Raw genomic sequence first — 57,671 nt, 5'->3', positions numbered from 1 at the left:
AATTGCAGTACCTACTGCTCTTGAAGCTTTGGAATTACCAATTTGCTGAGCTATACTGCCATAAGTAGATAGTTTACCGAAAGGAATTTTTAATAAGCTTTCCCAAACTTTTAATTGAAAATCTGTTCCCTTCAGATGCAGCTTTATATCGTTTAACTTATTCCAGTCATTTTGAAATATAAACAATGCATTTTGCTGTAACAGATCTAATTTTCTTTGAAAAATTGCATTCGGAAATTGCGATGTAAGGTTTTTAAATGCCTTTCCTTCATCATCCTCAAATGCCATATAACAAACTCCTTTATTAGTAGAGGCAACAATTACGGAACCAAAAGGACTTTCTGCAAAACTATAATTGATAGCAAGGTTTCTACCACCATTTTTATATTCTGCAGGTGTCATGCCTTCAATGTTTACAAACAAATCATGCAATCGGCTTGTGCTTGAAAATCCAGTCTCATAGGCCGTATCAAATAAAGTGGCCTGTTCTTCTTTAAGTATCTTTTTCGCATATTCAACGCTCACATATTGTAAGAATTTCTTGGGACTCGTACCAGCCCATTCCATAAACAATCGCTTAAAATGGGAAGAGCTGATATGAAGACGCTCTGCGATTTCATCAATATTAGGTTGCGACTTAAAATTTACTACGATATATTCTATCGCTTCAGCAATGCGATTATAGTTAATGTCCGCCTGTGTTTCCATAATAAATGAATTTAAAATTCAAAGTTCTGAAAACATTGTCGAGGAATAAATCCGAAATGTACCATTTTAAATTTAGTTGGAACCAAATCAAAAATCTCATTATATATTCAGTATTAAAAAATAAGCTTAATCCAAAATTGGTTCGAATAATTGAAAAAAGTTAGCTTCAAAAATGAATTATCACTAAATTTCCCCCTATGCAAAACAACCACATCAATTACATTGAGTTTCAAGGAAAGGACCTTGTTTTAATCAAACAGTTTTATTCAACTGCTTTTGGCTGGAGCTTTACCGATTATGGATCAGACTACATTGCATTTTCGACATCCGGATTAGATGGAGGGTTTTATAAAAGTGACCAGGAATTAAAAAACGGTGCCCTTGTTGTTCTTTACCATGAAAATCTTTCGATTGCTAAAACAAATGTAATCCAGGCTGGCGGACAACTGTCAAAAGACATTTTCAGCTTCCCAGGTGGAAAACGATTCCATTTTCTTGATCCATCCGGAAATGAACTAGCAATCTGGTCAGATCAATAGTTTTCCAAAATAATCTTTTAGCAGCCAAAAATTAGAAAATTGTAAAAGCAATCTGTATTAGTATTTGTATTTAAAAGTTGAACATTTAAACAACAATTATGTACCAAATAATAACTTATGCTTTTCGCATTTCTTCGAAAAACGGCGTCTCCCTCCTGTTCACGCATTCTGCAGCATAAATATACATCGCCGCAGTCCATGATTGCCAATCCTGTCCAGCAGGCATTCCATTTCCTGGCTTTAGCCATTCATTAAATCCAAAATCAAGTTCCCTGGCCGAATCAGCAGAAGCCTGAACAGCCCTGGTTAATGCCATTAACCGCTCCTCAGCAAGACCATATTGCTTAACTGCGACAAGTGCTGCAATATAAAAACCGCAAACGAAAGGCCAAATACCTCCATTATGATATTCCCCAGGCTGGTTAAAATCCTCATACCGTGAGAGCCAATCTGGGTCCCCGGGTCTGATAAATGGAAAAAAGTTTGGTGGTAAGCCAATGCCAAGTATACCTCTTTCCTGCATATACGCGCATTCCTGTTCAACCCAAGATATGATTTTTTCAGCCCTCAAAAAAGGTGCAACACCAGCTAATACAGCAAGGCTATTTCCCAGCAGGTCAAACCGCTCACTACTATAAACTTTATAGGACCAAAGGGCATAATAGGGTTTATGAGGTACTGTTAGCCCTTCATGTACATGATGATGCTGCACCTTACCCGTAATCGTAAACTTGTCCATTTCTCCCCGCAAATCATCAGCCTGTTCATGTAATTCAAAACGTCGCAGGTAACTATACACTAAAGTATTTACAAACAAACCATAGCCTGGCACCCATTGCTCATCCCTCCAGTCACTTGTTGGAAGCTGCGCTACCATACCACTATCAGACGGCCGCTGACAGTCCATCCAGATTATAGCCCTTTGAACAGCATCTTGAAGAAAGCCAGGTTCGTTTATCATTTCCCTGAAAATTGCAGTAATCAATATAAATAAAGGTGTAGTATCGCTAGCCCCGCGATCTTCTTTATCATGCACTAGTGAAGGAATGTGTCCATTTTTACTCTGATTTTCAGCAAGTGTTTCCAGTACCATCCTAATGCTGTCTTTTAATGCCTGATTCCTGGTAAGACAAATTCCAAATGCGGTAATCAAAAGGTCTCTGGTATAAGGTTCAGGATATCCCCACCCCGCTGTACGCGGCAATCCCTCAAAAGGCCCATGCAGATTGTGAAGCAATACCTCAACTGCAGCGTTCCTTGCCTTTTCCACCATTTGTAAATTCTTATTGTCCATGGCAATTAAATCATCGATAGCCTTTTTTTAATAATTTCTAAAAAGCTCCTGGCTACTACCCTATAATCAAAATATTCTTTTACATGGTTCCTGGCTGCGCTACCAAGTGCCGATCGTAAGTCATGATCTGTCATTAGTCTTTTCAGGTGTGTTGCAATATCAGATACATCAGCCCTGTAATCCACTGTCCTGGGTGGATCCAAAATTACCATTTGTTCCTTTAAAGGATCAATCAAATCAGGTATACTCACTTTATTAGCCATAATTTGAAGACCAACTTCAGCCAATAAAGCAGTCTTGTTATGTATCAGAGTATCAAGCATTCCCATCGCCCTAAGTCCAACAACCGGTTTTCCACATGCACCGGCTTCAATTTGCCCCATTCCAAAACCTTCAAGCCGAGAAGGTGCAGCATAAATGTCACATGCAGCAATCAGGTAAGGCATCAGATTTCTGGAAATAATATTTGTAGAAAAATATACCTTTTTACTAATACCCAGTTGAGATGCAAGCTCAAGGTCAGCCTTATTCTGTACCTCCGTTCTGGGTTGTGGCCATACCTTACATATATATATCCAATCTGGCACCTCCTTGTCAATTTCGGCAAGAGCATGCATCACTTCCTGAGCACCTTTAGAAGCTGCATCTCCTCCCACAGTTAACAACATAAGCTGATCCGGCAATACCCCCAATGACTCCCTGACAGCCCTGACTCTGGGATTCCGAGGTAATACCGGACTAAAGTTATCTGTATCACAGCCTACTGGAAGCACTTCGATTAAATCACTGTTTATACCATCGCGGACATACATTTCTTTCACCCATTTTGAGGTAACAAGGATTAACGGAAGAGTATTCAACAATTCCTGGTGCGCAGCAACATATCCATCTGCTACCAACCATGGTATTGCCTTAATCTTAAATCTCTGAGGATGAATGACAAGATCAGGTAGATGTCCCCAGTAACCAATGCCAACCACAATATCTGGTTTAAACCAGTGATAATACCACTCTTTTTCAAGATTGGATTGAAAATGCACTGCATAGACATCAACATCATATTCCAACAGGCCTCTGTAAAGCAAATCTCCTTGAGTAGAAAGTCCTCCAGGCGAGGGAGGATAGTCATATAACAGTAACACTTTCATCTATTATATTCCTTTCTCCTGAGGTGTAGTAATTCCAATCCAGCTTCACTTTTTTCTAATTGTCTGAAAGCTTCTTGTTTAGGTGTGGTCAATACCTCCCAGCTATCTTTATCAAAACCATAAATTTCTGTGATCAAATGATACTTTTTTTTCCATGTAACGGGTGATAACCAGTAATTGTAAGTACAGATAGCTGAGGCCCGGGGAAAGTATGTCCTGTTACCATCTTCATAAACGAATGTCCAGAGTTCTTCGGTTTGTATTTTTCCCGAATACCAAAGTTTGATCACTGCATTAGCCACCTCTTCATGTCTGCGGGGTCTGGTATATTCACCATCAGGGTTATGAGTGATAACGAAGTCAAAATGTTTATGTGGCAATAGTCGCAGAATCGAATCCTGGATCAGTTTTGTAGGCAAAGGGCGCTGCTCAGGATTGTCATCCATATCGTCCATCTTCCATTTTGCACCCAGAAAATCCATAGCATGGCTAAACCTTTCCGACCGTTCACGATCTCCTTTCCTACATAAACAGGCAATAAAAATATCCCATAAGGGGTGATCAATCAATAAGCCACCAGTCCAAAGAACCTCATCATCTGGATGGGCTATTACTACCGCAACTACTTTTCTTTCTGCTTCCATATCTTTGAGTCTCATCATCAATGACATTCCCCCAGATAGCTAAAAAACAATCTATAATCGGATTAGTTCAAAAAAAATAAACAAAGCTCAAATCTGATTGTTTTTATAATCTCTAAAAAGAGAAAATGTATGGTTCTTTAATCTATTAACGCAACAGAACATAAGCAATCAGGTCTTTTTATCTCGTTATTAATCTAAATCAAATGGAAGAGATCAGCATTAAAAACAAAGGACAGGCACGAATTTTTAATCATCCTTTTTTAGAAAGCCTTAGTAAAACACGTCCATGGGTAATTTATGCCTTATACATTCCAGTTATTATATTTTTAGTCTATTATGTACTTTACATTTATCAATTCCCAATATGGATAACTGCAGTATTCTTTTTACTAGCAATGTTTGCCTGGACATTGTTTGAATACTTAACTCATCGTTTCTTATTTCATTTTAAGGCAAGCAGTTCTATAACAAAACGTCTGGTGTATATTTTCCATGAAAACCACCACGAGTTCCCTAGAGACAAAAGCAGATTATTCATGCCTCCTCTTCCCAGCATCATAATGTCTGGAACTGTTCTCCTTTGTTTTTGTGGGATCTCTATGCTTATATCAGGCAGTACAGGCTATGGCTTAGTTTTTTTTGCAGGTTTTATTTTTGGCTACCTGATTTATGTATCCCTTCATTTTGCTATACACGCATATCCACCACCAAAACATCTAAAAGGATTATGGAGAAACCATCACATCCATCACTATAAATATCCAGATCACTTATTTGGAGTAAGTTCACCAATATGGGACATACTTTTTGGCACTAAATCATGAAAAAAAATATGCCACTTACTTCGAACCTCCCCGCTGATAAAACCTCCCCTTATCAAAATGATGGTGAGCATAAAATTCATTTTGATCAAATTCAGTAATTGTATCCTCCATTCTCAAAGCCGCAGGACTTCCAATAATATTCCGGATAAGAACTTCTAGTTTGGGACTAATTTTATCCTTATCATAATCAGGTAAAGCATTGTACTGATCAATATGCAAACCAGGCAAAACCACTTCATCATATTTAAGATGCAAATATGCAATTCCCAAAGGGATCATGACTTTTTTCGCCCTCATATTCATTCCATTATCCTCCAGATCAATAATCAAATAGCGCACAGCACGAGTTTGGGGATCAAAAAGCAGTTCATCCACCTCACCAATGTAAATACCATTTTCATCCTTCACCTCCCAGCCAATAATATCTGGTTCTTCTTCCACAATTTGAAAATCGCTGTTGCTTAATTCCTGCAGATATCTATATTCATTTTGTTTCATGGTTTTAATATTAATTGAGGTTTAATTATTGTACTCCATTAAGGAGTCAGGACTGAATCCTTAGGAGGTTTGTCTGCACCTGTTGTTCCACCTTCATTATTGCATTTACCAATTAAAGTACCTGCTAACAGAATTAGCAATAATACAATTAGCACCCCAAACCACCAGGGTCTTCGTGGTTTTGGTTCCACTTCTAAATGTGCCATATCTCTCCTTTTTCGTATTTCATTATACATAGCTTTTCTTCCTTCATGAACCAAACTAAGTAGATGAGTAAATTAAACAACCTGAAATAGAGATTGTTTAATTATACAGCATTTATTTAGTTCTTTTGAATAACATTGCAGCGATGTAAATTCGACCTGGCAGTTCATAAAGAGCAATATTCTTGATGAATTATATTTTTAAAAATAACAGACCTCAATACAATTATTTTTATATTTTCGACATTCATCTATTTTGAAAAAACATGAAACCTGCTTTTATTTGCCTGTACTACCTTGAAAATACTGAACAATGTATTTTAGAAATCAAAAGAACTGATTTACCCGAAAATGCAGATATCTCTGAGGTTTTTCAATGGCTTATATTAACTAAACAAAGTCAACAGATCCAACCATTGATCTTTGGGTCTATGGATTCTTCTGGAGAAGTGCAAGAAAGATTCTTTGAACAGGGCTACCTGAAATTCAGCAACCAAAGTGGTACTTATATTGAAAAATTTAACTCAGCACAGCATCAACTTGATAATAAAACCGGCCAGTCATTACCTATTGAAATTAATGACATACTGATCAATTATCTTGATGCCTGATATCAGCCAATGAAAATAGCATACATAACTTATTCAGGAACGTTTAAATATTCGCCTGCGAATAACTTTAATGAAACTCAGGACCTATTACCTTTTCTACAAAATAAAGGACTGGATATATCTGCTGAGATATGGGACGACCCGAGCGTTGATTGGGAGAAATATGATATAGCCTTACTCAAAACACCCTGGGATTATCACCAGAAATATGATCAATTTAAACTATGGCTCGATAAGCTTCAATCTTTAAACATAAGATTACTTAATGATTATTCAATTGTTAGGTGGAATATGGATAAACACTATTTATTAGAAGTGGCAGAGTCTGGTTTTGATATTATTCCATCTATATTTCTTCAGCAGGGTTGGAATGAAGAACTGAAAGGTTTATTTGAAAGATTGAATTCTGAAAAACTAATTATTAAACCTTGTGTAAGTGGCGGTTCAAAAAATACAATTGTATTAAGTAAAAATACTACCGTTGAAGACAAAAATCGTGTTTTGGAACTTGTATCAAAGGGTGACTACATCGTTCAGCCATTAATGCCGCAAATTCAAGAAGGTGAATGGTCTCTCATTTTTTTAAATGGAAAATATAGTCATACCATTATAAAGAAGCCAAAAGCAGGTGACTTTAGGGTACAACAGATATTTGGTGGAACTATAGAAGTGGCATCTCCCATGCAACAATACATTGATCTGGCTGAAAGATGTATATCCAGATTTGCAAAAGGTACAATGTATGCAAGGGTTGATGGCCTAATGGTCGATGATCGTTTCATGCTTATGGAACTGGAATTAATTGAACCTTTTCTATATCTATCGTATCATTCAGAAGCTGTTGAAATGTATCATAGTGCACTGGTTCAACAATTATCTCAATAATAAAAATGATGGTTATGAAATTCTCTTCAAAAGCGGAAAACGTTTTGGGTCAGATCAACGCAGAAACTAAGCTGGGAGACTTACGGAAAATTGCGAAGGATATCAAAAAGGACCATGAGCTTGCTATGGAACTGTGGTCTACCTGGAATCTTCTTCCAAGACTATTGGCCATCTTGATTATGGACAACAAGCGAATTTCACAGGATTTGATTGATGATCTTGATAAAGATATGCAAACTCATCCATTGAATGAGCGAAATCAGTTAATGGACTGGCTTATGGCCAATCAACTTATGAAAGACAAGAAAACAATTGCACTGATTGAATCATGGGAAGATAGTATTTCTAATCTTCAGAGACGGACATTCTGGTATTACCAGGCGCGTTTAAGGTGGACAGGGCAAACACCGCCGGCTAATACACCAGAACTGCTTACTAAAATAGAAGCTAACATTGCCAAAGAAGAACCAGAAGTTCAATGGGCAATGAACTTCACTGCAGGTTGGATTGGAGTTTATGAAAAAAAGTACAGAAATCGCTGTGTCTCCATTGGAGAGAAAAAAGGTCTTTATAAAGGTGAAATGGTATCAAAAGGATGTACACCCAATTATTTACCAGAGTTCATTGCAATTGAAAGCAATAAGCGAAACTTGTAGTCCAGCTAACCGGTCTTAACATTCGCGAATCTTATGAGATGCTTCTCCATGGCAATTTCAAATTTCTGTAAAAACGTTTGATACTTATCCTGAAAATATCATAGAATAAGGCATAAATTAACACAAACACCGGAAATAAAAAAGCATAAAAGTTAAACCTATTAAATAAGTATGCACCCAAAAGCGCTCCTGCCAGAAAAAACAAAACAATCGCAGCCCTCAGCTTTATCCTGGAGCACAATATATTTGTTCGGTTAACTTTTAAAAAAAACTGGGCAATTTCAATCCCCAAGTCTGTGAATGTACCAGTAAGGTGAGTAGTTCTTACAACAGAACCCGATATCATCGATACCAATGAATTTTGGAGGCCCATTACAAAAAGCAAACTTCCCGCAAATACTTCCCGGACGACCAAACTTCCATCATATAGATGACCGGTAAGGCCTACCACAAGCAAAACCGCCAATTCCAATAGGATAGGAATCACATATGAAAACTGCTGGTTACGACCGACCAGTGAAACGATCAGGCTGGAAATGAAAGCTCCAGCAAAAAAAAGAAACATCCATAAGGCAATCACCCTTGCTGTTTGCCAGTCCTGCATAGCAATTCTTTCAGCGAACAAAGCTGCATGTCCGGTCACATTAGTAGTCAGCACTGAAAAGCCGAGGAATCCAGCAGCATTCACAAAGCCAGCTGTTACACATAACAATGCCGCCAATCTTACATTATGGCGATAAGTCCTTTTTGAACCAAGATGTCTTAACATATTCAAAATTAAAGGTTTCAGAATGCAATACCCACAACAATAACCTTTTAAAAAGATGATATTCATCATCTTTTTAAAAGGTTATTGAAATAGATAAACTATTATCTGGAAATTTATCAGGCAATACGATTCTTATTGACTCATAACCTTACCTTCAATACAGCATTGCTTGTTTCACAACTAGTATTCGTGCTACTCAATAGCCAGGATTTTGGCTAAGGTTTGGATTCGCTTCAATTGCACTGAGTGGAATAGGTAGAAGCACTTTGTAAGCCGGAGTTACATAGTTTTTCTCTTCTCTGGCATCGCGGTATTTATTGAAACGAACCAGATCAGTACGGCGGTTACCTTCCCAATACAACTCAAAACCTCGTTCCTTTAGAATTTTATCCAGATCAAGACTAGTGTAGGCAGGCATACCGCGTTTGGTATTTCTGATGTAATTAATGTCTTCCAAAGCACCTGTTAGGTTACCTGATCTGAACTTAGCTTCACCACGCATCAGGTAAGTATCAGAAAGGCGATATAATGGAAAATCATTTCCTGCATTGCTGGTATTGGTCGTAGATGGGTTTGGCGCAAATTTAACAACCCTTACCCCTTCCTCTTCCTTAGAATTTTTAATACTAAACTCTTTGGTAAACACCAATGGTGCACCAGTACGTGTTTTCAATGCTACACCAGTAGGAGAATACTGCTGACCGATTAAAAAGCCCTGATTAAAGCCTAGTTGGCTGATCAGTCTTTTGTCGCTAAATCTTTTATCTGAGGTGTCCCAGGTGTTCACAAATGTTGGTGTGGTACAGCAACCATTCCAGAGGCTAGTAAAACTACCAAACTTTTGGTTGTAGTGCAACGTAATTGGAATCCATACCGAGCCAGTAAGTCCAATGGTTTCATCATAGATTACAGAAAGGATGGACTCTGTATTTTGCAGGTACTTCGCATTGTCGTACTGGAACATTCCCCAGTAGTCATCTGCCACTGAATATTGACCTGAATTAATAATCGCGTCACATTGTTGCACTGTTTCTGTCCATTTTGCCTCTCCCGTAAACACTTCATGATTCAAATAAACGTTAGCCAGCAACATCTGAGCTGCTGCTTTAGATACCCTTCCATAAGGGATTTCCAACTTATTTTTCAGTACAGGAATTACCTCATTCAGTTCTTTAATCATCCTGTCTACTGCCATCTGACGATCAAGAATCGTCGGTGCCTTTGAATAATCAGTTTCTGTAAACTCCCTGAAAGGAAATTTACCAAAGTTATCGGTCAGTCTAAACATACAAAGGGCACGGATAAACTTCACCTCTGCTATATACCCATCTACTTTTGGAGATTTAGGAAATTCAGAAAGGTATTTCAAGGCAACATTACTCCGGGTAATGCCTAGCATAAAGCTGTTCCAGGTATTTCTCACATAAGAATTGGTAGGTGCATAATCATGGGTAAACAAAGCCTGTAAATCTGGTGTAACCCAATCCGATCCTCTTGCCGGCCATGCTAGTTCGTCGGTCACAGATTGAATAGTGCCCCAAACCCCCGAACGGTTCTGTAGATCCCTAAGGTAAGCATATGCAGGAGCCACAATCATCTCCACATTTTCAGGATTATTAATTACTTTTCCTCCATTCACCTCATCAAGAATCTCTTCCTCCACTGTACATGCGCTAAGCGATAAAATGGCCGCACTGATCATGATATATATTTTTTTCATCATATTTTTTTTATGGGTCATTAGAATTCTACATTTACACCAAAAACAACAGTTCTTGCTTTTGGATAAGTGGTCCAGTCTATACCAATAGAAGGAACACCACCAGAAGAGTGGTCAGCATTTACTTCAGGATCATAACCGGTATATTTTGTGATCACAAAAAGGTTATTTCCACTCAAATTAAGACGTACCTTACTGATCCACTCTACATTTTTTAGTTTAAAGGTATAACCCAAAGTAGCATTTGATAAGCGTAGGTAAGACCCATTTTCGATAAATCGACTACTATAAGTTAGTGTACCATTAGGGTTTTCATTGGTTTTTATCGCCTCATTAGTGGCATTCCATTCTTTAGCAATGAGGGTATTCTGATTGATAATATTTGCCAGGTTATTATATACTTTATTACCATAAACTCCATTTAATGCCATACTCAGGTCAAAATCTTTATACACCAGACTGGTACTGATGCCATAGTTAAAACGGGGCAATGCCGAGCCCAGATTTTGCTGAATCTCTACACCATTCTCATCCGTTTCAAACCTGCTGTTACCCTGGTCATCAAAACCCAGGAATTTCCGGCCCCAGAAAGTGCCTATAGAAGAACCATTTTTAATGACCTGTGAAGAATAGCCAGTGATTCCAGGTCCACTAGGAGACCCAGTGGTAATCTGACTCATTGGTAATCCCGAAACCCGGTTTTTAATAGTGGTAAAATTCAGTCCTAAATCCCACTTCAACTCTTCTTTTTCTATAATTAAACCGTTCAGTGACAGCTCCAATCCCCGGTTTCTAATGTTCATATCTGGTACATTGGTCCACACTTTTGTTGTTGGCGCAGGTGCAATCGAGAATACTTCCAACAATACATCTTTGGTTTGCTTGTCAAAATAATCTATAGTACCGTTTATCCTGCCATTCAGCACACCAAAATCCAATCCTACGTTCACCTGACTCGTCTTTTCCCATTTGATGTCGGGATTTGGCGTCCTGGTAAGTGTAATTCCCTGAACTACATTTTTGCTGGAGCCATCCAGGATTGCCCCACCAGATGAACCTAACAGAATCTGAGAAATTTTATTGGGAATTTCCTGATTTCCGGTGATCCCCCATCCTGCGCGTAGCTTTAAATTACTAAATACCTGAAGTTGTTTAAAGATGTTCTCTTCATTCAATCTCCATGCAGCGGATGCAGAAGGGAAATAGCCATACTTGTTATTGGCTCCAAACTTAGTAGAGCCATCCGCTCTCATGGTAGCGGTAAGCAGGTATTTATCCTTAAAATTATAATTTAACCTACCAAAAAAAGATTGTAATGCATTCTTAATGATTGATGAACTTACAGATACTTGTTTGAAATTACCCAAACTCAGGTCATTGATATAATCAAAATCATCAATTGTAAATCCTTCCTCGCTCAATTTGTAAGACTGTGCCTTAAACTGCTGATATGAGTGTCCAGCAAGTGCGTTGAATTTATGCTGATTCCCCAGATTAAAATCATAGGTAAGAAAGTTCTCCATCAGATTACTATTTTGCTCCACGTTACTGATGTCTACGGTTCCTTTATTGCTCAAGTAGATCAGGCTATGGTGCTGTGTCACTTTCCTGGAAGCATTGGAATGATCAGTCGCCAGATTTATTTTATATTTCAAACCTTTGATCAGGTCAAGGGAAGCGGTAATATTTCCCAGAATGCGGTCATTTTGATTGACATCATTGGTAAGGTTGATCATAGCCAGTGGATTTCTCACATCTTTACTCATCTGATAATAGCTGCCATCAGGCTTGTAAATTGGAAGTGTTGGGTTGATCTTTAAAGCAGAAAGAATCACATCTCCTTCAAAACCACCAGTCTCCCCGATTGGCACCCTTTGATCTTTGGTTCTGGCTGCAGTTAAGTTTGCCTCTATCTTCAATCTGTTGTTGATCAGATTTTGGGTAATGTTAAACCTGGAGGTCAATTTTTCCAGCCCCGTTTTTCTTACAATTCCCTGCTGATCCAGATAACTTACTGAACCACGGTAATTTCCGTTATCGTTACCACCACCATAAGAAAGGTTATGATTTTGAGCAAAAGCATTTCTGAAAATTTCATCTTGCCAGTTGGTATTTGCTCCATAATCACCTTCCGTAATTCCTTTTGAAGCACGATAGCTTTTAAAGGCTCCTGCATCCATCATATCCAATTGCTTAGGTAAGGTTGAAACAGAACCCGTTGCCGTATAATTGAGCACTCCTTTCCCTGATTTTCCCTTTTTGGTGGTAATGAGAATTACCCCGTTTGCACCTCTGGAGCCATAAATCGCTGTTGCGGATGCATCTTTAAGAATGTCCATAGAGGCAATATCATCCGGATTCAGAAAGTTCAAAGGGTTTTTAGTGGCATTACTGCCCGCACCTGAGATGGTCGCCCCAGAAGGCTGTATATCAGTAATATCCAAGGGCACGCCATCCACTACATACAAAGGATCTTGTCCTGAACGAATGGAGTTTGATCCCCTTACCCTGACCATCGCTCCAGCACCAGGCTCCCCACCATTGGTAATGATATTGACTCCCGATACACGGCCTTGCATCAACTCTACTGGGTTGGCAACCAGCCCTTTGTTAAAATCCTTCGTTTTTAAAGTTGCTACCGCTCCAGTCAGGTCTTTTTTATTTACAGATCCATAACCTACGGATACCACTACCTCATTTAAACTCGTCGCAGTACTTTCCAATTTTACATTAAGTGTTCCCTTTGTTCCCGGATTTAAGGTCTGAGTTTCCATTCCCATATAAGAGAATACTATCGAAATCGCTCCTTCAGGCATCATGATCTCATAGCGGCCATTACCATTTGTAGTTGCACCTACACCAAAATCCTTCACTTTCACGGAAACTCCAGGAAGTGAAATTCCTGCTACATCGGTAACCTGTCCCGTTATCTTCCTATTTTGTCCTTCTCCTTTTACAACAGAAAGATTTGGCTTTAGAACAATAAGGTTATCTTTTTGAATGTTGTAGATGATTGATTTATCCGGGAACAAAACTCCCATCACTTCCTGAACAGACTTATTTTTCACATGAATACTCACCTTACGGTTCACATCCAATTGTTCTCGCTGATAGAAAAACCGGTATGGTGTTTTTTGTTCTATTGCCTTTAGTACATCTGTAATTTTAACCTGATCATAATCCAGGCTAATTCCATTTCTACTTTGTGCATTTGTTTGATCAGCAATAAATAGCTGGCAAAACAAACAGATCAAAACTAATAGGTAGTTTTTATTTATTTTTTGCATAGTTTTAAATAAAGATTAATTCTAAAATCCTTTTGAGTTGGTCTTATGTGCCGAAAGACTCTTCGACCCTTCTTTCGGCACTTTTTTGATATGTACATTTATCTTTTACATAGGCATTTGTTTAGGTAAGCGATCATTTTTATTTTTTAATCTGAATACTTCCATCTGCTTGCATATGGTAACTGAAAGGCAAAGTTTGGTTAAGGATATCCAGAACTGTAGTTAAGTTTTCATCTCGGATCGTTCCGTCGTAGTGGTAATTAAATAGTTCCTTATTCATGACTACAAATCGGACGTTATACCTTCCTTCCAGCATTTCCAGTAAATCTTTAAAGCTCTTATTCTCAAAACGGATTTCCTTTTCCTTCCAGAGAGAAGCAAAACCAGCCTGAACTGTTGATACAACTCCTTTTCCTGTTACAGGCGAAAAGACAAACTTCTGTCCTGGTTTTAAAATCACAGAACTCAGCTCTTGTTTTTCATCGCGTGGCAGAATCTCTACTGACCCATGTTGTAAAGTAGTGGTGATCTCCTGATCGCCCGGGAATGCCCGAACATTAAATCTGGTCCCATGAACCCGTATTTTATAGCCGGAGGTATTTACTACAAAAGGATGAACTTTATCCTTGTGTACATCAAACCAGGCCTCACCAGTTAAGAATACTTCCCGAAGTTTGGTCTTTTCGTCCTGGTAATAGCGAATGCTAGATTTTGCATTTAGAAAAACCTTAGTACCATCCGGTAAAATCGCTTCGCTTAGGGCATTTCCCGGGGCAATTAATGTCAATTCAGTTGCTGCTTTTGGATAGAAATACGGATGTAAAACCAGTGCGTAACTGAGAATACCCAATAAAAAAATAGCCGCTCTGGTAAGCACATACCTGATAAGCTTGATCACTTTCTTTCGCTGTTTTTGTTTTACTTCTTCAGCGATTTTATGACATAGCCTATCATACAACGGGTCGAAATCCGGATCACCTTCATGTGACTCGGGCTGACGTTCTAAAAACTGATACAAATCTTTCTTTACCTCAAACTCTAATTCGGGTTCATAGAAAGAACGGCTTATTTTATCCTGGGGATCTTCTCTGTGCATACCAACTTAATACGGATGGGGAAGCTCAGGTACTCACTCACATTTGAAAAAATTAGTATAAATAATAGAATATTAAATAAAGGAGGTATTTAGTGTGAATATGTAGCTTCAAAAAGGCCAATGCCCTGTACACCTGGTTCTCTACGGTTCTAATAGAAATGTTCAGCTTTTTAGCAATTTCTTCATAACTAAGACCTTCTACCCTGCTCAAGGTAAAAACCAGTCTGCGTTGATCAGGCATTTGCAAAATCAGTGTATCAATCTGGGATTGCAATTCATTAAAACTTAATGTATTCCATGTAGTATCCTCAAGTTCTACGGCCTGCAATGCAGTTAACTCTGCAGCAAGTTTGTCGAGCTTTCGTTTTCTCAACTGGTCGTAGATCAAGTTAACGGCAATCTTGAAAATGTAGGCTTTTGTATTTCTGTTTTCATCAAGCAATTCATACTGATTCCAAACTTTCATGAATACATCCTGAACTAGTTCTTCCGAATCATGTACAGACTTTAAGTAAGACATCCCAAAATGATAAATTTTAGGTGCATACAGCTTAAATTGCTCCTTAAAAGCTATATCCTTACGCTCACTGCTCATCTCTCTGGAGGCAAGTGCCCCCTTCTTTACCCCTGTATTCAATGTTATTTGGTTATGTTGTGAAAGATACGCAAGTACATGAATAATGCAAAATTTGACGTCGAAATGATTTTAAATTAGTTCACAATATGAAAATTTCTACTTTATCTTATCTTGGCCGTTTCATACTATTTAAAATAACGCCAATGTCAAAACCAAAACACAATGAAAAGCGCAGTAAAGTAAAGTTCTCCAAATTAACTTTTCATAAACTTCAATGGTTAGAATATATTACAATGGGACTTGGATTGTGGTTCCTATTCTACGACATGGATATACGCCTCACTTATTTTTAATATATTTTTATACAGTTATGCAGGAACATATTGCGCTAACTGTACTTACGACAAACCTTAGCCTACATTTTATGACGTGGAAGTTGTTGACAAGAGAATTTCAAAAGGAAGAAGGAGTACTACTTATTATGTAAAAGTAGCACCATGGGGACACCATTACGACAATGAGGAAATTTCTGTTGCATCGAGCCAATATGAAGAAATTCAAATTGGACAAATGGTCAAAATCGATTTAAAAAAAGGTTTATTTAATATACCTTGGTATTATATAGAATAGTATACATAAATGTAGATCTGACAATAGAAACAAGAACCTTATGGAAAACAAGCGGCAAACAGACTTAAGAAAAGAAAAATTGGAAACTATCATTGATTGGTCTAAAAGCAATAAAGATATAAGAACTGTTTTGCTCACAAGTTCTCTTGTAAATCCTTTAGCTCCTATTGATGAACATAGTGATTTGGATATTGAACTTGTCTTTGAAGATAATGCCAAATACATCTCCAGCAAAGACTGGATAAATCTTTTCGGAAATCCTATTGCAATGATTGAGGAGAATGAAAGCTCTTTCGATGATAAGCATGCCATGAAAATGGTATTGTACGATGATTATATAAAAGTAGATTTCAAACTATATAGCGTCCCTAATTTTCTGGAACAAGTAGATCAAAATGAATTATGTGAAGATTGGGACATTGGCTATAAAGTGTTGATTGATAAAGACGGCATAACGAAAAACATGAAGGAAGCTACTCATCAGGTTTCCATTATTAAAAAACCTACAGAACAAAAATTCAAACAACTTTTAAATGACTTCTGGTGGGACACAACCTATGTAGCAAAATGTTTAGCAAGAGATGAAATTTTCTATGCTAAATTCATGGCGGAAAGCAATATTAGAACTGATTACATTATCCCATTAATTGAATGGCATATCGCCAATCAACACGATTGGAACATCACAACCAATAAATACGGAAGGCTCTTTAAAAAATATCTAACTTCTGAAATATGGGAAAAAATAGAACAAACCTTCTCAGGGAAAAATATAAATGAAAATTGGAATGCATTGTTCGCTATGGCAGATTTGGTATCAGAAATTGGAACTGATTTATCAGAAAAACTGAATTATGAATATCCTTTCAAATTGGAAACAGATATAAGGAAATATTTAAACGCGACTTTCATAAGAATTTAGAAAGAACATCCACTACCACTTTTTGTTTCTATGCGATTATCTGCTACATCCCAAATACAACTCCCATCATTTGCATTCCAACAGCCATCTTATCTTTTCCGAAATCATAGATTTTTTCTGTTTTTTTGATCTGCATTTCAGCTGGAGTTACTGCTCTGTTTTCAACCTTGGTAAATTCATATAGGAATTGAAGACCGTTATCCTTTTCATACTGAATTAGTATTTTCATAATACCTGCATCTTCTTTGATGTATAGCGGGTGGAGAAAATTTACTGACTTTGGCATTTCGGTTGAGGTCCATACTTCAAGCCTATATACAGAAGAAGCAGGAATACCACCTGGCTTATTATTGGTGGGTACAGACTCCTTTAAAGTATATACACTTTTAGTACAGTTGTAACCTGCTACAATACTGGTTTCGTTAGTTTTTTCGATGTAGTAATCTTCATTTTTAAGTTCATTCTTAGCCATTTCATGAAAACTGTCACCAGTGTATCTAATGGTCATATCCTTGTTACTATTTTGAGATTTAATGTACATCGTTCCTTCTTTCTTTGCCTCATTAACATTGTTTTCACCATGAAAAGTCATCGCATCAAATTTTGCCGTGGCTTCTGCTCCTTTGAGGTAAATCTCAGATTTAAGAGGAATCATCAATATGGCCAGATTCATGATGCCTACCTTCTTATTTTGTGCTTCCAGTACTTCCCGTTCTTTTGGAGAAAGCTTTTCGGCCAGGACTTTCATTTGTCCAGCCACATTTCCTTTGGTTGGATCAATCTGTTGCAGCAGTTCGCCTAGAGCTGTGCCCGGTGTGGTGATTTGTATATCTATTTTACCTTCTTTAAAGAGCGTTTTTACTTCGGCACTTTCTGATGATCTTATTTGACTGATAAGATTTTCTTTGGCATCAGTATTACTTTTTGTACCTGATGGATTTTGGTTGCAAGCAATAAAACTTGGTATCGTCATTAACGCAACTAATGGAAAATAATTAATTTTCATAGGGATGTGTATTTTAGGTTAATTTTCTAAAAATAGTATTTGTCTTTTTTATAATTGTGTTAAACCACACATTTAAATAAATTTATCCTATATCTCATCAAGTTAAAGCCTATAAAAAGTTAATCTATGATTCCTGATAAAAATGTTTTTTATAAAGTAGACATTGTGGTGATTGGAGCAGGACAAGCGGGGTTATCAGCAGCCTATAATTTACAAAGAGAGGGAATAAAACCTGGAAAAGGCTTTGTTGTATTAGATGATGAATTTAGTCCAGGTGGAGCCTGGCAACATCGTTGGGATTCTCTAACACTAAGCAATGTAAATGGCATCAATGACTTACCTGGAATGGCTTTTTCCGATGCTGTAAATACTATGGAAACAGAATTGCAAGCGAATATTGCAATTCCCAAATATTATGAACAATATGAGAAAACCTTTGGGCTTCCGATTATTCGTCCTATAAGAGTGACTGATGTTACTGAGCAAAACGGACGATTTACCGTCCGAACAAATGGAATTCAGTTTAGTGCTCGCGGATTGATCAATGCTACTGGTACCTGGAAAACCCCGCACTGCCCTAAATATGCCGGCTGGGAAAAATTCAAAGGGAAACAGCTGCATACTGGCGAGTACAAAAATGCTGAAGAATTTATCGGAAAACATGTGATAGTTGTAGGTGGCGGCATTTCAGCTATTCAATTGCTCGGTGAAATTTCTGCTGTAACCAAAACTACCTGGGTGGCCCGCCGATCACCTGATTTTAGAAAGTATGAATTTTCGCCGGAAGCAGGACGTGAAGCTGTAGCTTTAGTAGAGAAAAGAGTAAGAGAAGGCTTGCCACCCGAGTCCGTGGTTTCTGTAACAGGCTTACCCATCACTCCTGCTATTGAAGCAATGTTGAATAAAGGAATTTTAGATCGGAAACCTATGTTTAAAGAAATCATTGAAACAGGTGTTCGATGGGAAGATGGGACTACACTCGATGCTAACGTTATTTTTTGGAATACCGGTTTCCGTCATTCTTTAAATCACCTTGCCCCATTAAAGTTAATGAATGATAAAAACGGAATCGAAATGTCTGGGAGATTAGCCACACAAGTCGCTAAAGATCCACGTATCCATTTAACAGGCTACGGTCCATCTGCATCTACCATTGGTGCAAATCGTGCCGGTCGGACTGCAGCAATAGAGTTGATTCAATATCTTAAATTGTAATAGATGTATTATTAATTAGAAATCAGTAAGTTTGAAAGCCCTAGAGGATAAGTCCAAAACTAAAGCATGTTGCCCAATTTTACAGAAATATCTAACTTACAAAATGCTGTAGCAAAAAATTCAGATGAATCTGCCTACCGCAAATTATTTGTATTGTTTTATACTCCTGTAATCCGTTTTGCCAAAGCAATAATTCATTCAGAAGAAGTTGCAGAAGAACTGTATGCCGATGCGATGATGAAGATATGGCTGATGGGCCCAAAATTGGAACAGGTGATAGATTTTAGAGTTTACCTATTCACATTGGTCAAAAATTCCGCTTTTAATCACCTAAAAAAATATAAAGGCTACAATTATGTAGAATTAGATGATTTGGAGACATTCCCCATAAGCAACGAAACACCTATCAACCATATCATTGAGAAAGAGCTGGAGCAGAGTTTAAAGAAAGCTATTGATACGTTACCCCCTAAATGTCAAGTTGTTTACAGACTAGTCAAAAATGAAGGGTTTAGTTATAAGCAAGTATCTGAAATTTTAAGTATTTCTACCAATACCATTGAAGGTCATATGACCAATGCATTGAAAAAGATTACCTTCCACATGAGAAAACATTTAAATTCTTAAAATATTTTCTATCCGACCGGTGGTTCCCTCCTATTTTATTGTCTCTTAATTGAAACAATAGGAAATCTATGCCACAAGATATTTTTTTTAAACTTTTAAGTAGGCAGCTGGCAGGTGAAGCCAGTGAAAAAGATTTAGATCAATTGAGGAAAATCATGGAGGCAGATCCTGAGTTGAAGAAGGTGTACCTTTCATTTATTACCCCCGAAGAAGTATCTGAAGATGAACTGAGTAAAGCAGAACAGGCTTTTGCATTACATTCCTTAAAGATGCATCTCCATGTTCCGAATGCCCCAGCTACCAATTTTAAATTACGCTCCTCCAATAAACGGGTTTGGCTTGCCACTGCATGTTTATTGCTCATTTGCTTATCTCTTTTCCTGGTATTTTATCCATTTAGGTTCGACAATTCATTAAAAAGCCAGGTGGTAACAAAAAAAGGATCTAAAACTATGGTTAAGCTTCCAGATGGCAGTTCGGTATGGATAAATGCTGATAGCCGGCTACAATACACCGATAACTTTAAAGGTAAAATACGGGAGGTATGGTTAGATGGAGAAGCTTTTTTTGATGTAAAGAAAGATCCCGCGCACCCTTTTATAATCCATACAGACAAAATTAGGATAAAAGTGCTTGGCACATCCTTCAACGTAAAAAGCTATCCAGAAGATCAGATTATCGAAACTTCGCTTATAAAAGGACGAATAGAAGTCAGTTTCAGTGACAGGCCTTCCGAAAATATCATTTTACGACCAAATGAAAAGCTTACTGTACGTAAAGATCAGTCCGAACCGAACAAGAGCAGTATTGAAACAGAAAATACCTCTAAAATTAAACTTGATAATCTCCTACACCTGAATGAGAAAAACCTACTAGTAGAAACAGCCTGGATGGATAACAAAATAGCTTTCTCAAACTGCCAGATGAAGGATATAGCAATTATGCTGGAAAGACGGTTTGATATTAGCGTTGAATTTAAAAATCAGCATATCATGGAATACCGGTACACTGGAATATTCGATGATGAAAGCCTGGAGGATATACTTAATATAATGAAAATTTCTAAACCCTTTAATTACAAACTGAATGGAAAAAAATTAACAATTATGAATTGAAACCAGGTCAGTTACAAACGGGAAATGTTGGCGCATTCCCCGTTAAGATAATTGATGCCTGATGATTTCCCCGGAAAGAGAAAATATCAATCTGTTTATTAACCAACTATCCAAAACAAATATATGAAGAAAAACAAACTTTTCTTTCAGAACCACTATGCCTCGTGCTATCGAAAACATTTTCTAAAAATGAAGCTACTTTTAATACTTGCGATGCTCACTTTACACACCAGAGCTTCTCTATATTCTCAATCCCGGGTAACAATTGAGTTGAAGAACACCACATTAAGCAATGTGCTAAAAACAATTGAGCAGAAAACCAGCTACAGATTTGCTTATAGCAATGAAGTCGTACCCTTTAAAAACCTGGTAAGCATCGACGTTAAAAATGCTGAGATTTCAGATGTGATGGTTAAACTATTAGAGAAACTGCCTTTAACCTTCAATGTAATTAAAAATATTGTTGTGATTAGTGCTAATGATAAGCTCAATGCTGACAATCTTTCCAAAGCATTACAGATACAGGGAATAGTAACCGATGATCAAAATATCCCTTTACCAGGTGTAAATGTAAAATCGCAAAAGCATCCTTCTATTACTGCTGTGACTGATTCAAAAGGGCAATTTCAAATTACATTGCCCGAGCCAACTGACGTGTTAATTTTTAGCTATATCGGTTACCACATACAAGAACAGGTCTACTCTTTTCTTATCATTCCAGGTGGCAACCCGATCAGTATATACTTTAACCTTATTTAGTTTGATATCCCAGAAATAGGAATTTTCTTTGGCATACTCAATTCTAGATGCTGTAATTACCTGTTCAAATTCAGACATCTCTTCCACATTATTCACCAAATCTTTGTTAAACAATGCATTTTTAATTTTATTGATCAATCCCATAACTATCCGCCTACTAAGGGTGTTAGTTTAATAAAGCTTATGGTCGTGTTTTTACTAAGTTCAACCATTTGTTCAAGACTTTCGGATTGCTGGTTATCTATCAGCACAAAAAAAACGTTTCTTTGAAAAGCGTCCAGCGCAACATATACCTGTTTCTCAGCATCTATTATCTTCTTTGGCTTTAATTTATAGCCATTTAATGTTTTTTCAGCGTCAGAAGGCTCTATCAGTCCATTAAAATAAGCAGGAAGTTTACTGTTGTAGTTTTCTACTTCTTTTATTACCCTGCTGGTAATAATATCTTGAACAGTAACAAAATCAGTTGCAAATTCAAGGTTAATCTCCTGAAGCACCTTGCCAGAGAAAGTCTCATCTTTAATAGTAATAGTCATGGTTTGCAGATTATGATTAGCGTTAATTAATTTAAAGCATACAATGGGAAACCAAAATAGTGTTTTTTTGATAAAATCTTCGTTTACATTTTTAATTTAGATACCCCACATAATAGGCCTGCCTGAGATTTTGCCTGCAACTGCGTATTTATTGGTATGAGCTGTAGATACCTGATGAAGATTAAGGCAATGAGAACGCTAAAGACAATTTCATCGCCGGTTTCCAATTACGTCGACACTGTCGACGCAATTAAGTTGGAGTCATTACATGCATCTTTTCGAATAAAAGGTTGCCACACGTTCACCGTTGGCTGCAATTATATATAGCTTTTTTTATGTTTATTTACAAAAGCGCTCTAGCAGAACAGTTGCTTGCTCGCCCCCTAAAGCCTTAACCTTTTGCCAGTCTATGCATGCCCCGCGCAAATTACCAAGCTTTTGCTTGCATATTCCTCTTTTATATAAATGACCCTTGTCATCTGCTCTGGTTTCGAGTGCCAGGTTGTAATATTGAAGCGCGAGTTCATAGTTTTCATTATGGTATGCCTCATCAGCTTTTCTTCCATTAAAATAACTGGGCATTGTTTCATCTGAAGTAAAATACGTCATTTTTTGCTGCATCAAAACAGGCACAGGTTTTCCATTCAGTTGAGCCGGAATCCACTTTCTTTTTGCCGAATTAAATATGTCAGTAAAGACTTTATCATACCGGGGATTGATTCCTTGCAATATTTTAAGGCTATCGGCAACTCCTTCTTTACTGACAATAAAGCTAGCCTGCAGCTCGCCTGACTTTACGGATATTCCCTTTTTATATAGATTAAAAGATAGAAATTCCCGAAAATCAGGTTCTTTAAAAAGTGCATAAACTTTCTGTCCGGATTGATAGATGGTGTCTGTGCCATTTACCAGGAATATATCGGCAGATGTTAATGGCATAGCGTTTTGCAAAATCTCCTCTCTGTGAAATGTATATTTTATCGCCATCGGGTCTGCATGTCCGTGAACGGAAGCGTGTACAATGACTAATTTATTTTCCTCATGTTCCAATATCCTTACTACATTCATCACATATCCTTCAGCAGACTTGAACTGCACCTTATCGCCAGATAGGCTAAACAACATTTCTCTTCCTAAACTGTGGTAACCCGGAGAGCTGTAGAATTTATTGGGAGCTACGAAGCTATACTTCTGATAACTATACTTCAGGATGTTTTCATCAGGTAATTCATCTCCACTCAAATATCTCACATCTGTAGCTACCCATGAACCATAAAGATCGGCTGGCTTGACTTGAGCGATTGCAGAGCTGCTTAGCAGACATAAAAATAAAAACATCTTAATGAGCATAATTCAGAATTTATTTCGTCATAAATTTAATCTAAAATATGCAAAAAAGATGGAGCTTAAAATAATCTAAACATACAAAAGTCACAAGAAATTCTCCTGTGACCTTAGTAAATATTAATAATGATTTTAATGTTACACCACAGACTCAATCTCTTCTATAGAAAGGCCGATTTACGTTCATCATAAAGTGACCCTCTATATATCAACCTCCGATAAGCTCTTGCTGTTATCAAGCATAGAAGCTTGAAATTCAAGCAATGATTTCTTTAACTTAAAATGCGACTTAAATACTACTACACTAAAATTAAACATAGCCTTATACAACACATCAACTTCCTGATTAAAGTAAAGATCATTACCAAAGTATTTCCAGTCCTTTGATAAATACTCTTCAAATATTGCACGTATTTCGTCATCAATATGCCCTTCATATAAGGTACCCTCCAATAGAAACTTAATTTGTTCTTTAAATGGTTTTTCCATCTTTTTTACCTGAACCATATTTTGGATAATCTCATCGAACGGTGTCGTATTTTGCATAAAAATAGTAGCCTCAGCTAGGTTTGCATACACATCCCTTTGCACTTGTATATTTTTTGAGCTTGACTGGAAAGTCAAGGAATGTGTTTTAAAACCATTCAGTTTATCTTGCGCTATAGCTTTATTCAAGAAGTACCTGAACAGATCACAGTCCTTTTTATTTAAAATATCAGTATATCTGGCTATCTCTTCTTCTAAAAAAGTAACAAGTTGATGAGCATCTATGGCATCATACTTTCTACCATCATAATCAAAAGTTTCAATTTGTATTACGCCATTGTGAATATGTTCAAGCGTATCTCTATCAGCTTTTGCTGTATTCAAACTATTGATATCTCCAAGTGTTTCCTTGTTAATCAATTCATCAAAAATTAAAAGCTGATCTAAAACTGGGGATTCAAAATCATCCTCCGTATAATCACTATATGGATCGCGGTCATCATAATAGCTTTTAAAGATAGTAGGATATGAATTGTCTTCTTCGTCTTTTTTATGATCATCTATAAATTCTTTGAGCCCTACCGTTGCTGGTGCGACTTCATAGTTAACATGTAAAAACACACGATCTGTGATTTGCTCTTGCAGATTTTCCTTATTAACGAGTAAATCGATAGCAATTCCACTATAGGTGCTTTTTATTGGCTCATTTAAAGCTTTTAATTTTTCTACCCGCTGTTCTGTACTTGGGTGCGACGACCATTGATCATCCAGTACCAATTTAGTTCTGTTAAACTTTTTATAACTATCAACTGATAAGATAGGAAGATCATCTTGTATCGGCAACTCTTCTAACGCTGCCATCCTGTTGAGAAGGAAAGAATGTTGAGGATATAAATTTAAAGGCTTTTGAGCATGCTGAATTTTACCATCATAATAATTGAATACGATATTTAAAGATTGATCGGCAAAGCCTAATCTCAATAATGAATTAACTAAAGGCTGCGATCCGGCAACGCTTGCAGCTACAGCATCGGCATGAAACTCCATTTCTCTTGACAATGCCATATAATTTAAATTCAAGACGGTATAGACTTTAGTCAAAACATATTGAATGCCTTGTATAACCAATACAGATCCTTTAGCAAATAGTGCAAAATAAGCGCTGATGTTTGACCAACCACCTAGTATAGAGTTGTATCCTTCATTCTCATAAAGCATATTGTAAATCACCTTATTTACGTGATGCACATAGCTTCCTACTTTCATGCTACGTTGAGAAAAATGCCCAAATTCATGTGCCAGTATAGCTTTTAGTTCTGTTGCTGATATGGCATTCATAAGGCCTAAGCCTATTTGAAGATTTTTTCTGACCGGAAAAAACATACTCCAAAAATTAGAATCATAAAACACAGATGCATTAACATCTGCAGATATATATACCTTTTTTGGAAAGTCTGTATTTACCTCAGTTACAATCTCAGATATTAAGTTAAATAACGCTGGTTGTTGGGCCTTAGTAATTTCTACCAAATGACTGCGATCAACTTTCTTTGATCCGCTAAAAATGAATTTAATAAGGAAGAAGAAGATTAAGAACCCCATACCTACAAAGCCAAGAGCTATCATGCCGGTAATAAATGAGGGATAAATCATCAATACACCATAAGCTGCTAAGCCGCATAGAAAAACTACACCGATACCTAAAGCAATTAAAATGATATAAGTTAATATGAAAAGTAAAATGGAACAGATTGATCTGAAAGCCATCTTTCTGAAATTTTCAGAAACTTTGAGAACGTTATTTTGCATAGAGTTTAAATTTTAAGACAAAATAAAGAAAATTAACACACCTATAATCATCTATCAAAAAATTTAAATATACTAAAACCGCAAGGTTTTCTCTTGCGGTTTTAGTATATTTTCTCACCTTTTATTGCGCACCAGGTGATGAGCAGAAAGCCAGCAGCCAGAAAACGGAAAGCTCCCAGAATAAATGGAGGAAAGCCCGCCAACGCCTTTTGAATGAAGAAATAAGTAGATCCCCATACCACATAAACAATAGCAAAGGCAAGGATAACCATTAATGGTGCAGCTTTTTTATTTATGTTTGGCGGCATGCAGTTCTTATTAAGAGGAGTTACATTTCAAAACTAGTATTAATATCATATTCCAGATATTGTTATCTTGCTTTTTTATTAATAGTTACATCTAAATGATTATCATTATTCAATGAAAAGCCAAGGTAAGGCTAACCGCTTTTGCGCACGCACCAAGTAGTCATACTCCTCAGGTTCTGAACGTTAGTAGATTTGATGGGTTCATGAAGTTCTCCGCCAAGCTTTTTGGTCAGTCCGAGCAGCATCTCCTGATTCACCAGAAAGCGTTCCGATCCATCAGGAAGGATGTATCTGCCATTTCCGATAAACCCGACTAAGGATTCGATCCCGATTTTCGAGGCCAACCGACAGAAAAAATATCCTCCAGGTTTGAGCACGTCCCACATAGAATTCAGCATGGCTTCAAAATGACTGAGGTTTTCTGCAAAGTGTAATACAGCACTACTGATGACTAAATCAAAGGTTTCACTTTCAAAAGGTAGCTGCTCTACAGAAGCCACCTTAAAGTTCTCTTGCGGATCAACCTGGGGAAATGAGCTCCCAAGCTTTCTTAGTTGAGCAATAGCTTCCGGGTTTTGATCTACGCCAAAAACATTCGCACCGCTTTTCAACAGATACACTAGGTTTCTGCCTGTTCCGCAACCGGCATCTAAGATCATGTCACAATCGTCGTAAGTGCCCTTAAGTATCTGGTCAAATAAGTAAATGTCAATATTTCCGAAAGTATCCTGAATGTGCTGTCTTTTCATCTCCAGGCAAAGATAGCCACAAGGAGGCTAATTCATCAAAACACGGTTCATTTAAAAATATATTACCTAAACGGAATTTTGCATACGCAGGATGATCTGCAGCATAATAAATTCTGTCGGACGAATTGGAGCCATGCCAATGTTCACAATCATTCTACCTTCCTGAATATCGAGACCAGTCATAGTTTGACCTAAACCAATGTGCACAAAGAAAGCATCTTTGGTTGTTGTGCCCATCAATGCACCAGCTTTAAACTGTGTGGTCAAATAGTTTTCAATCATTGATTGTACCTTTACCCAGGTATTGCGGTCATTGGGCTCAAATATAAATTGTTCTGTAGCCTTTTTTATAGATTCTTCTATCATATTAAAGAATCTTCTTATAGGTACGTAACGCCATTCGTTATCATTACCGGCCAATGTACGAGCCCCCCAGACAACTGCAGTTCCCCGACCAGAAAAACTCCTGATTACGTTTATAGATTTTCCAGCGACCTTATCTATATTAAGGTCATCCTGATCATCCTGGGTTAACAAAAACTCAGGACGAATAACATTTATAATATTAATGTTAGCCGGAGCTTTCCATACCCCTCTGGTATTATCTATTTGCGCGTATATTCCAACTATCGCTGCCGAGACAGGCAATAACATTGGCAGGTTGGTTAATGTAGTTCTAGCCAATAAATATTGTGCTTTATTTTCTGCTATTAAATCAGAAAGTTTAGAAGCTCCAGGTATGCCTTCAATACTAATCTGCTCATCAATGGATGGATCTTCTGCAGGAAGATAAAAATCAACTCCAGTGTATAATTTAGGAAAATATACTGCAGCATATTTCAACTCAGCAGTGCTGAGTGCCATACCAGCTCTCAAATCTGAAATATCCACAGTCCATGAATTGGAAGCAGTATGATATACATCCATCACAGTAAACCGATCTTTAAGAAACGTACTTTGAAGGATGGCCTGTATATGAATATCATAGTATTCTTCCTTCGTTTCCAAATTGACAGCGTCAGGAAAGACCAAAAGCGTTACTTCATCTATAGCAGCGACCTTAGTTAATCCATTGTTAAGATCTTGAACTTCCAACCGACCTTCCAGACTGCCTCCATAGTTACCGACAGAACATATCCAACAGGCACCGCCACCATTTACGAAATACAGTTGCAACGAATAATGCATCAAAAATTTAGACCTTTTTGTTTCATCCACTCTGGCATTCACCTCACCATTTGCCTCAAAAACTACTGACAAACTCCCTCTTTCCGGATCAGGAAAGCCAAAATACTGTTCGTATTCCAGCATAGATGTTATCCTTCTAGGTACATTTCTCAGATCATCTTTTTCTTTCCATTCAGCTTTTTCTGTATAGCCAATAAATGCTGGAATTGCTGTTTCTACAGATACTATTGAAGGAGGTAAATTCGGAATTTCTTCGATATAAACCCCGGGTGTTTTAAATTTCCCCATAACAGGCACTTTTTAAATGACATGCATTTAAAAATATTAATATTTTTGGAGTTATTGAAGAAAAAAATTCCTGTTATTACTGACTGGTAAATAGAAAATACAATTAAAAAACAACATGTCTTCAAATCACATTTTTAAAATCGACTTAAAATGGGCTGCTAAATCGGACATCGAATTAGCTAATCATCGCAGAATAGTAAAGAATCATTCAATTAAAATAGCAGGGAAACCTGATTTAAATGTTTCAGCAGCTAAAGCATTTAAAGGTGATCCTGATTTATACAATCCTGAAGACCTTTTGTTGAGCAGCTTAGCATCATGCCACATGATGTCTTATTTATATTGCTGCGAAAAAGAAAAAATTGAAGTACTATCCTACTCAGATGATGCAGAAGCCATACTCGAGGTAAATACTGAGGGAAGTGGACGCATTGCTAAAGTAGTACTTAATCCTAAAGTAATCATTTCTGAGGCTAATCAGATTGATTTAGCTTTGTCATTGCACACAAAGGCCAATCAATTATGTTTTATTGCCAATTCATGTAATTTCCCAGTAGAGCATTATCCGACCTGCATAACTGATCATGAATAATTGAGCCGATTAAACAAAATAATCGGCTCAAATTTTAATTCAAAAAAATCGCTAATACCCCTCCAGCGCGCCTTTCATTTTTTCAAATTCGTAATCTCCCATCGTCTTTCTCATTTCTGCAACAAAAGGATCAATAACCGTTGAAGGCATTCTTATTTTAGCAGGAAAATACCCACCAAATAACCATACACCGCCCCCCGGTAAAAACGTATCAAATATTACCGGTGAAGCGGAACGTTCAAACGTTACAATCTTTAAAGCACTGCATCCCGACAATGTGTATTTACCTACAAATTTTAGGGAAGCTGGGAATGATATGCTGGTTAAAGCAGCAGCCTCAATAACAGGGTTGTTATTGTCGTTACCTTTAATCCGTTCCAATGTACTATTAGCGGCGAAACTAAAATTCTTCATATCACTACAACCTTCAAAAGTAACTGGTTCCAATATCTTTACTTTTGGAGGTATTGTTATCGTAGTTATTCCTGCATATTTAAAAGCACCCTCGCCAATAGATTCCAGGGATTCGGGTAATACAAACTCCTTTATATCCTTACCTGTTGGGAAGCCTGGCTTTCCTGGGGCGTTTAAACCATTAGCTAAAACAAACCATGCAGGAATTACCTTAACACCCTCTGGTACAACTACAGTTGTAGCACCAGCTGCAGGTGAACATCCAACTAACACACCATTTGCATCAATAGAGAACCATCCCGCAGGTGATGGTGTTACCCATCTTGCATATAAAGTTTTATCGGAATTAACTGGTTCGTTAAAATTAAATGGTTTGGTCATTCCCGCATCTTCATACCAGTTTACAAAAACAAAGCCTGTATAAACGGGTTTATCTACAGTAAGGTATTTACCTTCAACAACATCTACATCTCCTTTAGCTGTAGCACCATTCATTACAAATGAAATTTTAAAAGTCTTATAATACCATTTGGCATACAAGGTGATGTCTTTTGTGATGGGTGTATTGAAATCAAATTCCTTTACAAACTCAGCATCCTCATACCAGGTAATAAATGTTCCCCCATCACTAACGATAGGATTGGGAGACAACTTCTTCTTAGGTAAGACCTGCCCTTTGCTGACCATAACAGGGGCAATATTTGTTCCCCCATTTGAAATTAGTGTTACCTTATATACGGTTTCCTCTTCGCTTTTTTTGCAGGAAAACAATGTCAGCAAGACCATTATTGTACTTAAAAAAGTGAGTAGCTCTCTTCTTTTTAATGACAGTTTCATAATTTTATAAATAATTGAGTTAATGACTATCTACTGAAAATACCCGGCAATACAATCCCATATCCGGTTTGCTATATTCCTCATGCCCTGGTCTGAAGGATGGTTACCTACGCCTTCATTTTCAAACTTCCCCCTTGCCGAATTGGCTACATCATCCCGGTATAGATCAGGCAAAGTCACAAAAGGATACTTATGATCAATTGCATATGTTTTAATAAGTTCATTAACCGGGCTTGGCCAAAATCCATCTGAAATAATGATCTGACTTTTCTGATCTGGATTTAAGTATTTAATCAGTTTATCATAATAAGTGATAAAGCCTCTTTTGTCAGCAGTCTGTAAATCCACATTTTCAGAGATCTTTATAATGATCATATCAGCATTTCTATAGGCAGACAATTGCGAGAGGTCATAAGTTTCATAATTGAGTTCAAAAGGTGCGATACTGGTATACCGAATGTCGACCGCAGGATCAATCTTATGAATTTTGTGAATTAACCTGTGCACAAAATCACTGTCACGCGTAGAAGCCGCCATTCCCCAATCAGCATTCCATCCTATTGATGTTTTTGCCGGATGAGCAACAATACTATTTCCCAGAATTACTACATTTTTAATTTTCTGAGGTAGCCTTTCTTTGCCTGGTTCTTCACTTTTCACTTTGTCGCAGGCAACTAAAAAAAACAAAGGCGTTAAAATTGTACATATTAAAAGCTTAAAAGCTGTCATATTTTTATTGTTATGAGTTTAAATCAAAATGTAAATAAGAAGTATGGAACAGAACTACCACCAGGTTCCCCTATCGGCCGTTTCTATCGTACGTGTAAGCCACACCTTATACCTTTCATGTTCGTCCCACCCATTTCCGGCAGAGCCAAAATCGCATAGTTTTATCTTTCTGAACGACTCTTTATCGCCGTTATAAATACTGGTCAATGCGTTTACACTGAAAGCCATCCATACTGAAGAAGGTTTATCTGTTAGCGCAACCAAAGGCACATAATTATCTTTATCATGTTCAATAGCAATGGTTTCATCCACAAAACCATCTTTAAAACGAGAGTCACGCGCCAAAACAACAGGTCCGCGGACAATTGCCATATGGTTATTCAACACCACCATTTTTCCACGCAGATCTAAGGACAAAACGACTACATCGTTTTTTTTCCATTTACGGGTAACTTCCAGATATCCGCCTGGCAGCATCGCATCTGGTAGTTCTTCGCCATTTACCAGCAGGCTATTTTGTTTACTCCATTCAGGTATTCTGAGCGACAATGTGAAAACACTTTCCTGCTCTGGGTGTACAGTTATATTTATTTTATCTGAAACAGGATAGCTGGTTTCTACGCTAAGGCTCACTTTCTTTTTATCGTTGAGTATAAACTGTGCTTTTGAATTGGTATAAAGGTTCATGGTTATTTTATTTTCCGAAACACGAAATGCGAAATCCGGAAGCATCGTAAAGGCTCTGGGTGCATTAGCTTTACAGCAATTGATATCCATACCACATTGCCGTTCTCCATCTCTTCTAAAACCCTCAAGTGGAACATAAGAAGCAATCATCATATTTTCTACTCTTGCAGCAGCCTGTAAAGCATTATAAGTTGTCTTTTCGATCTGGTCCGCGTATTTCACCTCTCCTGTAATCTGTAACAACCGATCACACAATTGCATCCAGGTAAAAGTAACACAGGTTTCCATAGATAAGAAAGAAGGAGTAGTTTGATTTTTAGCACCTTCATACCAACACTCTGTAGAGCTTGCCCCACCAACAATATTAATTTCATTGGTCATGATATCATTTGCTGTAGCCTCTACAGCCGAAAGATAGGTTCGGTTTTTAGTAACCTTATAAAGTTCTAAAAGACCGACATAGCAGGACATCATTTCATAAGACTTATGTCCACCTAATGCCCAATGACTAGCCTTTGGAAATGGCCAGAAACGTTTAGCAACAGGCTCTCCGGCAATAGCCTTGCTGATCAAATTAGATGCATTAGGCTTTTCCCATTGTGCAACAATGTATTTTGCAAAATTAAGATAACGGGAATCTGAAGTTCTATTATATAGATACATCACCGGTTCAAGGATAGAGCTTGCAGCCATCCCTTTATAGTTACCTATTTTGGCAATATCTGCATTCTCGGGACCCACCTGCTTCATTAAATGATCTGCCAACTTGCGACAGGCTGTTAAAACTTTTTGATCACCTGTAATATCATAATATGCCTGAAGTCCTAAAAGACAATACTTTCTCCCCCACACATCCCATTGTGCAAGTTGCGACTGTTCTGAGTAATTACCTATATATCCATTTGGAAGCTGTGTTTTAAGTAATTCATCCACCGCATAACTGATCTTTTTAAGCAATACTGGGTTCTTACTATATTGATAGGATTGACATGCTCCTAGCATCCACTTTCCCCAAAACTCGCTTTGCCAGCGTTCTGTTTCAGTTTTATGCTTAAAAGGCTCAATCAGGTGGTCAATGTCTTGCGACATCACATTTGTTTCAATACATGCATCTATTCGCGAACCAATATGTCCGTGTAATTCTACCTGCTTTATCTGTGCGTGTTTTATTTGCGATATTCCCTGGAACGGTAATATGTAAAACAACATTAAAATTATCTTTCTCATAGTCTCGTTCATTACTTAGTCGACTCCTCCTTTATAACTTGTTTTATGGCCTCCAGCCTTGCGTTTCCTTCAGATTTAGTGGGCGTAAGCCAGGCACCTTCTCCATTTTCATTCCAGGCATACATAAACAATAAATTGCCGGGCACTTTTTTATCGTTTGCCTTTACCCATTGTATACCAGTACGAAGATGTTCAGCGATCTTCTGTGGTGTAACGCCGGTATACCAATAGTCGGAAGCAGGTTGAGCAGGGTGATCCATAGCCCAGGGGCGCATATCATAGCCGGCACCTACAACAGGAACAAAAGGTAAAGAGCTATGTGCTGAAATACCTGTCCATGACTTCATATCTCCTTCCAGCAATTTTGAATAATCATTGGCTCCTGAACTTACTTTTCCATCGTCGGCATTATTATAGGTTGTTAAAAAATCGAATCCACATTCCGCATACTTGTTCTGAAAAGTAGGGTCTAAAGGCCTCGGTCCTGTCCTTGCTCCTATCAAAATTTCTCCGGCACCAATATCCCGTGCTTTCTTACGGTATAATGCAATTGCTTCGCGTGTTTTTTGGATACCATTCATTCCAGTGATAATTTCATCTGTATTGAAAAATACCATTACCGGCTTGCCATCTACTTTTAAATAATTAGATTCTTTAAAGTAAGGTACCGTTCTGTCACATATTTTCTCCCAGTTTACAGGTGAAACAGGGAAACAAGACAATAAACAGAAGTCGAGACGACTTTTATTTGGCGCTTTAAGAAATAAATCAAGTGCATTATTCAGATTATCCATTGTTTTGGAATCATCTACCAGTGTATTTTCGTACCAGCAAAATCCCCAAAAGGAAAGACCGCTATCCGCTGCGTAATTAATCTGATCTGTCATCACACCTGCTTTATCTTCTCGCCAGCCCCAAACTGGCTCCCGGTTTGAAAAACTACTTACCAAACTAGGACTGATGTGAAAGGTATTGCCATTCTGATCTGCAGGAAAACTCCAGCCACCAAAATACCAGGCTCCTACTTTTACTTTTTCTGTTTGTCCCTGTGGCTGATCTTCTTGTTTTTTGCTTTGACAAGAAGACTGTGTAGTTAGAAATATAATACAGGAAAAAATACTATATACAAAAATTTTATACATGTTGTTCAATTCTATAATGAGAAACACATTAATAACCAGGATTATTAGGTTTCAGATTAGGGTTTATAATTTCATCTTCTTCTGGTATCGGGCTCCAGATTTTTGTATCAGTAACATTATCTACAAGTTGAATAGCACCGTTTCTATTCCATACCCCACGGGTAGTGGAAATGGCTTTAATAGTAGACTGATACCTGTTAAATCTGACCAGGTCAAATTTTCGCTGCTGTTCAAAACACAACTCTCTGGAACGCTCATCCAGCAATTCCTCGACAAAATCCGTTTTGCGGTAAGCCGTCTGTAGTTTACCCACATCGGTTGAGCGGGACTTTATCAAAGCGCGACTTCTTACCACCTTAAGTACTTCTCGACCAGCTGCATCACCATTTATATGAGCTACAGCTTCAGCATGTAGCAGCATAATATCAGCGAGGCGAAGCAGCGGATAATTCCCATAATAAACATCATCATGTTTAGCTTCGGTTTTCAATAACCGGAATTTGTTTCCACAATAGTCACCATCAACAGCTTCTCCGTTTACAAGTTTCAATTTTGAAGGCTGATAATAAACCTGATTATCGATGGTTTCTGTTACTGGTTCAGTACCTAAACCTCCTACAACCCAGTTCGCACGGGCATCGTATAAGGAGTCATAACGGGAATACAGTTCCTGAGTTGGCCTGCATGTTCCCCAGCCACCGCCATAAGAACCTGCTGGCAACAGATAAAAGTTTAACGCAAAGCCTATTTTTTTCTGAGGAGAAGGTGTCAGAGAGAACAGTATCTCTTCTTTTTGCTTATTTACTGATCCCTCACAAAATAACAACCTATAATCAGCGGTCAGATTTAAACCACTTTTGTTAATAATATTCTGGCTTAGCGCATCTGCCTTTGCATAACTATCATTTATATCGACCCAATCAAAGCTGTTTAAAGGGAAATTAAGTCCTTTCCCAGTGTCATACTTTTTACAACTTGCAATATAACAATACAACTTAGCCAGATATCCTCCAGCTGCCCATTTAGAAGCCCTTCCTGAGTTTATCAACTTTTCATCAGGCAAATTATCATATGCAAATTGCAGATCATCAATTGATTGTTTCATCACTTCTTCCAACGTATTTCGTTTCTGCTTAAGATCGTGCGGAATACTGTTAAATACCGGAACCCCTCCATAAATCATACCCATGTAATAGTAATGCCAGCCCCTCAAAAATCTCGCTTCTGCTTTTATCTGCATTTTACGCGATTCGGGCATATCAATCTTATCAATCTGCGATAACAGCAGGTTGATACTGTATAAACCTGAATACACCTTAGCCCATAAATTTTTTATTGTCAGATTACTTTTCACAACCCTTCCAAATAAAAACTGGTCCATATTGGCTTCAGCATCAGGGGTAGAATATGGATTCCCTATAATTTCATCAGTGCCTACATCAGCAATTAGAAACACACCAGTACGCCCATTAACAGAATAACTATCCTGCAATAAACCGTAACAACCAGTCAATGCTGCTTCTGCATCATTCTGATCTTTATAAAAATTGGCGATAGAGGTAAATGACAATGGCTCACTATCCAGGTATTTGGAACAACCTGTTGAGATCCCAAACAATAAGATCATTACTGCGTAAAGTATTTTTTTCATGTTCAAAATCTTTAAAATGTGATGTTAAAACCTATAGAATGAGCAGCTGCCCTTGGGTAACCAATGGTATCAAAATTGGTTAGCAATGGATTCCCTGAATCAACCTCTGGCGTAAATCCGCTATATTTAGTTAAAGTAAAGAGATTGATTCCTGAATAGTATATCTTAGCAGCTCCCAAACCAAGTTTCTTAGTAAAACTTATTGGCAATCTGTAAGCCAAAGAAACATTTTGAAGTCTTGCATAAGATGCATCTTCAACATAGTAACTATTGGGTTGGGCGGCCAGTGAATTATAGTAACCTTCGTCAGAATAAGCAGGGTATTCGTTCGTTGGATTTGAAGGTGTCCATCTGTTGTTCCAGAATTTTTTAGTGATGTTATAGTATTCACCGGGACTAGAGCCTTCCAATTCAAACTTGGTAGAATTAAATATCTCTCCACCAAGAGAATAAGTAATGAATACATTCAGATCAAAGTTTTTATAACTGAAACTGTTGCCAAAGCCACCAAAAAGTAAGGGCTGACTGTTACCAATGATTTTTTTATCACTTTCTGTAATCTTGTTATCTGCTGAATTATCGATATTATTAAACTTAAATGTTCCTGGGCGCGGCTTAGCTATAGCGCTAGGATCAACTACTCCAGACTTTAACACCCAGTTTCTCTCCTGCCATGCGATATTTGGGTCGTTGTCTGGTAACAGACCTGTTTTATCTATCCAGCCAGAAAAATCACTTTCCTGATATACACCAACCATCTCATATCCATACATCACACCAATTGGCTGGTTCACCATAATCCTGCCGACAACGTTTTGTTTGATGTATGAAGTTGTCCATGAGCCCGCACCTACCGGAGCTACCGACAGGTTATCCCCAATAATCAAAACTTTGTTTCTATTTAAGCTAAGTGTTAAGCTGCTGTTCCAGCTAAAATTATCGGCTACAATATTCTTTGTATTTAAAGCCAGTTCGACCCCTTTATTGCTAATCTTTCCTAGGTTTTGCCATTGAGTTTTAAATCCGGACTGTGCAGGAATAATGGCATTATACAACATATCTGTTGTGATTTTATTATAAAGGTCGAACGTGATATCCAATCTCTTATTTAAAAAAGAGATATCTAAACCTGCGTTATACTGCACTGTTGTTTCCCATTTCAAATTCGGATTAGGCAACGATACTGGCACCAGACCAAACTGATCTCCGTAAAATGAATTGCCCATTCTGGCCATGTACTGAAATTCTGGAATATTTGAATTTCCCGTCTGTCCGTAACTTAACCGCAATTTTAAATTATCAAACAGAGTCTGTTTCTTCATAAAATTCTCTTCAGAAATTCGCCATCCAAAAGCCATTGAAGGGAAATAACCGTATCTATTGTTCTCACCAAAACGATCTGAACCATCCAGACGAATGCTACCTGTAAGCAAATACTTCCCTCTGTGATCATAGTTCAACCTACCCAGATAAGAGATTCTTTTAGTTTGTCCTGCTCCCGAAGTTGCATCTTCCAACGTAATACCTTTACTGATATCATGGATCCCGGTAGTCTCATCAGAGAAATTACTTTTGATGATAGAGCTGTTTCTATACCCACTTCCACTAAGTTCAAAAACACTCAGTGCACTGATTTTAGAATTATTTTTTAGCATTTTGTCATAACTCAAGGTGTTGATGTTAGACCAGCCCATCCACTCTGTGTTGTTAATTGCAGCTCTTCCTTTTAAGTAATAACCCCATGGTGTATCTTTTCCATAAAATTCATTCACTTTTGAATTTACAATCACACCATTTAACATGGTTCCAACGTATAGTCCTTCTATTAGCTTATAGTTTAAAACAAGATTAGCGCCTACATTTGGTGTAGAAATGTCCCGGTCTATATGTTCCAGGTTTTCAGTTGGTTTCTTCCAGCCACCCTGAGTTTGTAATGCAAGCGGATTCTGGAACACCAATGGTCGTGATATAATAGCAGCCTGTGTAACCCCAATATTGCCATATCCGTCGCCCGATTGTACAGCACCGTTATATTTAGAGTAAGATCCGTTAAGAGAAAGCGACATAATAAATCTGTTCTTATTGTGATCCAGTCTTAAACGGGTATTGTACCTCGAATAATCATTATTGATAAACAAGCCATCTTCCTTATTATACCCCACGCTTCCAAAAAACTTGGTATACTTAGTTCCACCAGTTACTGACAAATTATGATCTTTAGCGTATGCTGTACGATACATTTCGTCCTGCCAATTATATTCCGGCAAAGCATAAACATCTCTTGGGATCATTTCTGAAGGTTCGGTTTTACCTGCATTGGTAAAGAAAAGATAATCGTTAAAGTAACCATAGGTAATCCTTTTCCCGTCGGGCATCAATACCCAGTCTTTCCGATAATCAATCCATTCATCACCATTCAACATTTCCAACCTCTTTGCAGGATAAGAAATGCCCATACGACCATCGTAGGTAACCATAGACTCTCCTTCTTTTCCCTGTCTGGTGGTGATAATAATAACTCCATTGGCACCTCTTGACCCATATATTGCTGTAGAAGAAGCATCTTTTAAAACTTCAACAGAGACAATATCAGCAGGATTAATAGAGTTCAGCGGGTCTCTTCTTGAATTTGCCCCAAACTTAGAATTGGCAATAGGTGCCTCGCTTTCGTTAACAGGGACACCATCAATGACAAACAAAGGTCTGCTTTCGCCAGTCAGGGAATTTGCACCACGAATAATAATCTTTGATCCCGATCCTGGTTCACCTGAACCTGACGTAATCTGGAGACCTGCCACACGCCCCTGCATACTATTCACAAAGGAACTTTGTCTGGATTGATCAAAAACATCAGCTTTGACTGTTGATACGGAACCGGTAAGGTCTCTTTTTTTAACACTTCCATATCCTACCACTACTACTTCATCGAGCTTTAGGTGGGCAGGAATCATCATTACATTAATTGTACTCCGTCCGTTAATGTTAATCAGCGTATCAGCAAATCCCACAAAAGAGAACTTTAGAGTACCTTTAGTGGCTTTAATGTTATAGCGACCATTTACATCCGTTTGTGTGGCAGTAGAACTTCCGTTTAAAAGAACAGTAACTCCTTTTAAAGGTTGGTTATCTATCAGGTTGGTAACCTGGCCGGAAATAACCTCCTGATTAAGGTCATTTACCCGACTTGCTTTTAACACAATGGTCTTGTTCTTAATTGTATAAGAGATATTCTGGCCATCTAAAGTTTGATTTAGGACAATTGACAACGGTGCATTTTTAAAATTCGCGTTGATGGTCTTGTTTTCATCAAATTTTTCTGCTGGCCAGACCACATTATAGCCCATTTGCATTCTGATTTCTGCAAATATTTCTTTAATAGTGGTGTTCTTCTTAGCAAATGACATAGTTTGTGCATTACCCGCAGCACTTACCTGCATGATCATTGCTATTAATACTATGGTGGTGACTCGCATAATCAGCAGTAATTTATGGACATACCTTTTGGGCACACCAATTTTTTTGGTCTTTTTTTTATACATTTGGTTAGTTTGTTTAATGTGAATACGATCCAATTTTATTGACGTCATCCAGACTTTTAAGCCAGTCGTGTTGCAACCACAACTGGCTTTTTTATGCGCTCTGGATAACTCTTTTAGTAGTTATTCCATAACCATAATACTCCTTCCTTTTATTTTAAAATGTGCTAACTCGGTTAATTCTAAAACTTCAAGCACCTCAGTAACTGTACTAAAACGCGATACCGTGCCTCCTAATAATTTCGATTTTAGTTTTTCGTCTTCAAATACAACATCCACATCGTACCAACGGGATAGTTTTCGCATAATACTTTCCAAACTTTCCTTATTAAAGATAAACATGCCATTTTTCCAGTCGATTGCATCCATTGCATCTACATTTCTAATTACAATAGTATTGCCGGCTATCGCTTGCTGACCAGGCCTCAATACATATGAAGCCGGATTATTACCTTTTAACTGGCTAAGCTTTATGGCGCCTTCCAATAATGTTGTTTTTACGGCTCTTTCGTCCGGATAACTGTTGACGTTAAAATGAGTACCAAGCACTTCTATTTCCTGTCCGTTGCTACGCACAATGAATGGTTTCATTTTATTTTTAGCTACCTCAAAATAAGCTTCCCCGATCAACTCAACGTTACGTTGTTTACTTTGGCTAAACGATGCAGGAAATTTAAGTTCTGATGAAGCATTAAGCCATACTTTGGTACCATCGGATAATATAATCTGATAAGTGCCACCTCTTGGGGTACTTGCTTTCAATAGGCCTGAATAGAATTGATCAGACGAATGTTGACTATCATTATTGTTAGTCACTCCACTACCATCGTTATAAGTTACGTTTTCTGCGTCTATAACTACACCACTTTTATCATCACTTAGGGTAATGCTCTTACCATTAGATAAGGTAAGTACAGCCGTATTTTTGCCAGGCTTAATCTCGGTGGCTATTGCATTATTTCTCTTTTTATCTATTGATACACGATTAGATTTGTTAAAGAAAAAAAAGACTCCCAGACATAACAACAAAGATGCTGCAACAGAATAATATGGCCATAAACGTTTTGTTTTTAATGGGTTGATCGCTAAATCGATCCGCATCTCCTGTTCAGCTTGCTCAAGTTCCGTTTCTGTTAAATGCGAATGATTGGCGCTGTTCAAATTGAAATACCATTGTTCAAATAGCAATTTCTCTTCTTGATTGCAAGTGCCATCCGCATACTTACGCAACAGTTCTTTAGCTTTTAACTCATTCATTTGATTCCCGTATTTATATCTGATTAAACTATAAGTCGGTCAACTCGGGTTTCGGGGGGATAAGAAATCAGAATATTTTAAAGAATAATCCTAAAAAAGCCACAAGACCTAATTTAACCCGTAATATTCTTAAAGCTTTTTTTACCTGATCTTTGACCGTTTGCTCAGAAAGTGATAATTTTTCAGCAATTTCTTTATGACTCAATTGCTCAAATCGACTCATTCTAAAGATCTCTTGCATACGCGGTGGCAATGCAGATATTTCTTCTTCAATAATTTCTTTTAGCTGCTTTTCTCTGATCAGATGATCTGTATTGACTTCTTGAGGCTTATCGATGAAGGTTTGCAATGATTGAATATAATGATGTCGCACCTGTTTTCTGGATAGAAAATCAGCAATCTTATAACGAACAGCAACAAAAAGATACCCAATCAGATTATGCTCGGGTAGCGATTGTTCTCTTTTTGCCCATAAAGCATAAAAAACTTCGGAGACAATATCCTTCGCATCTTCGCGCTCGCGAAGTTTATTATAGGCATGACTATAAAGCAATTTATTATATCTAAAAAATATTTCAGCATACGCCCTTTTATCACCCTTAGCTAACAAGGTAACAAGTTCTGCATCCTGAAAATCCTGATATAAGTTCTTCATTTGATTAGTCCAATAAAACTAGAGAAATAAATGGCAATGTTATCTAATTATTTCCTAAAAAAGAATTTCTACAATTGTACTCTTTTTTGGCAAAAAAATTGGCTATTGGAGATTCTGATCTTCGAACTCATGACCTTATTCCTCCTTAGTCATCAATAGCTGTGCTTAATTGTCTGCGGTTGACGGGTTAGCTCGCCACTTTTTTTAACCGGAGTACAAATCCCTTCTCTGAGGTACAATTCCGTAAAAGAACAGGCTAAATTACGCTGAAAATCAAAAACCTGTCAGCAACAAAAAACCGCTATAGGTCTTATCTATAGCGGTTTTCTCAAAATTTTGTGTGACTTATTTGGGGCTATTTAGGCACCTTACTTTCCGATACAGAACTTACTAAATATATTTTCAAGCAAATCATCCGTAGTAACCTGACCTGTAATCTCACCAAGGTAATGTAATGCCTGCTTAATATCCATTGCAAGGAAATCCGAGGTCACCGGATTACTAAGTCCCGCAGCAACATTATTTAAAGCATTACGCGTCCTTTGTAACGCTTCTACATGTCTGATATTAGTTACCATGGTATGGTTATCAGAAAGCTTATCACCTACTGCTGTATTGTACAACAACTCTTTCAGCTCTTCTATATTCTGATATTCTTTAGCCGAAATAGATATAAACTCAATATCTGATGGCAGTTTCAACTCTTTTAATCTGTCGCTATAAGAAAGGTCCATTTTATTCGCAACCGCTATAAAAGCTATCCCCGGCTTATGTAAACTCATGATGTCATCTCTTACTTCGGTTGCCGAAGTATTAACCACATCAAATAAATATACCAATACGGCCGACTGGTTGATCTTCTGCATGGTTTTCTCTACACCGATCGCTTCAATCTTATCTGTAGCCTCACGAATACCTGCGGTATCAATCAACCTGAAATTAATGCCATTGATATTCAATACCTCTTCAATGGTATCTCTGGTAGTTCCTGCAATTTCACTTACAATAGCGCGATCTTCATTCAACAAAGCATTCAGCAATGTTGATTTACCTGCATTTGGTCGGCCAGCAATAACAGTATTGATACCCATTTTAATTACATTACCTAATTCGAACGAGCGGATCAGCTTATTCAGAACCAAAGTAATCTTATCAATCAGCGCTTGTAACTGATCTCTATTTGCAAACTCTACATCTTCTTCTGCAAAATCTAGCTCCAGCTCTATCATAGATGCGAAATGAATCAACTGCTCACGCAATACATTCAATTCCGTACTAAAACCTCCCCTTAATTGGTTCATGGCAACGCTATGCGCAGCTGCAGAATCTGATGAGATAAGATCTGCTACCGCCTCTGCCTGAGATAGATCTAATCCCCCATTTAAGAATGCTCTTAACGTAAACTCACCTGGTTTAGCTGCTGATGCTCCTTTACGGATTAACAGGTTAATGATCTGTTGAATGATGTAATTGGAACCATGGCAGGAAATCTCTACCGTGTTTTCTTTGGTATAGGACTTAGGGGCCACAAACAAACTCACAAGAACCTCATCTATAACTACATTACCATCTTTAATTAAACCAAAATGTATAGTATGTGAATCCTGTTTCTCCAGATCTTTACCACTAAAAACAGAGTTCATAATGGTAATGGCATCCTTCCCTGAAAGGCGGATTACTCCTATAGCACCCACTCCGGGTGGCGTAGATAAGGCAACTATAGTTTCGTTTGTAATCATGAATATTCTTCTTTAAATTTAATTTGTGGCACAAAATTAGCCAAACATTCGATACCTTATAGTTTTATACGTTCAAAAATCAAACAAATTACGAATGAAAGACATGCCACTTACCGTTAGACGGTCAATTGAATTATTGGGAATTGCGCTTATCGGAGCACTCCTGGTAATTGGAAATGACATCATTATGCCTATAATAATGGCCTTTTTTATCAGTATTGTACTTTTACCTGTATTCAGGACTTTGAGAAGATATAAAGTTCCGGAGATTGCTGCCATTATTTTGCCAATCCTTCTGCTGGCCATTTTTATTGGCCTGATTGTATGGTTTTTCTCGGCCCAGTTCGCAACTCTAGTTAATGAATTTCCCGAAATCAAGAAAAATGTAAGTTCGCATTTAAATTCAATCAGCGCCTGGATCAGTAGCGTAAGCGACTTCTCGACGACAGAGCAGGTGAAGTTTATTAATGATAAAAGTAACGATCTTTTAGGTATGGCAGGTAAAGCTGCCAGCGGCGCTGCTGTAACCTTAAGTTCTGTTTTTGTATTTATGGGCCTGTTGCCTATTTACATCTACCTGATGTTGTTTTATAAAGACATTTTACTTCGTTTCATCTTTATGTGGTTTAAAACAGAACACCACCCTAGAGTTAAAGATGCGATCTACGAAACGGAGTCGATCATTAAAAGTTATCTGGTAGGTTTACTGATACAGGTGACCTATATGACGATTCTATTGGGTGGGATATTGCTTTTGGTAGGCATCAAGCATGCATTGCTGATTGGGGTAATCTTTGCCATCTTAAACCTTATTCCATACGTTGGTGCTTTAATCGGAAACATCATTGGTGTATTGCTCACCTTAACTTCATCTACAGAACTTTGGCCGGTAATTACCGTTCTTTTAGTTATAGCAGGAGTTCAGTTCCTTGACAATAACATATTAATGCCCAGAATTGTAGGTTCTAAAGTAAAGATCAATGCACTGTTTGCGATTTTAGGTGTAATTATAGGTGGTAGTATTGCCGGGGTCTCCGGAATGTTCCTCGCCTTACCTATCATAGCGGTGTTAAAAATCATCTTCGACAGAACTGATTCCTTTAAACAATGGGGAGTTCTATTGGGTGATGAAAGGCCTTCAAAAAGCCCCATGACTTTCGCTTCCTTTAGGAAAAAGAAGCCGATAGCTACGAAGCCAGGTGTAGAAAAAACAAAAGAGAAGGAATAATCCTTCTCTTTTGTTTTAATAGCTTATGTATTGATTAAAATAACGTTTTACAAACGCATTTTACATACGCTCTGGCACGGTAATTCCCAATATGTTCATACCGTTCTTCAAGATGTTTGCAGTTACAAAGCTTAAGTTTAAACGGTGTTTCTTAACCGCTTCGTTCTCTTCTTTGATAATCGGTGGAGTTTCATGATAAAACTTGTTGAACATCTTAGCTACCTCGTATAGATAATTAGCTAATAAAGCCGGACTATGCGATTTGGCGGCCGATTGGATCTCTGATGGGTATTTTCCCAACAGCATGACCATTTCGAGCTCTGTAGGCGTAATAACAGCATCAGCAACACCAGCATAAGCGAAATCATAGTTTGCTTTTTGCAATAAGGACTTAATCCTTGCGTGTGTGTACTGTATAAACGGTCCTGTATTACCCTGGAAGTCTATTGACTCTGCAGGGTCAAACAGCAATCTCTTTTTAGGTTCTACCTTAAGCAGGAAGTATTTTAAAGCACCCATACCGATGTTATAGTACAATTGTTCCTTCTCTTGCTCGTCAAAGTCATTCACTTTACCTAAAGCTTCTGTCTTGGCTTTTGCAGTTTCAATCATCTCTGCAACCAGATCATCTGCATCTACAACAGTTCCTTCACGTGATTTCATCTTACCGCTAGGCAAATCGACCATACCGTACGATAAATGATGCAATCCTTTGGCCCAGCTTTTACCTAGCTTCTCTAAGATCAGGAACAACACTTTAAAGTGATAATCCTGTTCGTTACCTACCACATAGATAGATTCGTCCATTTTGAAATCATCATACTTCATTTGTGCTGTACCTAAATCCTGCGTAATGTATACCGATGTACCATCAGCACGAAGTACCAGTTTCTGATCTAAGCCATCTGCTGTAAGGTCAATCCATACTGAACCGTCTGGTTTTTTAAAGAAAACACCTTTTTCCAGTCCTTCCTCAACTGTCCCTTTACCTAACAGGTAGGTATTGCTTTCGTAATAGTATTTATCAAAATCAACACCCAGGTTTTTATAAGACACTTCGAAGCCATCATACACCCAGCCATTCATCTTTTTCCAAAGATCAATAACCTCAGGCACGCCGGCTTCCCAGTCTTGCAGCATTTTCTGTGCTTCCTTGATTAATGGCGCATTCTTTTTAGCTTCTTCTTCTGTTTGCCCCTCTAGCTTTAAAGCATCAATTTCCTTTTTATACTCCTTGTCGAATATAACGTAGTACTTTCCTACCAGGTGATCACCTTTTAGCAATGAGCTTTCTGGCGTTTCGCCATTCCCCCATTTTTGCCAAGCCAGCATCGATTTACAGATGTGAATTCCCCTGTCGTTTACCAGATTTACTTTCACCACATCATAGCCGCTTGCTTTTAGCAGCTCCGCTACTGAATAACCCAACAGGTTATTTCTAACGTGCCCTAAGTGCAAAGGCTTGTTGGTATTTGGCGAAGAGTATTCAACCATCACCTTTTTGCCATTTGGAATAACCGCTCCAAATGAAGGATTTAGCAAACTTGAGTTAAAGAGATTGATCCAGTAAGCATCTGAAATGATGAGGTTCAAAAATCCTTTAACGACATTAAAACCAGTAATATCTTCAATATGTTTTACCAGGTATTCGCCCAGATCAGTTGCCGTAGCTTCTGGCGATTTTTTAGAAAAGCGTACTACAGGAAATACAACTATAGTGATCTGACCTTCAAATTCAGCTCTTGTATCCTGTAAGCTTACCTGACTCTCAGGCAATTCCTGATTGTATAATTCTTTTACCGCAGCAACAGTTGCTGTAATAATATGTTGTTCGATGTTCATAATACTAATAATCCCCAAATCTACTATTCGTTTCTGAAAGCGTTGGTGGCTTTAATTAAAATTTCAAAGGCATGCTCTGCCATTTGGTTTTCGCGGTCTAAGGTGGGGTTTACTTCCACTATTTCAAAACAGCAAACCTTTTGATTGGTTAGCAGCCCTGACATTAACTTACCCGCTTCTCTTTCTGTTAATCCCTGCGCTACCGGCGTTCCTGTCCCACGGGATGTTGTAGGGTCGAGAGAATCTACATCAAAGGACACGTAAATGATATCGCAGTGATCCAGATACTGAAGCGTCTCTATTACTGTACGCTCTACACCTCTTTTCCGCAAATCCGCAGTAGTTATATTTTTAACCTTATGTTTTTTCAGCAAGTGAGCTTCCGGCTTTTCCATATCTCTGGCCGAAATCAGCACCAGATCGCTATAATGAATTTTTGGTGCAATGTTTCCAACGTTTTTCAGCTGATACCAATAGTTGATAGTCTCCTGATCTAACTTATTCACTTTCGCGTCTAAATTATCTTCATCCAAAGCTATAGCCAGGGGCATTCCGTGCATATTTCCGGAGGGCGTTGTGTAAGGAGAATGTAAATCTGCATGTGCATCTATCCAGATCACCCCTAATTTTAACTTGGGATTTGCTGCTTTTATACCAGCAATTGTACCTGCAGCAGTGCTATGATCACCAGCCAAAACAACAGGAAACTCACCTTTAACCAGTGTTGAACTTACCTCGTCACTTACCCGCTCTACCATAGTCAATATCCCCGAAATGCGCTTTGCAAAGGGACTACCGGTGCCTTCAAGCAATAAATGGTTCTCATTAGGAACCTCTACAGACTTATGTTTCTTAAAAAACCTGCTCCCAAAATCCAATGCTGCAATCTTAATTGCATCCACCCCCAGACTGGAGCCTCGTGTACCGGCGCCGATCTCAGATTTTACCTCAATTATTTTTAAAGTCTTAGTCATAAAAAAAAATACGGGTGTATTTTATAAAGTGTTTATCTTTGAGCCCAAAATTAACTTAATTTTATTTGCCAAACCCTAAATAATAGTTCAAAAATAAAAAAATGCAGAGTTACTCCGAATTTCTTGATCTAAGTGTTGGTTTCCCTCAGGAAGGTTACAACGTTATAGACGACGAGTTATATTTTCAAGATCTCAATTTAATGGAGATGATAGAAACTTATGGTACGCCATTACGTTTCACCTACCTTCCCATGATCAGCAAGAAAATTCAGCAGGCCAAATTATTGTTCCAGACCGCCATCATCAAAAACAATTACCGTGGCGATTATAAATACTGCTACTGTACCAAGAGCTCACACTTCAGACATATTGTTGAAGAGGCGCTTAAAAATGGCATTCACCTGGAAACGTCTTCTGCATTTGATATGCCGATGATTGAGGCACTCGAAAAAAAAGGCGCCTTAACCAAAGATATTACAGTGATCTGTAATGGTTTTAAGACCTACCAGTACAAGCAATACATCATCGATATGTTGCATGATGGATACAAAAATATTATCCCTGTATTAGACAACAAAGAGGAGTTTAACCTATTTGATGATGAGGTTGAGTTAGATACACCTTGCAACTTAGGTATCCGTATTGCAGCTGAGGAACAGCCTGATTCACAATTCTATACTTCGCGTTTAGGTGTACGTTTGGAAGATGTAATCGACTTTTACAACAATAAGATCTCTGCAAACCCTAATTTCAGGGTTAAATTGCTACACTTCTTTATCAACTCTGGTATTACTGATTCTCCATATTACTGGAACGAACTAGAGAAGTATGTAACCTTATATTGCAAATTCAAAAAGATCAATCCTGAGTTAGATACTTTAGATATTGGTGGTGGTATGCCATTTAAAGACTCTTTAGTATTTGATTTCGATTACGAATACATGGTAAATGAGATCGTAAAACGTATTAAGGAAATCTGCGCTGAACATGATGTTGTTGAACCGGATATCATTACTGAATTTGGAAAATACACTGTTGCTGAGGCATCTGGTATTTTATATAAGGTACTGGGACGTAAACAACAGAACGACAGAGAGAAATGGTTGATGCTAGATGGATCTTTTATCACCAACTTACCTGATGTTTGGGCATTAAATCAGAAATATATCCTCCTTCCTATCAACAATTGGGATGCGGAATACGAAAGGGTAAACCTTGGAGGTATTACTTGCGATGGACAGGATTATTACAATCAGGAAGCGCATATGAATAGTGTGTTTATGCCTAAGACACGTAAGGTTCAGTACTTAGGTTTCTTTAACACGGGGGCTTATCAAGAAGTATTGAGTGGTTATGGTGGTATTCACCACTGCCTATTGCCAAGTCCGAAACATGTGATCATTCGTCGTAACCGCGATGAGACATTCAACTTCGAAGTGTTTGGCGAAGAGCAAAATAGTAAACAGGTATTGAAAATTCTGGGTTACACCTAGGATTCAATCGAAATAACAGCAAGTATAAAGCCCTGGAAGACTTCTTCCAGGGCTTTTTGTTTTTAACAGTTGCTCTTACGAGCCTCTTAATTAACGCGCCTTTTCAAGCACTTTCGCAATTTCGGTAAAACCACTTAACCTGGCATGCTGCAATGCTGTAACGCCGTTCTTATCTGGTATATTAACATCAGATCCTGCATCAACAAGGATCTGAACAATCTTAACAAACTTCTCACTACCATTTCCAAGCACAACAGCCTCCATTAAGGCAGTCCATCCTAAGCGGTTCACATGATCTATAGGGAAACCTTTTGTATTAGCCAATACCTTGACCGTCTCAATATACCCTCTTTCACAAGCAGGAATCAATGCAGTTCCATTGTATCGGTTAAAAAGATCAAAGCGTGCTCCGTTTGCCAGATACAACTTTACCAGTTCAGTCTGCCCCTGCGCTCCGGCAAGTAAAAAAGGACTATCTGATCTAACGTCCTGCTGATTTACATTGGCACCATGTGACACCAGTAGCTGTGCCATTTTCAAATCATCGTTTTCTGTTGCGATAAGTAAAAGGTTCTTGTCATACCTGTCTTTTGAATTTACATCTGCACCTTTTTTCAACGCTGCCTCAACGGCTGTATATTGTTTGTTTTTTACTGCTTCTATTATTGAACTTTGGTTCACCTCCATACTGTAATTACTTTCCTTTGTTTTTAAAGATTTACTAGAATCAACACCATTACATTTGTCCAGCCCAAAGAAAGAAAAGGCCGACAAAACCACCATCAACATTAAGCTAAACATATGCATCATCATATCAATTTTTGTAAAACTAAGGAAAGCAGATGGCTAAAACAATGTTACAACAGAAACGTGACGACAAGATTAGAGGTACTAATTCAAGTATAAAGTTTATATTTAAGTAAATATCATAAATATATTGATATATAGATAAATAAAATTTCATAAAATCAACGTAATTAAACGTATAACTTTTTGTTATACGTTGTTTTTTGACAAAAACAGCCAATAAAAGCATATACTAAAACCGAACAGAATAAATTGCTGAATACAAGCAAACGCATTAAGTAACAATTATGCTGCAAATCCACCAGACCAACCTTAAATTCATCCCTATAAAACGACAAATCTGATTAAAATGTGGATAAGTGGATAAGTTCTTGCTCTTTTTTTTAATTGGCTTATTAGCTTTATGGTATGAAAATCGGATTTTATGCTCTGCTTACTTGCGCAACTTTTGCAGGACTATACTTTGTGCTTGTTATAAATATGCAAAACACTTCGCTTTTTTATGGGCTGGGTGCCTTTGCTTTAGTTGTATTTATCTGGAGTTTTTATTCACGTTCAAAAAAGGCTGCAAAGCGTAAATACAGAGAGAATATGTTTCAACAACATATGAGAATGACGCTTCGCAACCAGTGGCATTAATATTATTGCATAACTATTTTTTCTGAAGGCTGGCCCAATCTTCTACTCCTACTTTTTTAGACCAGTTTACATGTGCCAAAATGAGTTCCTGTAGCTTTTCGGGATATACTTTACTGAGGTCTTTTAACTCTGTCCGGTCTTCTTCCATATTAAACAAACGCCATACATTTTCGGGATAACTAGATACAATCTTCCACTTGCCTTGTCGCATAGCTTTATTACCCTGATGTTCCCAGTAAAGATGATCATGACCTTTCCAGGTCTTCCCTGCAAATACATCTTTCAATGATAGTCCGTCCGCAGTGGAAATAGCTTTACCTTGATAGCTTGATGGGTATTTTACTCCTGCAAGATCAAATATGGTAGCCTGTATATCTACAATATGTGCTGGCTGATGATTAATACTACCTGCTTTAATGAGTTTAGGGTAATAAGCAATAAAAGGGGTACTGATCCCTCCTTCGTTTTCCCAGTGCTTGAATGAACGAAATGGGGTATTACTCACATTGGCCCAGTTGTATTCTATGCTGGTATAGGATTGAGGATTGTTAGCTGGTAGTGCCTTTATTTCCTTAGCATTTATATTGTCTGCCTGATTAAGCCGGTTGTTTTCATGGCTCGCACCATTATCGGAAAGAAAGATGATTACTGTGTTGTCGTCCAAACCCAATTCTTTTAACTTGTTTAATACCCTGCCTACATTCTGGTCCAAACGATCAATCATTGCTGCATAAACGGCCATTCTCACATCCCAGGCATCCTGATCATTCTCTCTCATCTGGATCCAGGCTGGAACTAAGCTATCTCGCTCTGATATGGGCCACTTCGCATCTACAATGCCTGTTTCCACTTGTTTCTTATAACGTTCGGCACGGATTACATCCCAGCCTTTTTTATACTTACCCCGGTATTTTGCTATATCTTCAGGTAGGGCCTGTATAGGAAAGTGAGGTGCATTGAATGTTAAATGCAGATAAAAGGGTTTGTTCTGGGTTTTAGCTTCATCCAGGAATTTCAAAGCATAATCACCAAACTCATTGGTCAGGTAATAATCTTTAGGTTTATCTTCGGTGGTATAATCCTCTAGTTTCTTGTTATTTAAGACAAAGAAATTTGCCGCAGGAAGTTTTGCCTGATGTGGGTAAAAGTAATTACTGGTTCCACCTATCAATCCGAAATAGCGATCAAACCCACGTGCAACAGGCCATTGATCAGGTTGTGAGCCTACATGCCATTTACCAGACATCATGGTGAAATAACCTTGTGTTTTCAATCCTTCTGCAATGGTAATACTACTTTTATTCAAATACCCCTGGTAAGCAGGAGTTCCTAAATCCTGAACCATGCTTCCTACTCCTGCATTATGAGGATACCTCCCGGTAAGCAATGATGCCCGGGTTGGGCAACAGCGCGAGGCGTTGTAAAATTGGGTCATTTTTAGCCCCTGACTAGCCAGTCGATCCAGATTCGGAGTTTCGATCTCCGAGCCAAAACTTCCGATATCTGAATAACCCAGATCATCAGCAAGGATGACCACAAAGTTTGGCTTGTTCTTTAGGTTTTGTGCAGGCTTTACACTTTGTGCAGATAATGGTGCCTGATAACCAAAAAGCACTGCCCATAGGATAACATTATATCTTCTTATTTTCATTGGAATATAAATTTATTGCTCGACATATGCCCAGTCGAACGTTTTGTTTTCCGGAGTAGTTTTAGCTCCAGACATCAATGTTCTTAATTCTTTAACTTTTGCAGCATTTTTTGAAGCCAGGTTTGTTTTCTCCCCAATATCCTCACGCAGATTGTAAAGTTCAAGGACTTCTTTCTTACCCTCATCTTTAAAACGGATTAACTTCCAGTCGCCCTTTGTTAAAGCTTCTTTTAACTCGCCTTCTTTAAACTGCCAGTATAGGTAGTCGTGTTGCTTGGTTTGAGGTTTACCCAATAAAGCCGGACTAAAAGATATGCCATCAATATTGCCTGGAACTGGTGTTGCTGTTAACTGTGCAAGTGTAGGTAAGACATCCCAAAATGCAAATGGAAGGTCGTTCACCTTACCTGCCGGAACTTTACCAGGTGCCTTTACGATTAATGGAACACGGATACCACCTTCATAAAGATCACGCTTTACACCCCTTAGTTGTCCGCCGCTATTAAAAAATACAGGATCTGCGCCACCTTCTTTATGAGGGCCATTATCGCTGGTAAAAAAGATATAAGTATCATTCTCTAAGCCCAGATCTTTAACTTTCTGAACAATAGCCCCTACATCTGAATCAAGCTTTGAGACCATAGCTGCAAATGCTGCACGTGGCTGCGACTGGCTATCATAATTACCTTTCTTAACAAATGGCGTTTCCGGACCGAATTTACTGCTGCCATCAACATTTTGAAACTTCTGAAGCAATTCTTGCGGAACTTTTAGTTCTGCATGTGGTAAGGTAAATGGTAAGAAAAGGAAAAAAGGCTTGTCTTTGTATGTATCTAAAAAGCCAAGTGCTTTATTGACTATCAAGTCCTGGGTATATTCATTGGTATCAATTTGTATCCTTTGGGTTTTATGGTCCTTGATTTCGTACAGGTGGTTAGTATAATAATCATGAGCATGCGCCTGATCTAAATAACCAAAGAACTCATTGAAGCCTTTCAAATGAGGTGCACCCGCAGTTTCTTCATCGCCTAAGCCCCATTTACCATACATACCTGTAACGTAGCCATTATTTTGTAGTCGTTCCACAACGGTAGTATCTTGTGCACGTAAAGCCCCTTTCCCATCTTTCGCCTTGCTGTTCCCACGCACATAAGCATGCCCCATATGGAGGCCCGTCATCAGTGCTGCTCTGGAAGGAGCACAAACCGTATTACCAGAGTAAAATCGTGTAAACCGAGTTCCATCTGCTGCCAAACGATCCAGATTGGGCGTTGGAATAGGTGATTTTTTATTGTAACTGGCTAGATTTCCATAACCAAGGTCGTCCGCTACAATGAAAATAATATTAGGCTGCTTATTTGGAGCTTGCTGGGCATGTGCCTGACTAACCATAAGCACAGCACTAAAGATAAAGGTTAATAGTTTGTTACTTTCCATATTTAGGATTTTGATTTAAAACAGGGTTATTTTGAATAGCGATAGACGGAATTGGCCAAAGGTAATCACGGGCAGCATCAAAAGCACGGTTATCAATTCTTGCGCCTTTGATATTATAGATATCCGTGTTGAGCACCTGATCAGCAATCTTCCAGCGACGAATATCATAATAATATAAGCCTTCTCCAGCCAGTTCTATCCTACGTTCATGTCTCAATTCCGCCTGCATTTGCAATTGATTTAATCCAGCAGGCAGATTAGGCATTTTAGCTCTTTTGCGTACCAGATTAACTGCATCAGTAACGGTAAGTCCTTTATCTACTCCTGATTCAGGACCAAATGCTTCGTTTTGTGCTTCAGCATACATCAGTAAAACATCTGCATAACGAATTAAGATGTAATTCAATTCAGAAGTTCCGCTGGTAGGCACAATTGTAGGCTTTTCATTATCCTTAAAGATAGTATATTTTTTATGTCCATACCCTGTGCTAGGATACTGAATATCAGTCACAACAGCACCTTTAAAAATCGTACCTGGAATAATTACGGTAGCCTGTAAACGGGAATCCCTGTTTTCATAAGGCTTTGCTGCATTATAAACAGCAGAGCTTGCAATAGGTTTCCCATCAGTAGCATAATAATCATTCACAAGCGTTGGCAATGGTGCAGTACCCAATTGCTGATCCAGACTCACATCCAGCGAGTGACTGAACTCAGGGAATTTGTATTGTATATCAAAAATCACCTCTTGATTACCTTCATTTTCCAGGTAAAACAATCCCCGATAATCCGGAAAAAGGTCATAAGCTTTTAAATCGATCACCTTTTTAGCAGCAATAGCGGCTTCTTCCCACCTTTCAGCGTATAGCAATACCCTGGCTTTTAATGCATAAACTGCCCCTCTGGTTACTCTACCTTTATCTGCACCAGTATAAGCAATCGGCAATATATCGCCAGCGGCGGCTTCATCAAGGTCTTTAAGAATCTGAGTCAACACTTCTGCTGCTGAGTTTCTTGGCAAGTTAGCCTGAGTTTCAAAATTTGTGGCTTCTGTAATTAATGGAGCACCACCGTAAAGATTCCATAAAGGAAGGTAATATAGTGCCCTAAGGAATTTAGCTTCAGCTTTATATCTGTTTTTCAGTGCTTCATCCATGGTAACCTTATCTATATTGGCAAGGAAATTATTTGCTCTGCCGATTCCACTGTAACTTGTATTCCAGGTGGTATTAAACTTACCCGTTGCGGCATTATGCAAACCTCTGGAAATGATATTCTCATCGGCATTATACTGATAAGTATTCGGGGTAAGCGCATCCAGGTAGACTGCATTACGGGCAGAATAGATGAAATTTGAATTGACCAATACGGCATAAGTTGCGTTTAAAGCAGCCTCTCCCTGGTCTTTAGTGTTCCAATAAGTATCCTGAGTAAAACGATCTGTTGGCGTGATTTCAAGAAAGGACTTTTTGCATCCGATGCTGAAGAAAAGTGGAATTATGATGATTATATATTTTTTCATTTGAGTTTAGCTTATTAAAATGAAACATTTAGACCAGCAGTAAGCGTTTTGGCATTTGGATATTCAATCAGATCAGCGCGGGTCAGGTTTCTTTCCGGATCACTGAATTTGAAGTTGGTGAAGGTCAGGTAGTTTTGTGCATTCACAAAAACTTTAAGTTGCTTTGCGCCAGCCCATGTAAGTAACCTTTTAGGGAAGTTATAACTTAACTGTATATTTTTTAACCTGAGGTAAGAAGCATCACGAATCCAAAAACTGGATGTCTGGAAGTTAGCAGGATAACCATTTGAAGTTGTTAATCTTGGTAATGGCGCATTAGGTTGTTCCGGAGTCCAGGAATCGGTAAGCCATTCTTTTGTTACTCCCGCCCCGTTTTTATAAGGCATAGCAAGGTTTCCTGTTAAATAAGTATCCACATCAGCTAGCCCCTGGAAGATCGCACTAAGCTCGAAGTTTTTGTAACCTCCGTTTAAAACAAATCCATAGGTATATCTAGGAATGCTATTTCCAATCACCACCCGGTCATTATTGTCGACAATACCATTACCATCAACATCACGATATTTTAAATCACCCGGCTTTGTACCTGTATTTTGGAATGCATGCGATTGAATTTCTGCAGCAGTCTGAAATATACCCTCTGCCTGTAAACCAAAAAATGAATTAATTGGATGTCCTTCCTGGGTAATCGTATTTCCACTATAATACTTCTCGCCATTTATGTTAACGACTTTATTTTTTAAATAGGTTACATTTGCACTCACACCATACTTAAACTCATTGATTTTGTTCTGATAACCTATGGTTACCTCAATCCCTTTGTTAGATACAGAACCAATATTACGGTAAGGGCCAGTTAAGTTTCCAACCTGGGCAGGAATACTTACCTGGCGTAAAATATTCGAAGTTTCTTTATCAAACCAGTCAATTTCAAAAGTTAGCGTATTGTTTAAAAAACCACCTTCCAAACCTATGTCGGCCATATTGGTCGTTTCCCAGGTGATATTTGGATCGCTTAACCTGGTAATGGCTGCTCCGCTAACTATCGTTCCATTGAAATTGTAATTCTCACCCAATGATACCGCATCAACATAACTAAACAATGGAATAGCTTGATTTCCTAATTTTCCATAGGATGCACGCAGTTTCAGGTTGCTCAGCACTTCACTATTTTTAAGGAAGTTCTCTTCGCTTATTCTCCAGCCTGCAGAAAAAGAAGGGAAAAATCCCCATCTCTTGCCTTCAGCAAACCTTGACGAGCCGTCGTACCGAAAGTTGGCTTCTAACAAATACTTCTCGGAAAAATTATAGTTTAATCTGCCGAAGTAAGAAACTAATTTAGAACTACCTGAGGTGCCGGTAACCTGTGGCGAAGTACTTCCGGCATCTAATTCTGTTAAATCATTCCCCAGGTAGCCCTGATTATAAGCAGAGAAATTGCCATCATTAAAGCTTTCTACACTGAAACCTCCTAAGGCGCCAAGGTTGTGGTTGCCAAGCTTCTTTTCCCAATTTAAAGTATGAAAATTGGTTAAATTGATGTTGTTATTGCTAATTTGACGAACCCCTCTTAAAGGCGTATTTCCTATCGGACTTATTACCCCCGTTTTAGGATTGGTAAGGTAGATTTGTGGGTAGGAATACTTTTCTATGCCATATAATAGATTTGCAGCCAGTGTTGTTTTGTACTTGATGTCGAACGGCAACTGGTATTCTGCAAAAAGGTTTGCCATGGTACGGTATTCATTGTTTTTTCTAAACCCTTCTTTTGATAAAGCAACAGGATTACGGTAAAAATTATGTCCAGGTACACGAATCCATTGATCTGCATAAGTACCGTCTTGTGCATATGGCACCTGCATAGGCAAGCCTCTGTAAGTTAAGCCCATTAAACCACCCTCTCCGTTACCATCATCGGCACTATAGGCACTCTCTCTGTTTGTAGCAAAATTACCAACCACACTGGCACCGATCCTTAAACGTTTAGTGATGTCTGAAGTCACATTTGTATTCAAAGAATAACGTTTACCGGCAGTTTCAATCATGATCCCTTCCTGTTTTAAATAACCCAATGAAATAGAAAAAGTCGTTTTCTCAGTCCCACCGGATAAACGTAAATTGTGTTCCTGAATCGGTGCGGTATCAAACATCACATCAAACCAATCGGTATTAGGATAAATAAAAGGATCAGTGCCGGCTCTGTATTCATCAATTAATTGCTGAGAACTTTCAGGAGGTTTACCCTCATTTGCCAGGGCACGGTTTTTTCCGATCATATAATCCACGGAATTGGTGACGGCATCAGGAAATTGTATTGCTTTCTGTTTTCCTGTATAAAAGTTATAGTCTAACTGAAAACCACCTCTTTTTCCGGTTTTGGTTTTCACCAAGACCACACCGTTTGCAGCACGATTACCATAAATGGCCGATGAAGCTGCATCTTTCAATACAGTGATACTTTCAATGTCGTTGGGATTAACATCCCCTAAAGGAAATTCGACTCCGTCGACTAAAATTAAAGGATTACTATTGTTCAATGTACCCACCCCTCTGATTCTTATGGTTGCTCCATCTGCCCCTGGTCTTCCCTTAGTCTGATTGGTAAAGACACCTGGTAAATTTTGTAAAGCCTGTGTAGAGTTGGTGATGGGGCGGTTTGCGATTTCTTTTTGACCCAAGCTAGCGACTGATCCTGTCAGATTCACTTTCTTTTGCGTTCCGTAACCAACAGCAACGACTTCAGTTAATTGGTTCGCTTCAGGCTGCAAATGTACATCAACAGGACTTCCATCTACAATAAGCGTAGCAGTTTTATATCCCACATAGCTGACTATTAATGTATAGGGAAATTTCTGCCCGGTAACGAAATTGAACTTTCCTTTATTGTCGGTTGAAGCCGTATGGGTAGTTCCCTGAATTTGTATGGAAGCCCCAATCAGGGTTTCTCCCGTTGTTGCATCAGATACAATACCGTTAAGTGTAGAATTAATCAGCGGTTTTGTTTGTGCGACAGAAATAAGGGATAAGGATATCAATAAGATGATGCTGCTACTAAATAACAGCAATCTCTTTTGCAAAGAATAAGCACTGTATAAATGCCTACCCTTTTTAAAATTTTGCATAACTTTAAAAAGTTTTAATTAATACTAATCGATTGTTGAAACTATGGTT

At 38.1% G+C, this 57,671-nt stretch carries 48 protein-coding genes (1 of these 48 cut by a window edge); 14 read left to right on the top strand and 34 right to left on the bottom strand.

All coding sequences use genetic code 11. The annotated features are described in order from the left end of the window. A protein-coding gene (locus ABDJ41_RS19705) for a bifunctional helix-turn-helix domain-containing protein/methylated-DNA--[protein]-cysteine S-methyltransferase (protein ID WP_349787827.1) crosses the window boundary here: on the bottom strand, positions 1-708 show its 5' portion. Its footprint begins 135 nt before the window's first position; only the first 708 of its 843 coding nucleotides appear in the window; its start codon is at positions 706-708; its stop codon lies off the left edge, out of view. Positions 709-905: 197 nt separating this feature from the next. On the opposite strand from ABDJ41_RS19705, the gene ABDJ41_RS19700 reads away from it, so the two are divergent. Beyond that, on the top strand, positions 906-1,247 hold the full coding sequence (locus tag ABDJ41_RS19700) for a VOC family protein (protein WP_349787826.1): 342 nt from the start codon (positions 906-908) through the stop codon (positions 1,245-1,247). 115 nt (positions 1,248-1,362) lie between these two features. Here ABDJ41_RS19700 and ABDJ41_RS19695 read toward each other — a convergent pair whose 3' ends face one another. The 3 genes from ABDJ41_RS19695 to ABDJ41_RS19685 are packed head-to-tail and all read right to left on the bottom strand — an operon-like array spanning position 1,363 to position 4,333. Then, positions 1,363-2,541 carry an amylo-alpha-1,6-glucosidase gene (locus ABDJ41_RS19695; protein WP_349787825.1) on the bottom strand — a complete coding sequence of 393 codons (1,179 nt, stop codon included), beginning with the start codon at positions 2,539-2,541 and terminating at the stop codon, positions 1,363-1,365. Between the two features lie 5 nt (positions 2,542-2,546). Beyond that, complete coding sequence (locus tag ABDJ41_RS19690) at positions 2,547-3,689, bottom strand: glycosyltransferase family 4 protein (protein ID WP_349787824.1); 1,143 nt, start codon at positions 3,687-3,689, stop codon at positions 2,547-2,549. Continuing rightward, complete coding sequence (locus ABDJ41_RS19685; RefSeq protein WP_349787823.1) at positions 3,686-4,333, bottom strand: PIG-L deacetylase family protein; 648 nt, start codon at positions 4,331-4,333, stop codon at positions 3,686-3,688. Before ABDJ41_RS19685 ends, ABDJ41_RS19690 begins: the two co-directional genes overlap by 4 nt. 203 nt (positions 4,334-4,536) lie before the next feature. On the opposite strand from ABDJ41_RS19685, the gene ABDJ41_RS19680 reads away from it, so the two are divergent. Next, entirely contained in the window at positions 4,537-5,157 is a 621-nt protein-coding gene (locus ABDJ41_RS19680) for a sterol desaturase family protein (protein ID WP_349787822.1), read from the top strand. Positions 5,158-5,172: 15 nt separating this feature from the next. On the opposite strand, the gene ABDJ41_RS19675 is transcribed toward ABDJ41_RS19680, so the two are convergent. Beyond that, complete coding sequence (locus ABDJ41_RS19675; RefSeq protein WP_349787821.1) at positions 5,173-5,655, bottom strand: PRC-barrel domain-containing protein; 483 nt, start codon at positions 5,653-5,655, stop codon at positions 5,173-5,175. A 38-nt stretch (positions 5,656-5,693) separates the two neighbouring features. After that, on the bottom strand, positions 5,694-5,861 hold the full coding sequence (locus tag ABDJ41_RS19670; RefSeq protein ID WP_349787820.1) for a hypothetical protein: 168 nt from the start codon (positions 5,859-5,861) through the stop codon (positions 5,694-5,696). 263 nt (positions 5,862-6,124) lie between these two features. Here ABDJ41_RS19670 and ABDJ41_RS19665 point away from each other — a divergent pair, with 263 nt between their 5' ends. From ABDJ41_RS19665 to ABDJ41_RS19655, 3 genes are read left to right on the top strand one after another with little or no spacing between them, the layout of a single operon-like run. Then, the gene (locus ABDJ41_RS19665; protein WP_349787819.1) at positions 6,125-6,469 is read left to right on the top strand and encodes a hypothetical protein; all 345 of its coding nucleotides are present in this window, start codon (positions 6,125-6,127) and stop codon (positions 6,467-6,469) included. A 9-nt stretch (positions 6,470-6,478) separates the two neighbouring features. Then, complete coding sequence (locus tag ABDJ41_RS19660) at positions 6,479-7,354, top strand: ATP-grasp domain-containing protein (protein ID WP_349787818.1); 876 nt, start codon at positions 6,479-6,481, stop codon at positions 7,352-7,354. A 14-nt stretch (positions 7,355-7,368) separates the two neighbouring features. Continuing rightward, positions 7,369-8,010, top strand: coding sequence for a DNA alkylation repair protein (locus ABDJ41_RS19655; RefSeq protein WP_349787817.1), 642 nt, complete (start codon positions 7,369-7,371; stop codon positions 8,008-8,010). Between the two features lie 31 nt (positions 8,011-8,041). Here ABDJ41_RS19655 and ABDJ41_RS19650 read toward each other — a convergent pair whose 3' ends face one another. The 5 genes from ABDJ41_RS19650 to ABDJ41_RS19630 all read right to left on the bottom strand — a co-directional run bounded on the left by ABDJ41_RS19650 (position 8,042) and on the right by ABDJ41_RS19630 (position 15,519). Continuing rightward, positions 8,042-8,779: a YoaK family protein gene (locus ABDJ41_RS19650; RefSeq protein WP_349787816.1), complete on the bottom strand. Its 738-nt coding sequence runs from the start codon at positions 8,777-8,779 to the stop codon at positions 8,042-8,044. A gap of 196 nt (positions 8,780-8,975) precedes the next feature. Then, positions 8,976-10,502: a RagB/SusD family nutrient uptake outer membrane protein gene (locus ABDJ41_RS19645; RefSeq protein WP_349787815.1), complete on the bottom strand. Its 1,527-nt coding sequence runs from the start codon at positions 10,500-10,502 to the stop codon at positions 8,976-8,978. A gap of 17 nt (positions 10,503-10,519) precedes the next feature. Then, complete coding sequence (locus ABDJ41_RS19640; protein WP_349787814.1) at positions 10,520-13,786, bottom strand: SusC/RagA family TonB-linked outer membrane protein; 3,267 nt, start codon at positions 13,784-13,786, stop codon at positions 10,520-10,522. Between the two features lie 139 nt (positions 13,787-13,925). Continuing rightward, a complete protein-coding gene (locus tag ABDJ41_RS19635) occupies positions 13,926-14,882 on the bottom strand; it encodes a FecR family protein (protein WP_349787813.1) in 957 nt (318 codons plus the stop codon). Between the two features lie 52 nt (positions 14,883-14,934). Next, on the bottom strand, positions 14,935-15,519 hold the full coding sequence (locus ABDJ41_RS19630) for an RNA polymerase sigma-70 factor (RefSeq protein WP_349787812.1): 585 nt from the start codon (positions 15,517-15,519) through the stop codon (positions 14,935-14,937). A 610-nt stretch (positions 15,520-16,129) separates the two neighbouring features. Here ABDJ41_RS19630 and ABDJ41_RS19625 point away from each other — a divergent pair. Continuing rightward, entirely contained in the window at positions 16,130-17,011 is an 882-nt protein-coding gene (locus ABDJ41_RS19625; protein ID WP_349787811.1) for an AadS family aminoglycoside 6-adenylyltransferase, read from the top strand. Between the two features lie 43 nt (positions 17,012-17,054). Here ABDJ41_RS19625 and ABDJ41_RS19620 read toward each other — a convergent pair whose 3' ends face one another. Further along, on the bottom strand, positions 17,055-18,017 hold the full coding sequence (locus ABDJ41_RS19620; RefSeq protein ID WP_349787810.1) for a hypothetical protein: 963 nt from the start codon (positions 18,015-18,017) through the stop codon (positions 17,055-17,057). Between the two features lie 126 nt (positions 18,018-18,143). On the opposite strand from ABDJ41_RS19620, the gene ABDJ41_RS19615 reads away from it, so the two are divergent. From ABDJ41_RS19615 to ABDJ41_RS19600, 4 genes are all read left to right on the top strand, one after another. Then, positions 18,144-19,232 (top strand): NAD(P)-binding domain-containing protein, encoded by a 1,089-nt coding sequence (locus ABDJ41_RS19615; RefSeq protein ID WP_349787809.1) that lies wholly within the window; start codon positions 18,144-18,146, stop codon positions 19,230-19,232. Between the two features lie 66 nt (positions 19,233-19,298). Beyond that, complete coding sequence (locus ABDJ41_RS19610) at positions 19,299-19,859, top strand: RNA polymerase sigma factor (RefSeq protein WP_349787808.1); 561 nt, start codon at positions 19,299-19,301, stop codon at positions 19,857-19,859. 68 nt (positions 19,860-19,927) lie between these two features. Beyond that, on the top strand, positions 19,928-20,974 hold the full coding sequence (locus ABDJ41_RS19605) for a FecR family protein (protein WP_349787807.1): 1,047 nt from the start codon (positions 19,928-19,930) through the stop codon (positions 20,972-20,974). Positions 20,975-21,163: 189 nt separating this feature from the next. Then, positions 21,164-21,733, top strand: coding sequence for an STN domain-containing protein (locus ABDJ41_RS19600; protein WP_349787806.1), 570 nt, complete (start codon positions 21,164-21,166; stop codon positions 21,731-21,733). 146 nt (positions 21,734-21,879) lie between these two features. On the opposite strand, the gene ABDJ41_RS19595 is transcribed toward ABDJ41_RS19600, so the two are convergent. The 6 genes from ABDJ41_RS19595 to ABDJ41_RS19570 all read right to left on the bottom strand — a co-directional run bounded on the left by ABDJ41_RS19595 (position 21,880) and on the right by ABDJ41_RS19570 (position 28,441). Next, positions 21,880-22,269 (bottom strand): hypothetical protein, encoded by a 390-nt coding sequence (locus ABDJ41_RS19595; protein WP_349787805.1) that lies wholly within the window; start codon positions 22,267-22,269, stop codon positions 21,880-21,882. A 339-nt stretch (positions 22,270-22,608) separates the two neighbouring features. Beyond that, on the bottom strand, positions 22,609-23,619 hold the full coding sequence (locus tag ABDJ41_RS19590; protein WP_349787804.1) for a hypothetical protein: 1,011 nt from the start codon (positions 23,617-23,619) through the stop codon (positions 22,609-22,611). 195 nt (positions 23,620-23,814) lie between these two features. Continuing rightward, entirely contained in the window at positions 23,815-25,908 is a 2,094-nt protein-coding gene (locus tag ABDJ41_RS19585) for a M48 family metallopeptidase (protein ID WP_349787803.1), read from the bottom strand. Positions 25,909-26,009: 101 nt separating this feature from the next. Beyond that, positions 26,010-26,216 (bottom strand): EamA family transporter, encoded by a 207-nt coding sequence (locus ABDJ41_RS19580; protein WP_349787802.1) that lies wholly within the window; start codon positions 26,214-26,216, stop codon positions 26,010-26,012. 131 nt (positions 26,217-26,347) lie between these two features. After that, complete coding sequence (locus ABDJ41_RS19575; RefSeq protein WP_349787801.1) at positions 26,348-26,965, bottom strand: class I SAM-dependent methyltransferase; 618 nt, start codon at positions 26,963-26,965, stop codon at positions 26,348-26,350. A 66-nt stretch (positions 26,966-27,031) separates the two neighbouring features. Further along, positions 27,032-28,441 carry a phage tail sheath family protein gene (locus tag ABDJ41_RS19570; protein ID WP_349787800.1) on the bottom strand — a complete coding sequence of 470 codons (1,410 nt, stop codon included), beginning with the start codon at positions 28,439-28,441 and terminating at the stop codon, positions 27,032-27,034. A gap of 115 nt (positions 28,442-28,556) precedes the next feature. Here ABDJ41_RS19570 and ABDJ41_RS19565 point away from each other — a divergent pair, with 115 nt between their 5' ends. After that, positions 28,557-29,033, top strand: a complete 477-nt coding sequence (locus ABDJ41_RS19565) for an OsmC family protein (protein ID WP_349787799.1) — start codon at positions 28,557-28,559, stop codon at positions 29,031-29,033. 51 nt (positions 29,034-29,084) lie between these two features. On the opposite strand, the gene ABDJ41_RS19560 is transcribed toward ABDJ41_RS19565, so the two are convergent. From ABDJ41_RS19560 to mnmE, 9 genes are all read right to left on the bottom strand, one after another. Continuing rightward, a complete protein-coding gene (locus ABDJ41_RS19560) occupies positions 29,085-30,284 on the bottom strand; it encodes an InlB B-repeat-containing protein (protein WP_349787798.1) in 1,200 nt (399 codons plus the stop codon). Positions 30,285-30,314: 30 nt separating this feature from the next. Next, positions 30,315-31,013: an SGNH/GDSL hydrolase family protein gene (locus ABDJ41_RS19555; protein ID WP_349787796.1), complete on the bottom strand. Its 699-nt coding sequence runs from the start codon at positions 31,011-31,013 to the stop codon at positions 30,315-30,317. Between the two features lie 54 nt (positions 31,014-31,067). Further along, a complete protein-coding gene (locus ABDJ41_RS19550) occupies positions 31,068-32,927 on the bottom strand; it encodes a glycoside hydrolase family 127 protein (protein WP_349787795.1) in 1,860 nt (619 codons plus the stop codon). Positions 32,928-32,938: 11 nt separating this feature from the next. Then, positions 32,939-34,069 carry a glycoside hydrolase family 99-like domain-containing protein gene (locus tag ABDJ41_RS19545; RefSeq protein WP_349787794.1) on the bottom strand — a complete coding sequence of 377 codons (1,131 nt, stop codon included), beginning with the start codon at positions 34,067-34,069 and terminating at the stop codon, positions 32,939-32,941. 28 nt (positions 34,070-34,097) lie between these two features. Then, positions 34,098-35,720, bottom strand: a complete 1,623-nt coding sequence (locus ABDJ41_RS19540; RefSeq protein ID WP_349787793.1) for a RagB/SusD family nutrient uptake outer membrane protein — start codon at positions 35,718-35,720, stop codon at positions 34,098-34,100. An 11-nt stretch (positions 35,721-35,731) separates the two neighbouring features. Beyond that, positions 35,732-39,259 (bottom strand): TonB-dependent receptor, encoded by a 3,528-nt coding sequence (locus tag ABDJ41_RS19535; RefSeq protein WP_349787792.1) that lies wholly within the window; start codon positions 39,257-39,259, stop codon positions 35,732-35,734. Positions 39,260-39,379: 120 nt separating this feature from the next. Beyond that, entirely contained in the window at positions 39,380-40,513 is a 1,134-nt protein-coding gene (locus ABDJ41_RS19530; protein WP_349787790.1) for a FecR family protein, read from the bottom strand. 67 nt (positions 40,514-40,580) lie between these two features. Further along, positions 40,581-41,168, bottom strand: coding sequence for an RNA polymerase sigma factor (locus tag ABDJ41_RS19525; RefSeq protein ID WP_349787789.1), 588 nt, complete (start codon positions 41,166-41,168; stop codon positions 40,581-40,583). A gap of 368 nt (positions 41,169-41,536) precedes the next feature. Next, positions 41,537-42,907, bottom strand: a complete 1,371-nt coding sequence (gene mnmE / locus ABDJ41_RS19520; RefSeq protein WP_349787788.1) for a tRNA uridine-5-carboxymethylaminomethyl(34) synthesis GTPase MnmE — start codon at positions 42,905-42,907, stop codon at positions 41,537-41,539. 94 nt (positions 42,908-43,001) lie between these two features. Between mnmE and ABDJ41_RS19515 the strand changes: the two genes are divergently transcribed. After that, a complete protein-coding gene (locus ABDJ41_RS19515; RefSeq protein WP_349787787.1) occupies positions 43,002-44,135 on the top strand; it encodes an AI-2E family transporter in 1,134 nt (377 codons plus the stop codon). Positions 44,136-44,195: 60 nt separating this feature from the next. On the opposite strand, the gene argS is transcribed toward ABDJ41_RS19515, so the two are convergent. Further along, a complete protein-coding gene (argS, locus tag ABDJ41_RS19510) occupies positions 44,196-45,977 on the bottom strand; it encodes an arginine--tRNA ligase (RefSeq protein ID WP_349787786.1) in 1,782 nt (593 codons plus the stop codon). A 23-nt stretch (positions 45,978-46,000) separates the two neighbouring features. Continuing rightward, on the bottom strand, positions 46,001-46,951 hold the full coding sequence (locus tag ABDJ41_RS19505; RefSeq protein WP_349787785.1) for an arginase: 951 nt from the start codon (positions 46,949-46,951) through the stop codon (positions 46,001-46,003). A gap of 101 nt (positions 46,952-47,052) precedes the next feature. Here ABDJ41_RS19505 and ABDJ41_RS19500 point away from each other — a divergent pair, with 101 nt between their 5' ends. After that, positions 47,053-48,444, top strand: a complete 1,392-nt coding sequence (locus ABDJ41_RS19500; RefSeq protein WP_349787784.1) for an arginine decarboxylase — start codon at positions 47,053-47,055, stop codon at positions 48,442-48,444. A gap of 90 nt (positions 48,445-48,534) precedes the next feature. On the opposite strand, the gene ABDJ41_RS19495 is transcribed toward ABDJ41_RS19500, so the two are convergent. Beyond that, positions 48,535-49,257 (bottom strand): ankyrin repeat domain-containing protein, encoded by a 723-nt coding sequence (locus ABDJ41_RS19495; protein ID WP_349787783.1) that lies wholly within the window; start codon positions 49,255-49,257, stop codon positions 48,535-48,537. A 402-nt stretch (positions 49,258-49,659) separates the two neighbouring features. On the opposite strand from ABDJ41_RS19495, the gene ABDJ41_RS19490 reads away from it, so the two are divergent. Beyond that, positions 49,660-49,890, top strand: coding sequence for a hypothetical protein (locus ABDJ41_RS19490; RefSeq protein WP_349787782.1), 231 nt, complete (start codon positions 49,660-49,662; stop codon positions 49,888-49,890). 13 nt (positions 49,891-49,903) lie between these two features. Here the strand turns inward: ABDJ41_RS19490 and ABDJ41_RS19485 are convergent, their stop codons facing one another. Genes ABDJ41_RS19485 through ABDJ41_RS19470 form a run of 4 tightly spaced genes read right to left on the bottom strand, consistent with a single transcriptional unit; the run spans position 49,904 to position 57,622 of the window. Beyond that, positions 49,904-51,541 carry an arylsulfatase gene (locus tag ABDJ41_RS19485; protein WP_349787781.1) on the bottom strand — a complete coding sequence of 546 codons (1,638 nt, stop codon included), beginning with the start codon at positions 51,539-51,541 and terminating at the stop codon, positions 49,904-49,906. Positions 51,542-51,553: 12 nt separating this feature from the next. Beyond that, positions 51,554-52,978 carry an arylsulfatase gene (locus ABDJ41_RS19480; protein ID WP_349787780.1) on the bottom strand — a complete coding sequence of 475 codons (1,425 nt, stop codon included), beginning with the start codon at positions 52,976-52,978 and terminating at the stop codon, positions 51,554-51,556. After that, positions 52,968-54,500 carry a RagB/SusD family nutrient uptake outer membrane protein gene (locus tag ABDJ41_RS19475; RefSeq protein WP_349787779.1) on the bottom strand — a complete coding sequence of 511 codons (1,533 nt, stop codon included), beginning with the start codon at positions 54,498-54,500 and terminating at the stop codon, positions 52,968-52,970. Before ABDJ41_RS19475 ends, ABDJ41_RS19480 begins: the two co-directional genes overlap by 11 nt. Before the next feature lie 14 nt (positions 54,501-54,514). After that, complete coding sequence (locus tag ABDJ41_RS19470) at positions 54,515-57,622, bottom strand: SusC/RagA family TonB-linked outer membrane protein (RefSeq protein ID WP_349787778.1); 3,108 nt, start codon at positions 57,620-57,622, stop codon at positions 54,515-54,517. Positions 57,623-57,671: the final 49 nt, after the last annotated feature.

The sequence above is a fragment of the Pedobacter sp. ASV1-7 genome (genome assembly GCF_040203335.1).
GTDB lineage: Bacteria > Bacteroidota > Bacteroidia > Sphingobacteriales > Sphingobacteriaceae > Pedobacter.
The sequence above is the reverse complement of the archived record's forward strand: the minus strand, read 5'-3'. Positions and strand labels throughout refer to the sequence as shown.

What these genes read in the sequence shown, in the direction of transcription:
- ABDJ41_RS19700 (WP_349787826.1), top strand. Translation starts at nt 906, where the DNA reads ATGCAAAACAACCACATCAATTACATTGAGTTTCAAGGAAAGGACCTT.
- ABDJ41_RS19695 (WP_349787825.1), bottom strand. Translation starts at nt 2,541, where the DNA reads ATGGACAATAAGAATTTACAAATGGTGGAAAAGGCAAGGAACGCTGCA.
- ABDJ41_RS19690 (WP_349787824.1), bottom strand. Translation starts at nt 3,689, where the DNA reads ATGAAAGTGTTACTGTTATATGACTATCCTCCCTCGCCTGGAGGACTT.
- ABDJ41_RS19685 (WP_349787823.1), bottom strand. Translation starts at nt 4,333, where the DNA reads ATGGAAGCAGAAAGAAAAGTAGTTGCGGTAGTAATAGCCCATCCAGAT.
- ABDJ41_RS19680 (WP_349787822.1), top strand. Translation starts at nt 4,537, where the DNA reads ATGGAAGAGATCAGCATTAAAAACAAAGGACAGGCACGAATTTTTAAT.
- ABDJ41_RS19675 (WP_349787821.1), bottom strand. Translation starts at nt 5,655, where the DNA reads ATGAAACAAAATGAATATAGATATCTGCAGGAATTAAGCAACAGCGAT.
- ABDJ41_RS19670 (WP_349787820.1), bottom strand. Translation starts at nt 5,861, where the DNA reads ATGGCACATTTAGAAGTGGAACCAAAACCACGAAGACCCTGGTGGTTT.
- ABDJ41_RS19665 (WP_349787819.1), top strand. Translation starts at nt 6,125, where the DNA reads ATGAAACCTGCTTTTATTTGCCTGTACTACCTTGAAAATACTGAACAA.
- ABDJ41_RS19660 (WP_349787818.1), top strand. Translation starts at nt 6,479, where the DNA reads ATGAAAATAGCATACATAACTTATTCAGGAACGTTTAAATATTCGCCT.
- ABDJ41_RS19655 (WP_349787817.1), top strand. Translation starts at nt 7,369, where the DNA reads ATGAAATTCTCTTCAAAAGCGGAAAACGTTTTGGGTCAGATCAACGCA.
- ABDJ41_RS19650 (WP_349787816.1), bottom strand. Translation starts at nt 8,779, where the DNA reads ATGTTAAGACATCTTGGTTCAAAAAGGACTTATCGCCATAATGTAAGA.
- ABDJ41_RS19645 (WP_349787815.1), bottom strand. Translation starts at nt 10,502, where the DNA reads ATGATGAAAAAAATATATATCATGATCAGTGCGGCCATTTTATCGCTT.
- ABDJ41_RS19640 (WP_349787814.1), bottom strand. Translation starts at nt 13,786, where the DNA reads ATGCAAAAAATAAATAAAAACTACCTATTAGTTTTGATCTGTTTGTTT.
- ABDJ41_RS19635 (WP_349787813.1), bottom strand. Translation starts at nt 14,882, where the DNA reads ATGCACAGAGAAGATCCCCAGGATAAAATAAGCCGTTCTTTCTATGAA.
- ABDJ41_RS19625 (WP_349787811.1), top strand. Translation starts at nt 16,130, where the DNA reads ATGGAAAACAAGCGGCAAACAGACTTAAGAAAAGAAAAATTGGAAACT.
- ABDJ41_RS19620 (WP_349787810.1), bottom strand. Translation starts at nt 18,017, where the DNA reads ATGAAAATTAATTATTTTCCATTAGTTGCGTTAATGACGATACCAAGT.
- ABDJ41_RS19615 (WP_349787809.1), top strand. Translation starts at nt 18,144, where the DNA reads ATGATTCCTGATAAAAATGTTTTTTATAAAGTAGACATTGTGGTGATT.
- ABDJ41_RS19610 (WP_349787808.1), top strand. Translation starts at nt 19,299, where the DNA reads ATGTTGCCCAATTTTACAGAAATATCTAACTTACAAAATGCTGTAGCA.
- ABDJ41_RS19605 (WP_349787807.1), top strand. Translation starts at nt 19,928, where the DNA reads ATGCCACAAGATATTTTTTTTAAACTTTTAAGTAGGCAGCTGGCAGGT.
- ABDJ41_RS19600 (WP_349787806.1), top strand. Translation starts at nt 21,164, where the DNA reads ATGAAGCTACTTTTAATACTTGCGATGCTCACTTTACACACCAGAGCT.
- ABDJ41_RS19595 (WP_349787805.1), bottom strand. Translation starts at nt 22,269, where the DNA reads ATGACTATTACTATTAAAGATGAGACTTTCTCTGGCAAGGTGCTTCAG.
- ABDJ41_RS19590 (WP_349787804.1), bottom strand. Translation starts at nt 23,619, where the DNA reads ATGCTCATTAAGATGTTTTTATTTTTATGTCTGCTAAGCAGCTCTGCA.
- ABDJ41_RS19585 (WP_349787803.1), bottom strand. Translation starts at nt 25,908, where the DNA reads ATGCAAAATAACGTTCTCAAAGTTTCTGAAAATTTCAGAAAGATGGCT.
- ABDJ41_RS19580 (WP_349787802.1), bottom strand. Translation starts at nt 26,216, where the DNA reads ATGCCGCCAAACATAAATAAAAAAGCTGCACCATTAATGGTTATCCTT.
- ABDJ41_RS19575 (WP_349787801.1), bottom strand. Translation starts at nt 26,965, where the DNA reads ATGAAAAGACAGCACATTCAGGATACTTTCGGAAATATTGACATTTAC.
- ABDJ41_RS19570 (WP_349787800.1), bottom strand. Translation starts at nt 28,441, where the DNA reads ATGGGGAAATTTAAAACACCCGGGGTTTATATCGAAGAAATTCCGAAT.
- ABDJ41_RS19565 (WP_349787799.1), top strand. Translation starts at nt 28,557, where the DNA reads ATGTCTTCAAATCACATTTTTAAAATCGACTTAAAATGGGCTGCTAAA.
- ABDJ41_RS19560 (WP_349787798.1), bottom strand. Translation starts at nt 30,284, where the DNA reads ATGAAACTGTCATTAAAAAGAAGAGAGCTACTCACTTTTTTAAGTACA.
- ABDJ41_RS19555 (WP_349787796.1), bottom strand. Translation starts at nt 31,013, where the DNA reads ATGACAGCTTTTAAGCTTTTAATATGTACAATTTTAACGCCTTTGTTT.
- ABDJ41_RS19550 (WP_349787795.1), bottom strand. Translation starts at nt 32,927, where the DNA reads ATGAGAAAGATAATTTTAATGTTGTTTTACATATTACCGTTCCAGGGA.
- ABDJ41_RS19545 (WP_349787794.1), bottom strand. Translation starts at nt 34,069, where the DNA reads ATGTATAAAATTTTTGTATATAGTATTTTTTCCTGTATTATATTTCTA.
- ABDJ41_RS19540 (WP_349787793.1), bottom strand. Translation starts at nt 35,720, where the DNA reads ATGAAAAAAATACTTTACGCAGTAATGATCTTATTGTTTGGGATCTCA.
- ABDJ41_RS19535 (WP_349787792.1), bottom strand. Translation starts at nt 39,259, where the DNA reads ATGTATAAAAAAAAGACCAAAAAAATTGGTGTGCCCAAAAGGTATGTC.
- ABDJ41_RS19530 (WP_349787790.1), bottom strand. Translation starts at nt 40,513, where the DNA reads ATGAATGAGTTAAAAGCTAAAGAACTGTTGCGTAAGTATGCGGATGGC.
- ABDJ41_RS19525 (WP_349787789.1), bottom strand. Translation starts at nt 41,168, where the DNA reads ATGAAGAACTTATATCAGGATTTTCAGGATGCAGAACTTGTTACCTTG.
- mnmE (WP_349787788.1), bottom strand. Translation starts at nt 42,907, where the DNA reads ATGATTACAAACGAAACTATAGTTGCCTTATCTACGCCACCCGGAGTG.
- ABDJ41_RS19515 (WP_349787787.1), top strand. Translation starts at nt 43,002, where the DNA reads ATGAAAGACATGCCACTTACCGTTAGACGGTCAATTGAATTATTGGGA.
- argS (WP_349787786.1), bottom strand. Translation starts at nt 45,977, where the DNA reads ATGAACATCGAACAACATATTATTACAGCAACTGTTGCTGCGGTAAAA.
- ABDJ41_RS19505 (WP_349787785.1), bottom strand. Translation starts at nt 46,951, where the DNA reads ATGACTAAGACTTTAAAAATAATTGAGGTAAAATCTGAGATCGGCGCC.
- ABDJ41_RS19500 (WP_349787784.1), top strand. Translation starts at nt 47,053, where the DNA reads ATGCAGAGTTACTCCGAATTTCTTGATCTAAGTGTTGGTTTCCCTCAG.
- ABDJ41_RS19495 (WP_349787783.1), bottom strand. Translation starts at nt 49,257, where the DNA reads ATGATGATGCATATGTTTAGCTTAATGTTGATGGTGGTTTTGTCGGCC.
- ABDJ41_RS19490 (WP_349787782.1), top strand. Translation starts at nt 49,660, where the DNA reads ATGAAAATCGGATTTTATGCTCTGCTTACTTGCGCAACTTTTGCAGGA.
- ABDJ41_RS19485 (WP_349787781.1), bottom strand. Translation starts at nt 51,541, where the DNA reads ATGAAAATAAGAAGATATAATGTTATCCTATGGGCAGTGCTTTTTGGT.
- ABDJ41_RS19480 (WP_349787780.1), bottom strand. Translation starts at nt 52,978, where the DNA reads ATGGAAAGTAACAAACTATTAACCTTTATCTTTAGTGCTGTGCTTATG.
- ABDJ41_RS19475 (WP_349787779.1), bottom strand. Translation starts at nt 54,500, where the DNA reads ATGAAAAAATATATAATCATCATAATTCCACTTTTCTTCAGCATCGGA.
- ABDJ41_RS19470 (WP_349787778.1), bottom strand. Translation starts at nt 57,622, where the DNA reads ATGCAAAATTTTAAAAAGGGTAGGCATTTATACAGTGCTTATTCTTTG.